We start from the raw sequence: 52,375 nt of genomic DNA on the forward strand, positions 1-52,375 counted from the left end.
GCCCCATATCGTTTTCATTATCGCCGCGCATCCAGCAGGTGCCGCGATTATATCCCGAGCGGGCTTTCAGTTCTCCTCTCCGGGTACGCCAATCGGTGCCTGCGCTTTCGCGGGCCCCTGAAGCGCCCCACAAGGAACGCACTGACATGACCCTGCCTTTGATGCCCAAGGCCACGGCCGTCTGGCTGATCGAAAAAACCGGCCTGACATTTACACAGATTGCTGAGTTCTGCGGCATGCATCCGCTTGAAGTACAGGCGATTGCTGATGGCGAAGTTGCTGCCGGCATCAATGGCTACGATCCGGTCAAGAATCATCAGCTTTCCGAAGCTGAAATCAAACGCTGTGAAGCCAACCCTGACGCCAAGCTCAAGATTCTGTCTTCCGGAAGCCCGGTCAAGCGCCGCGCCAAGGGGGCCCGCTATACGCCGGTTGCGAGACGTAACGATCGGCCGGACGCGATTGCGTTTATCCTTCGTCAGTTCCCGCAACTCACGGAAGCCCAGATCGTCAAGCTGCTTGGCACGACGAAGGACACCATCATCAAGGTGCGTGATCGCCAGCATTGGAACAGTGCCAACATTAAGCCCCGCGATCCTGTTATTCTTGGGCTGTGCACGCAGATGGATCTCAATGCTGCTGTGTCAGCGGCTAATGACCGTCTTGCGCGTGAGGGACATACCCTGCCGGTTGTCAGCGCGTTTGACGCCCACGAAGACGAAGCTCTCTAAGTCAGACGATGAGGATGCAGTGCCTGATGGGGCTGCATCCTTTTTTATTGGCATGGGCTGGAAACAACCTCTGCCTTTTTGCCTGTGATATGGAGACATGATGGTGGACGGAACGACTTCAGTTCTCCATCATGCCCAGACAGAGTTCCGGGACTGACAGCGATGATGACTGACAATAATGCCATGCTCAGACGCCTCCACGAACTGCGGAGCGAGCATCGCGATCTTGATACGGTCATTGAGCGTCTGGTGGACCATCCCCTCAACCAGCTCCAGCTTCAGCGTCTCAAAAAACGCAAGTTGCAGCTTAAAGACGAGATTTCCTGGATCGAGACCCGTCTGATTCCGGATAACATTGCCTGATGAGCCAGATCCTTTCTTCCAGCGAGACCCTTCAAGCCGAGAGCGCCGTGCGCGTTGGCGTCATCATGGGAAGCCAGTCTGACTGGGAAACCATGAGGCATGCCTGCGATATTCTGGATGAACTCGGTATCGCCCATGAACGTCGGATTGTTTCGGCGCATCGCACGCCTGACCGTCTTGCCGACTATGCCCGGACGGCCCGGAGTCGTGGGTTGCATGTGGTTATTGCGGGCGCTGGCGGCGCTGCCCATCTGCCGGGTATGTGTGCGGCGTGGACGTCTCTGCCTGTTCTGGGGGTTCCTGTTGAAAGCCACGCCCTGAAGGGACAGGACAGTCTTTTGTCCATCGTTCAGATGCCGGGTGGTGTGCCTGTGGGAACACTGGCTATCGGTAAGGCAGGCGCGAAAAATGCTGGCCTTCTGGCTGCCTCCATTCTGTCTCTCTCTGATCCTGAACTTGCGGCGCGGCTTGACGCATGGCGCGGCACGCAGACGGCTACGGTTGCGGACGTACCAGTCGAATGACAGTGCAGACGAACGCCGTATTTGAGCCGGGGAGCACGGTCGGGATTATTGGCGGAGGGCAACTTGGCCGCATGTCAGCCATGGCTGCGGCCAAGCTGGGTTATCGCGTTCATATTCTGAACCCTGCTCCGACGAGCCCTGCAATCGAAGTTTCGGCTTCTGCGACGATTGGCTCGTATGATGATCCAGCGGCTCTCGAAGAATTTGCATCCCGTTGTGATGTCATCACATTTGAATTCGAGAATATTAGCGCCGAAGGATTATCGCTTCTGGCGAAGCATCGGCCTGTTCGCCCTGCAGGCGAGATCCTCCGTGTGAGTCAGGATCGTATTCTGGAAAAGACGCGTCTGGCCAAAGCAGGGATCACACTTGCTCCCTGGAAGGCTGTGTCTGGCCCGGAGGACCTGAAATCTCTGGAAGAACTCGGTTTTCCTCTCATTCTGAAGACCACGCGTTTTGGGTATGATGGCAAGGGGCAGTTCCGCGTTGAAAGTGCGGAAGCGCTTTCTGCACTGACAGATCTTTCCTACCCTCTCGTTGCCGAGAAGATGATTGATTTCCAGCGTGAGCTGAGCGTCATGGTCGTGCGTGGTATTGACGGGACCGTGCGGTGTTTTGATACGGTCGAAAACCGTCATCGGGACGGTATTCTGGACGTCACTCTCGCACCAGCCCGGATTATGCCTGATGTGGCTGAGGAAGCTCAGGCGATCGCGATGAAAATTGCGGTGGAACTGGATCTTGTCGGCATCATGGGGGTGGAGTTGTTCCATGGAGCCGATGGCCAGCTTCTGGTGAATGAAATCGCCCCTCGCCCGCATAATTCAGGGCACTGGACGATGGATGCGTGTTTGATCGACCAGTTTGAGATGCACATCCGCGCTGTGACCGGGTTACCCCTACCGCCTGCACGGCGTCATTCCGATGCCGTCATGCACAATCTTGTTGGTCCGGAAGATGTGGCGCGCGTGGCGGGTATTCTGGCAACGGATGGCGCATCGCTTCATCTGTATGGAAAACGTGACGCCCGCCCGGGCCGGAAGATGGGGCACGTTAATACGATTTTTCCTCGTGGTGCCCTGCCGGGTGAACTGGCGCTGGAAGGTCTGCTGCCTTCGCGAGGCTGAAGCAGTTCTAGAGCAGGCCTGTACGCTGAAAGCTGGTGTGGCGGCCATTTCCGATGATGAGATGGTCCGTAAGTTGAATGCCCACCACTTCCAGCGCAGCCTGAACCTGCTGGGTCATCTGAATATCGGCCTGTGAGGGCGTTGGATCGCCGCTAGGGTGGTTGTGCACCAGAACGAGAGAGGTTGCTTCTACTTCTATAGCGCGTCTGGCCACTTCTCTTGGATAAACGGGAGTATGGTTGACGGTCCCGCGGGCCTGAGCCTCATCTGCAATGAGGCCTTGCTGCTCGTTGAGAAAAAGAATGCGGAATTGCTCAATATTCTCACGGGCAAGCCGGGCTGTCAGATAGTCGAGCAGCTTCTGCTCACTATCGAGCAAATCGGCTGTTGGTAACCGTTCCCGGTTATACCGGAGCGCGGCTTCCTGCAGGACGCGGATCATGGGAACCATGTGGTTACCCATGTCCCTGATGCCTGCGAGTTCCCGATTGCTGGCGGAAAGCAGGGTTGCCACTGAACCAAAGCGTTCCAGAAGTGCTGGAACGAGGGTTTCCACTTTTTCTTTGCGGCCCGTAAAAATCTGAACGATCAAGCGTAACAGAGTGTCATCGTCCAGGTGTCGTCCTCGTCCGCTCAGAAGGGCGACAGGGGGCGGAATATGCTCGTCGTTGGTCGTCTGCGGGTTGATGGAGAATGGTACGGTTTGGAAAAGGATTTTTCCTGAGTATTCAGCAAACCCATCATCAGAGGCCGGAGCATTAGTCATTTGTTTTTCTGGCACTGTAAGCCGGAGAAGATCAAGGTAGCGGCGGCCCTCAAAAAAGCTTAAAAAATCGGTAGATTTTTCGAGGGCTGTTTTTCCCTTGGAAAACAGCTATCTAACAGGAAGAGTGTTCCCCGCACACGCGGGGATGAACCGGCGAGACCGTACCGCAGACGCCCATCAATGTAGTGTTCCCCGCACACGCGGGGATAAAACTTACAGGAGGCCTTCCTGTCTGAGGCTGCTGAGAGTTGCTGTTTTGGTGCTGATAAGGACATCATGCAGAACAATGGAGAGTGGCCTGAGAGCGTTTTCCAATGTTCGTGCGGCTGTTGAGAGGGCTGGTGCTCTCAGGGCGGGCTGGACGTGTACGCCGATGATGGCTGTAGCGTGCAGAGCCAGGGCGCGAATGGCGATGGCGCGGTTCAGGAAAGTAATATCTTCCTCTTCGGGGGCAGCTTCATCAGCGAGGAGCCGGTTGCGGTTATCCAGATAGAGGATGCGAAGTTGTCCGGCGACTGCGCCTTTCAATGTCGTTTGAAGGTAGTCTGTCAGTTGTGGCCAGTTCCCCAGAACCGGACGCTCACGGTTTTCAGCGGAAGCAAGGCGTTCTGCGGCGACTGATGGCAGACGAAGGGCGCGGATGGTATCGTCGTTCAGGCCGGCATTTCGTAGATCGCGCGTTGGCGCACGGAAGACGTTGATGAGACTTCCGAAGTGGCTGATGAGGCCCTTGGCAAGAGGTTTCGTGTCTTTGCGCGGGATACCCAGAAACAGCAGCATTTCTAGAAGTTCATAATCCGCAAGGGTTTCGGCGCCGTTGGTTTCGACGCGGGTCCGCATCCGGGCGCGATGTCCCTGCGGCCCAGTACCGCGTGTCAGGTCAATCCGGGAAGATGATGTGTTGGCCATAGGAGCATCACACTCTATATCGGGAGTGTGCCGCAAGACCCTCTCATCCCCACCCCCGACTATCTCTCCCGCCTGAACCCGGAACAGAGACGTGCCATCGAGACCACCGAAGGCCCTCTTCTGATCCTTGCCGGTGCAGGAACGGGAAAGACCCGCGTTCTGACGACGCGTTTTGCCCATCTGCTTTTGACTGGCCGCGCCTATCCGAGCCAGATCCTGGCCGTGACCTTCACCAACAAGGCAGCGCGGGAAATGCGCGAGCGTGTTGGGGCGATCCTTGGCGAGCCGGCGGAGGGGCTATGGCTCGGCACGTTCCACGCCATCTGCGCCCGGATGTTGCGGCGGCATGCGGAATATGTGGGTCTGACGAGCGGGTTCAATATTCTGGATACGGACGATCAGCTTCGTTTGTTGAAGCAGATCATGGAGCCGTTTCGGCTGGATACGAAGCGTTGGCCGCCGAACCAGCTCATGGGGATTATCCAGCGCTGGAAAGATCGTGGTCTGACGCCGGATCGCGTGACGCCTGCTGAAGATACCGATTTTGCCAATGGGCACGCGCTGGCGATCTATCGGGCCTATCAGGTGCGGCTGCGGGAACTGAATACCTGCGATTTTGGCGATTTGATGCTGCACATGGTGGAGATCTTGCGGTCCCAGCCGAACGTGCTGGCGCAGTATCATCGGATTTTCCGCTATATTTTGGTGGATGAGTATCAGGATACCAACACGATCCAGTATCTCTGGCTGCGTCTGCTGGCAAAGCGGGAGCAGGGTCCGTCCAATATTGCCTGTGTGGGGGATGACGATCAGTCGATCTATTCCTGGCGTGGGGCCGAGGTTGAGAACATTCTGCGGTTCGAGCAGGATTTTCCGGGTGCAGCGGTCGTAAGGCTGGAGCAGAATTATCGTTCGACGGCGCAGATCCTGGCTGCTGCTGCGGGGTTGATTGCTCATAATGAAGGGCGTTTAGGCAAGACACTTCGACCGGGACGCGAGGACGCGCAGGGCGAGAAGGTGCAGATCATCGGTGTTCGGGATTCCGATGAGGAAGCCCGGATTGTCGGCGGAGCGATTGAGCGTCTTCACGCCGATGGGCACCCCTTGTCCGAAATGGCTATTCTGATGCGGGCCGGTTTTCAGACGCGGCCCTTCGAAGAGCGCCTGATGACGATCGGTGTTCCTTATCGGATTGTCGGCGGTCTGCGGTTTTATGAGCGTGCGGAAATTCGGGACTGTCTGGCGTATATGCGGGTTCTGTCGCAGCCTTCTGATGATCTTGCGTTCGAGCGCATCATCAATGTTCCCAAACGTGGTGTGGGTGCTGTCGCAGTGCAGAAGCTGCATGGGCTGGCGCGCACCCTGCCCGGCCCGTTGACGGCTGCTGTTCTGACGCAGATTGAACAGGGCGCGCTCAAGGGAAAGTCCAAGGAGGCTCTGACCAGTCTGATGGAAGCGTTCCAGCGTGCGAAAGCGACGCTGGAGACGGAAGGTCAGGTTGTGGCGGTCGAGCAGCTTCTTGAGGATAGCGGTTATCTTCAGATGTGGCGTGATGACCGGTCTGTGGAAGCGCCGGGGCGTCTCGACAATATCCGTGAGCTTTTGCGGGCGATCGGTGAGTTTGCGACGCTTGAGGGCTTTCTGGAACATGTGGCGCTTGTCATGGATACGGAAAGCGAGACGACTGACGACAAGGTCAGTCTCATGACGTTACATGGCTCCAAGGGGCTGGAGTTCGATACGGTGTTTCTGCCCGGTTGGGAGGAAGGCGTTTTCCCGTCTCAGCGGTCTCTGGATGAAGGCGGGAACCGGGCGCTCGAAGAAGAACGGCGTCTGGCCTATGTTGGGCTGACGCGGGCGAGGCTTCGGGCCATCGTTGTTCACGCGGCCAGCCGGCGGATTTACGCGAACTGGCAGGCTTCAATGCCAAGCCGGTTCATCGAAGAAATTCCGTCCGAATACGTTCAGACAAGTGGGCAGTCTCTTGAAAGCCGGCGGCAGGCTGCAGCGGCGCCTTCCATGTTTGCGTCCGGGCCTTTTACGAGCACCCGTCCTTCCGGGATGTCTCAGGTCCCTCGCCCCCGCGTCACGGATGTGCAGCCGCAGGCGAATGTTCCGGTTGGAGCGACGGTTTTTCATCAGAAGTTTGGCGAGGGCACCGTGATTGCGGTGGATGGCAGCCGGCTTGAAATCAACTTTGAAAATGGCGGCATCAAGCGCGTCATGGCAAATTTCGTGGAGATCAGATCGTGATGGCACCCCGCAGCATTGGCCGACGCCATGCCAGTGCGCTTGAAACCCTGTCCATTACGGTGGAGGAGGAATACGTTCCTCTCTTCGAGCAGGTGCTGATGTGCGTCTGTGAGACCGTTGGTATTTTCGAGGCTGATGACGAGCAGAAATACTGGCGCCTCGAAGGGGTTAAGGATATTGGCTACAAGGAAGACGAGCTTGAAAACGCGCTTTCTGTTGCCCGTCTTCTGACAGGCTGTGATGCTGAACTTGTTCGGGAAGCAACCGAGGCAGAGGGCTGGCTTGCGCGGACGTATGAGTCCTTTCCGCAGCAGAATGTCGGCAAGCGTTTTGCCATTCGCGGCACGCATCTGCATGGTGCCCCGGACCAGTCCCGCCTGACCATCACGCTGGATGCAGGTATCGCGTTTGGTTCGGGTGAGCATGGCTCGACGCGGGGTTGTCTGCGCGCTCTGGAAATGGTGGCCTACCGCAAGCCTCGGCACATTCTGGATATGGGGTGTGGGTCGGGCATTTTGGCTATGGCGGCAGCCAAGCTGCTGCATCGTCCCGTCCTGGCCGTTGATATCGAGCCATGGTCTGTTCGGACGGCGAAGACCAATGCCAGGTTGAATGGCCAGGGTAATTTGCTGGATTGCCGTTTTGGTAATGGCTGGAATACCAATCAGGTGCGAGTCAAGGCGCCGTATGATCTGGTGTTTGCCAATATTCTGGCGCGTCCGCTTTGCCGGATGGCGCAGTCTCTGGCCCTGAATCTTGCTCCGAACGGTACCGCTATTCTGGCTGGACTGCTTTACACGCAAGCCAATATGGTTCTGGCAGCGCACCGTCGTCAGGGATTGGTCCTTGAACGGTTATTGCGCGAAGGCGACTGGGCGACACTGATCCTGCGCAAGCGAGGCTGACAATGGGGTTCGTGATCCGGGACGTTCAGGATGAAGATCTGCCTGCAATCCTGCGGATCACGAATCATGCGATTGCCCATACGGATGCCCTGTGGATCAGCACACCATTCACGCTGGAGCAGCGTCAGAAATGGGTTTCGGATCGTCTGGCTCAGGGGTTTCCGGTGTTCGTGGCTGTGAGCGAAAACGGTGACGTTTGCGGGTATGCTTCCTATGGGGCTTTTCGCGCTTTTGAGGGCTACGCCAAGACGATTGAACACTCAGTGTATGTGGATGTCGATCATCAGGGGCGAGGTCTCGGGCGCATGTTGTTGGCCCGATTGATCGATCATGCCAGACAGGCCGGTTTTCACGTCATGGTGGCCGGTATTACGGCTGGTAATGAGGCCTCGGTTGCCCTTCATCGCCAGTTTGGTTTTCAGAACAGCGGTATCTTACCTCAGGTGGGACGAAAAGGTGGACGTTGGCTCGACCTTCTCTTCATGACGCTCTGCCTTGAGGCAGTATTCGAACCGGAAAAGGATTTTCCATGACCGTTTCTTCTATTCCCCTGAATGAGCGCCCTGCCCTTGTTCGCAAGGCTTGTGAAGCTCTGGGAGTTGCAGGGTTTATTATTCCTCGTGGAGATGAATATCTCGGGGAATATGTGGCTCCCTGCTCTGATCGTCTTGCCTGGCTGACGGGCTTTACGGGAAGTGCGGGTCTTGCGGTTCTTTTGCTGGACGCAGCGGCTGTGTTTTCCGATGGTCGTTATACGGTTCAGATGGAAGAGCAGGTTCCGCATGAGCTATGGGAGCGGCGACATGTGACGCTGGAACCGGCTTCGGATTGGCTGGCGGAGAAGGCAGCCGGTTTGCGGGTTGGCTACGATCCGAAGCTGGTCAGTCGTTCCATGCTTGCCGCATGGGCTGCGCCGGGCGTTGAACTGGTTCCATTGGCGGTTAATCCGATTGATCAGGCCTGGATGGATCGGCCTTCTGCTCCGGCAAGCACTATTGTTGAGCAACCGCTGTCGCTTGCAGGGGAAAGCGGTACGAGCAAGCGGGAGCGCCTTGCAGCCTTTCTGACGCGTTCGGGTCAGGACGCCGTTGTGCTTGCTGACTGTACCTCTATTGCGTGGTTGCTGAACATCCGTGGGAATGATGTGCCCCTTACCCCTGTAGCGCATGGTTATGGCATTCTTCATGCCGATGGCAGGGCAGAACTGTTTGCAGATCCTGCTCGCCTTAAGAGCGGTCTGGTCGATGTTCTAGGTGCAGATGTTACAGTCTATACGCCGGAGCTGCTTGAAGGGCGTTTGGGTACGCTGGCGGGCAAGATTGTGCGCCTTGATCCGGTGACGACGCCGGTGTGGTTTGAAACGACTCTGAAAGCTGTTGGCGCCAAGGTTGTGGATGGCAATGACCCGTGCACCTTGCCAAAGGCCGTCAAAAACAGTGTGGAGCAGGAAGGGTCACGCCGGGCGCATAAGCTGGACGGGATTGCGATGGCGAGGTTCCTGCATTCGCTGTCTACCTCTGCAGCCGGTCAACGTGAGACGGATCTGGTCTACCGTCTGAACGGCTTTCGTGCCCAGTCTTCTGATTATCGGGAGCAGAGCTTCGACGCGATTTCTGCGGCGGGACCGAATGGCGCGTACCCACATTATCGTGCGGAAGTCGGCAAAGACCGAGTTCTGGCGCAAAACAGTGTGTATCTGATTGATAGTGGTGGTCAGTATCCGTTCGGGACGACGGATATTACCCGCACGCTATGGATCGGGCCTGATGCCGCCCCGCAGAGCATTAAAGAGAATTTCACGCGTGTTCTGAAGGGAAATATTGCGCTTTCGCGCGTGCGCTTCCCGCCCGGTACAACGGGGCATCGTCTGGACACTCTGGCGCGTGCTGCGCTGTGGGAAATCGGGCTGGATTACGATCATGGGACAGGTCATGGAATCGGCAGTTATCTGTCAGTTCATGAAGGGCCGCAGAACATTTCCCCTGCTCCTCGGCCAACGGCCCTGGAAGCGGGTATGATCGTTTCCAATGAACCCGGATATTACGAGCCGGGTGGGTATGGCATTCGTATTGAAAACCTGATGCTCGTAAAGCCATCAGCTTATCATGGCGCCAAGGGTGTTTTCCTCGAGTTCGAGCTCTTGAGCTATACGCCGATTGACCGCGAACTTATTGATGTGACGTTGTTGGATGATGCTGAACTGGCGTGGCTGAACGCCTATCATGCTGAAGTTCTGACGCGTGTTGGACCTGATGTTGAAGCGGATGTTTTGGGTTGGCTTGAAGATGCCTGTGCGCCTGTTCTGAGAAATAACGCCTGATCTGGTAAGCGTTTCTTCATATTTGCCGGTCATATAGAGCATTATGACCGGCAAAACGCTTCTTCTGCTCTTCTGCATTGTTCTGGGCTTGCCGAAATTGGGGCATGCTAATGACTGGAATGTGGCGGGCGCTGTTTGTCACGAGGCGGTTGCTGATGCCGAGCGAAATACAGCTATTCCGTCTGGATTGTTAAACGCTATCAGTTATGTGGAAAGTGGTCGCCGCGATCCGCTATCGGGTCAGATCGTAGCATGGCCTTGGACGGTCAATGCCGCAGGACGGGGATATTTTTACGGTTCAAAAGCAGAAGCTGTTGTCGCAGTAGAAGAGTTTCGACGGGTAGGAATCGTTTCGATTGATGTAGGGTGTATGCAGATCAATCTGCATCATCATCCTGACGCGTTTGCTTCGCTTGAAGAGGCATTCGATCCGTTCAGAAATGCTCGTTATGGAGCCCTGTTTTTAAGAAATCTTTTCAGTCAGTTTCACGACTGGTCTGCTGCTACTGCGGCCTATCATTCACTGACCCCCTCTTTAGGTGCTGAATACAAACAGCATGTGATGGCTGTCTGGAATGGAAAGCCTGATACGTATCGCCCCCCTGACTTCCTGCCTCAGGTTGTCATGACGGGCACAGGCCCGAGGGTCCTTATGCCGGAACCGACGTGGCATTCACCCAGCCATAGCCAATATGCTTATCCTCATCCTATTCCGGCCCCGCAGAGAATTCAGGGGGGAGAGGTAGGACGTGTCGTTTATGGGCCCCCACCTCGTGTCATCAGGCGACCTGAAAACTCTGGAAGCAATGTGTCTGGCGCAGGCCGTGGCCGGGACCTGATGTCTTACAGGGCCGCGCCTGTCCGATTGGCCTGGCGCCAGAATTAGAAAAACCGATGTCAGTTATGTGGTGCTGTCCACCGGTTCTGCTTGTAGCCTGAGTATGGTCCGGGTGTATCCCCCTGGCGCCAGTGCGTTCGGTCTGTCCGGTCATGGTGGTGATGGTCGACGCAGGCTGTCAAAGACAGGGCAAGCAGTACGGGCCCCAAGAGCAGATGGAACCTCATGATGTTTCTCCGTTAAAGGCCGGCCGGATATAAGCAGGCCGACGATAACGTCTCATCTGGTTCAATGTTGCGGAGGAAAACCTGTCAAAAGATGATAGAGGTAGAGCATCAGGCGATATAGCCCTTTCAACAGCTCCCAAAGATCACGAAAGATCTCAAACGGATCGAAATTTCCACTGAAAGACAGCTCGGATTATCCTTTGAAAAATGTGTTTCTTGGTAGTGTTTCGGATCGTGAGATTGGTTCCGCTACGCTGATTTGTTTAAAATTTACTTCGGTGCGAGATCTCACATCGCGGCCCTTATCCTCGCTATAAGCAGGCTGGCATGCCTCATCAAGACATTCCGTGTGACGCCTGGTTTCAATAAGGCTTCGCTTTGTTTGTTTCTAAAAGCGGTAAGTTTTTTTGCCTAAAATAGTAATATTCTGCTCTTAAATTTAGGCTGTACGATGTTCTTTGATTGACAGATGTTTATCTTTGGTGAGCGCAATTTTTCTTGATAAGAAATATAATCCTAAAATTACAATAACTACTTTTGTTGTGATTTTGGTTTGGAAAAATATTGTATAAATATTTTATAAAAAGATAATTAAATGTTTCATAATTGTAGATCTTTTATTAAATACCTTACGGTGGGATTTTCTATCGGTATACTGGGAGCTTGCACAGTCACGAGTTCTGGTAATGTAAAAACCGTGAGGTTGAACGTTGCAAAAATAAAAGCTTATGGAGATGCAGGCTTTAACGCTGTAACAACAATCCTGTCCATCGGCGCAGTCTCTTCAGTGATTGGTTCTTCATCTGTAGCGGCAATCGAAACTGCCAGGGTAGCGTTGCAAGATGCTTTGACTGAATTTTCAAATTCAGCGGGATCGAATGTCATAATTACTTATGACAGTACGTCTTTCAAGAGTCAGATTGATTCTATTCTGGAAGGTTTGCAGAATGTTGCGGCGTTGCTTGGGAGTGTTTTGTCTCGGGCATCATCTATGACTTCTGGCTCGATCTTGGCGAACGCTAGCACGACTGTATCTGCCTTAAAAAACGGTTTTGTCTGTTTTTGAAGGTGTGCTTGGCATTGTATCTGTATCTGCTCCGCTTATGACGGAGGAGCAGGCCTTCCGAATTTTGCATGTTTCCCTATGAGTGCTCGTGTTCATCTCTATTATTTTGTGAGGAAGTTTGGGGAACTGATCTGCTGGCGGCTGTCATTCAGCGCAAGAGATGCAATCGTTCCGTTAAGCATACTATTCACGCTCTCGATAACCAGATCTCTAGGGCTATCAGAAGCACCTGTCTGATTGTCGTAGAAGTTATCGCTATCGGAGGCAGATCCAATCTCTCGCCGGACTTCTAACGCCTCAGCGACCAAGTGGTCTTCATTCATCCAATCGGGCACATCAACGTCTTGAAGAGGTGCAAGGCCAGCACCTACCAGCTTTCTATTCAGATCCCGCCTGATTTCCTCAATAGCGGTGTTACGAAGTCTGAGAGTTTCTCTGTGTGTGAATGTCTGGAGAGATTTGAGGATATTCCGGCGGATGCCTGTGTTTGATCCCAGTGCCTTGTCAGCGTCTGTCCTGCGCTCTTCCGGGATGCGGAACCGGACATATTAGAGTCCATACCGGTTCGTCAGATTAGCCATATCCATGCCACCTTCTATCAACGAAGGCTGGCCCGAGCCATAGCACCAAGAGCGACGTGAGACGCTTGCAGTGCTTGTCACCAAGGGGACGCTAGACCAGTGACGCAGCGTTAATGTGAAGTGACACTCACTCTGGCTAACAACCGCTTGATTTTCTAGGGTAAATTAGAAAGTGGCGGAGGGGATGGGACTTTCCGCTATGAATATCAAAAATCGCAGAATATCAACAAAAATTAGTCAAAAACCACTACCGACAGAGCCTCTTCCGTGTTGGTAGTACCGACAACCGAAGTCCAAACTATCTCAGGAGGATAGTGAGGAACGCAAAACAATCAAAGACTTTGCTTCCTGTTCCTATGCTTCTTTCACGGTGTTTGTCTGTTTGTGGGGCTCCTTTAGCTTCCCAAGGCACCGATAGACACTTGTGCGGCCCATGCCGAGCTTCTCAGCGATCTTTGATGGGCTCATGCCTGAGGCTGCCAGAGCCTTGACCTCTTCTGTCTGATTGCGTGCTGTGGGTTTGCGTCCGAGGTATTTGCCATCAGCCTTTGCTTTGGCGATGCCTTCAGCCTGCCGTTCCTTCATCAGATCCCGCTCGAACTCTGCGACCGCTGCAAGCATGGTGAGCATCAGCTTGGATGTGGGGTTGGTAGTATCGAGTGTCATGCCGGACATGGACAGGATCACCAGACCACAGCCCTTTGCCTTCACCTTCTCCACATAGCCCAGAAGGTCCGAGGTCGAGCGTGCAAGACGGTCTGGCTTTGTGACCACCAACACGTCACCTTCCCGCATGTGGTCCAGAGCGGCTTCTAGCTGGGGCCTGTGAGTGGATGCACCGGACACCTGCTCTGAGAAGATGCGTTCACACCCATGATCTGTCAGGTCACGGCTCTGGGCTTCCAAACCTGCAAGCTGCTCAGTCGTGCTGGTGCGGGCATATCCGATCTTCATGGTCAGGCGTCCATATGTTCCAAAAGGTCTAGACCCTTTAGCGGGATCGTTCCAGAACGTCAATATGGACCCTAATGGAACATATAACTGTTCCACGCCCATCGTTCCGATAGACCTTGCCCTATTGGGACACGAGAAATGAGCGAACATAAAATGTCCCCTAATCCGATTGGGGGGCGCTTTCCCAGAGCTAGGGACTCCTAACGGGCCACCGTGAGCCATTTCAGCACCTGCTCGACCTTCAAAAATCCGGGGTAAAGCTCAGGTTGATTTTGCTGTTCGATGGAGACGAGCGTTGTTGATCCCAGAGAAACTAGAGAGATCCCGGAGAGGCACTTGGTCGGCATCCCACTGTTTCACACAATGTTTCACAGGGCAACTTTAGGGTCCCATAGAAGATAGTTTAGGTTTCTCAAAAAATGGCAGTTTTTCGCCACGAATAGGGTGTTTTCTGCTCTAAGCGTACCTAATAGGTGAACACACCTCCCCCAGCCCTATAGAGATCCTAAAAAGATCCCTGAGGATGAGGAGTGTGCGGAAGCACCGAGAAAGAGGGGCGCTTGTGGCGTCCAGACGCCTTGTCGATGCCTCATCGACTTTCCAGCACTTGGAGACCTTCAGATCTCTCTCTGGAGATTGGTTTTCTCCAGCATTTACCCACCCGCTCAGGTGCTTGGTGTCGTCCCGACGCCTAGTCCCCCTCTGGGCCTCAAAAGGTATTCTTGAGATACCGCAGAAGACCGCCGATTTCCCGGTGTTTTTGGGCAAATGTAAACCCCCTATGATTAATACATCCAAAGCGGCTCTCAGTTTCTTTGTTCAACACACGTCTCTGAGAACTCAATAGCCGTTTATTAGGACAAAAACGGTCCTTTTTAATCGCCCGAGTGCCTCGCTTGTCACCCTCCAAGCTCCCTCAAAATAAATGACTGCCCAGCGGTGAACCCGCTTTCCTCCGTCCATAGACAGGGCGCAGGGGTGGTCGTTCCTTTTGAGGCTCAAGCAGCAGAGCGGTGAAGTGCCCGAGCACCACCAGAACTCACAATCCTCCCATATATAACTCGAAAGGACCCGATGAACCCTGACGCTCATTTCTCAAACTCGCCCTTTCACGGGCCCGGCGCTGACAAAGCGTCTGCTAGAAAACTAGCCTCCACAAAGTGTCCAGACGCCACAATCGACAGACTACTGGCCAGAGTGGACAAAAATGGTCCGCTGCATCCGACAAAGCCTGAGAAGGGACAGTGTTGGATCAGTGGGTATCGGAAAGTCGGAAACGGCTATCCCCAGATATATAGCCACAGACCAGATGGCACCAAGTCTCAGCAATACACCCATAGAGTAATGTGGGAACACCTCAACGGGCCAATCCCCTCTGACATGGTGGTGATGCACACCTGCGATAACCGAGCGTGCTGCAATCCCGATCACCTAGAGCTGGGCACTCAGGCCGATAACGTCCGCGACATGATGAAGAAAGATAGAGCCCGACTTGGGAAGAGACTGTCTTTGTCAGAGATCGGACGGATCAAAGCACTGAGAGCCGCAGGGTCCACTATCGTCCAGATTGCCAAGATAGTGAGTAGAGACCCCAACACTGTTCGCAATGCTCTCCGCCAACAGGCTAGCCCAGAGCAGCCTGATCTCTTCGGCTTTCCAGCGTGATCTCTTCACCAAGCGAGCGGATACTTTCAGGTTCTTTAGAATAGCCTGAAGAAGAGGGAGTGTGCGGAAGCACCGATAGAAAGGAAGCTTTTCAAGATCCTTGTAGGCAATCCTGAGTGAGATGTGCTCCCGCACACTCCTTCTTCTCTCAAGCATCTCTGAGGTGGTGCTTCCGCACTCACTTCTTCTTCCCTTGGCATTATGACCTCTGAAGCCCATATAGACACCCTATAGGGTATAAGTAGAAAGATTTCGGACATTGTGTGAAACCGTACCAGCTTCAAACACGACTAAGCTTCGCCTCGGGTTCTCTCCGCCTTCACATCCCTATGAGGCAAAGGAACTGCAACAGGCAAAACCTTTCTCTCTTGGCCGCATCCCGAACACAGAAGCCGCTCATGCCCTAGTAGCCCGGATTGCCGAAGACATTCGCCCTCATCTTGGAAAGCGGGCCAAAGCGACCATAGGAGCTCGTGACAAAGGCAAGGAGAGACGTATCAACGAAACGGGCATCATACTCGCCGGGCTTCTTTGGCGAGGCATGACAGGCACTTGGTCGGCAGTTAATCAAAGTCCAAGTTCGTGGTTTTGGAAAGCGTCTCGCCAACTCCCCATGAAACATGGAGCTTTCTGGACGAAGATCAAAGCCATGATGGTATTAGGTCTTTTAGAGAATGTTCCCGGCAAGGCATATGTAGGCATCTTTGGTGATAAACTGGGCTATGCAGCCCGCTTGCGACCATCTAAGCGGCTGCTGGACTTGGCTCATCAATATCGCTGCACTCCTGAAAACGCAGCGCATGACTGGAAATTGGTAAAGCCAGCACCTGTTGAACCGCTGAGTGCTCAGAAGCTTGTGGTTTTCAGTACCGTCCCACGCAAAAAGAACGGTCGGGTAGACGCATCAAGCAAGCAGGTAATCGATATTCCGGTTGGATGCGAGGATCTTCAGGAGTTCATGCAGGCTCTGACACAGGCCATCGCAGGATGTACATTCACAGGATGTGCGGAACCTGTCTTTCAGGCCAGCTTCAGTGGGCGACGAGAGTTTGGTGGGCGTATATATGCTCAGGGAGCCGACAATTATCAGACACTGACCAAAGCTGAGCGAAAACAGATCACCATTAATGGTGAGCCCGTAGCAGAGTTGGACCTGTCCGCATCGTTCCTGTCCATCGCTTTGGCTCTTCTAGGTCAGCCTGCTCCTGAAGGCGATCCTTATGCTCTTCCGGGACTGCAAGAAGCTCATCGGGATGCAATCAAACATTGGTTTGTCAGGATTTGGCAGGTGGGAAGAGCATCTACAAAATGGTCCAAAGAGACACCTTTAGCCATTCAGAATAGTATCTCTGCTAAAGCGATTACCGGCCCGGCGTTCGAGCGTTATCCCTTCCTGAAGAAGTTAAAGACCATTGTACCCGAAGAACTAATGGAAAGCGCAGGAAAGCCAATGGAGAACTGGGCAGTCGGGCAATATCTAGTTGGTATGGAAGCTTCCATCATGCGGGAGGCAATGAATGCCATCATAGACGCAAAGGGTATTGTCCTGCCAATGCATGACGGCCTCATCGTGCCTCGTTCCCAAGTAGAGAGTGCTTTGACTGCTGTGAAGCAAGCCTGTGTAAATCGCTTAGGCAAGAAATACCAGTGGAAGTCCAATAAATGGCAAAGCCAAAAGCCCCCAAAGTGAAATGGAGACTTGAAGATGCTGAGAACCGCCTCTGGGAAGTGGGGATAGAAGTCTCCACTATTGAGAAGATGCCCAGCGGCTATGGTTCAATCATCAGGACCCGTGATGGCCGGATAGTGTGTGTCTATGACACGGGCTCTCTAACCTGTCAGGGCAAGCTGATGGCTGATACAAAGCTCCTGTTTGAAGAGCCACCTTCCAGTCTCTTGAACGCCTCCATAGGAGCTTCCTCAGAGTCTGTGGAGAGCTTTTCTATGTCTGGCTGCACCAACCCGCTTGAGGAACCTAAAGCGCCTTCCAGACCCCTTGGTGAGGCGTATTCCAAGGCGTCTGGACGCCCCAAGAGCCGGGTTATCACCTTGGATGGAGCGAACCCTGACGAAGTGATGCCTTGGGACTAGATAGCGCCTCTCACAGCTTCAGGTATTCCCTTCTCCACCATGCCCAGAATTGCCCGGCTATAAAGGTCCCATCCGAGATCCTTTGCCGCATAGGTGTTTCCGGCAAGTGATTTGGACTCATGCCCGATCAGGCGATCCCGAACCATCTCTGTGCAAGCTGATGCACCATTGGCATTGGCCTGCTCAAAGAAGGTGATGAAGCTCCGTCTGAAGCTGTGGAAGTCCACAATCTTGTCAGACTCTCTCCCCAATACCCACCGGCGAAAGTCAGGAAACCTCTTGGCGAAATAGTAGCCACGTTTCATCCCCGGTCCGCCGGGCACGCAATCCGGGAAGAGCGGAGCGTCTGTGTTCCCCTCTCCAGCCTCTCTGAGGCGTCTTGCAATGATAGGCTGAACGAGTGGATGGAGAGGGATGCGTCTGACAGAGTTCTTTGTCTTGGCTTCCTGATTGGTCACCTGGATGCCCCAGAGTTTCCCTTCAGCTCCATCCCGATTGAGGATGCGTCCCACAGTGAGAGTGGCGAGTTCGTTCTGTCTTGCGCCTGTGAAGAGAGCGAGGCGCATCATATCGCTGATAGCCGGACCCCATGCCCATTTCTTGCACTTGGCTGGGTCTGCCTGAAGGAGCTTTAAGAGTTCGCCTTCAGTGAAGGGGCGAACGTCAGGCTTCTGCTTCCCTGCCTTCCTCTTCAGCCCGGCGGTAGCACCTACCCATGGGTTCGGGCCTTTGAGGATGTGCTTCTGAATAGCAAAATCCCACATGACCTTCAGGGGCGAGATGCGGCTTCCTACGGTATTGGCACTCAAGGCATGCTCATCCATGAGCCATTCAGAGAAGCCGCCCAAGACCATTTCAGGCACCTCCTCGACTATCTGGGTACGCAGGAAGCCTATGAGATCGTCAGGCTCTCCAAGGCCCTGAGAATGAGCCAGATAGCGGGAGAAGTGATTTAGGGTGGCGCGGTCTAACGATATGACGGAATGAGACGCATAGCGTTCCCTGTCCTTCATCCACCGATCCAGCAGCAGGGAGAAAGGTGTCTGGTTTCCCAGAGCGATCTCTTTGAAGTGAACCCGGTATTGATCTCCGTCTTTTCCTACCTGATTTAGTTCCTGAGCCCGGTCTTCAAGCAGGCTGTCCATGCTCTCGATAACCCGATCTCTAGCGCTATCAGAAGCACCTGTCTGATTGTCGTAGAAGTCATCGCTATCGGAGACAAAGCCAATCTCTCGCCGGGCTTCTAACGCCTCAGTGAGTAGCTGGTCTTCATTCATCCAATCGGGCTGCCAATGGCCGTGGATAGGCAGGAAGCCAGCCTTCACCAGCTTGGCGTCCAAATCCTCTCGCATCGCTGCAAGGGCCTTGTCGCGCCTCCTGATGGCTTCTTTAGCATCTTGGGTTCCAAGAGATCGGATCACTTCCTGCTTGATGCCTGATGCGGTCCCGAAAGCCTTCCCGGCATCCGCCCAGCGATCACGCGGAATAGACAGTCGAGCAGACCATGTGAGGCCACCTGTCCGCCTCAAGCCGTGCATATCATCATCTTGTAGAGCCTTCTTGGTCATGGAAGGACTACCGATGGGGTGCTACCAGCATGGTAGTGGACTACTACCGACATGTGGTCATAACTGACTGATTTCATTGGTATTTTTGAAAATTGGCGGAGGGGATGGGATTCGAACCCACGATACGACTTACATCGTATAACGGATTAGCAATCCGCCGCCTTCAGCCTCTCGGCCACCCCTCCGCTCTGAAACGCGATTTTTACATCGCGTTTGCAGGAGCGTTCTTAGGGGGGAACGGCGTTGTCGTCAAACCCCCTAAGACACTTTTTTTACGTCTTATTCTGAAAGAAGCTTTTTCAGCATTTCGTTGACCAGAGCCGGGTTACCTTTTCCTTTCATGGCCTTCATTGTCTGGCCCACGAAGAAGCCAAACAGTTTGTCCTTGCCGGATTTGTATTCCGCAACCTTGTCAGCATTCGCCGCGAGGATTTCGCGGATGGACGTTTCGATCGCTCCGGTATCCGTAACCTGACGCAACCCTTTGCGTTCAACGATTGCAGAAGCCGATTCGCCGGTTTCTACCATATCTTCAAGGACTTCCTTGGCGATCTTTCCATTGATCGTGGAGTCCGAGATTAGAGCCAGAAGTTCGCGCAGGCCTTCTGCGCTGACTGGACTGTCCTCAATGGACCGACCAGTCCGGTTTAGGGCTGCGAAGAAATCTCCGAGCATCCAGTTCGTGGCCAGACGGGCATCTGCCCCCTTCGCAACGGTCTCGTAGAAGTCGGCGACGGCCTGCTCTGCGGTCAGGACGCTGGCTTCATAACGGCTGACACCGTAGTCCTGCTCTAGACGTTCGCGCTTGGCTTCTGGCAGTTCCGGGAGGGCGGCTTTCAGCTCATCAACCCAGGACTGTTCGATGACGAGCGGCAGAAGATCCGGGTCCGGGAAGTAGCGGTAGTCGTGCGCGTCTTCCTTGGAACGCAGCGAACGTGTTTCGCTGCGGACGTGATCGAACAGGCGTGTTTCCTGATCGACTTCGCCACCAGCTTCCCAGATTTCGATCTGGCGCTGTGCTTCGACTTCGATGGACTGCATGACGTAGCGGATCGAGTTGACGTTCTTGATCTCGCAGCGGGTCCGATATCCCTCCTCACCCGGCTTTCGCACGGAGACGTTTACGTCTGCACGCATGGAGCCTTCTTCCATGTTGCCGTCGCAGGTGCCAATATAGCGCAGAATCTGGCGCAGTTTGCGCAGATAGGCGCCAGCTTCTTCCGGCGAACGGATGTCCGGCTCACTGACGATTTCCATCAGCGCCACGCCTGCGCGATTCAGGTCGATGAAAGAGCGTGTCGGGTCCTGATCGTGAACGGACTTGCCTGCGTCCTGCTCCAGATGAAGGCGCGTGACGCCGATTTCACGGGTGCTTCCGTCTGCCAGATCGACCAGCACCTTGCCCTCACCCACAATCGGATGAGCGAACTGGCTGATCTGGTAGCCGGTTGGAAGATCGGCATAGAAATAGTTCTTGCGATCAAAGCGGCTGAACAGATTGATCTGTGCATTCAGACCAAGACCCGTACGAACAGCCTGCGCGACACATTCCCGGTTCAGAACAGGCAGCATGCCCGGAAAGCCTGCATCAATCAGGCTGACATGTGTGTTCGGCTCGCCGCCATAAGAGGCGGATGCGCCGGAAAACAGCTTGGCGTTGCTGATGACCTGGGCATGAACTTCCAGCCCGACGACGATTTCCCATTCGCCGGTGTTGCCGGTGATACGATAGCTCATGCCGACACTCCTGCATGGATGGCGGGTCTGTGGGTGAAGGACGCAGCCTGCTCAATGACGTGGCCAGCGGCGATCAGTGTTTCTTCGTCGAAGAACTTTCCGATGAGCTGAAGTCCAAGCGGCACGCCCTGTGCATCGAGACCAGCTGGGACGGACAGAGCCGGAACGCCTGCCATGCTTGCCGGGACAGTAAAGACGTCGTTGAGATACATCTGCACCGGATCGGTCGGCTTCTCGTCCTGCGCGAAGGCACCGGAGGGCGCAGTCGGCGTCAGGATCACGTCTACATTTTCGTAGGCGTTCAGGAAGTCCCGCTGGATCAGCGTACGAACCTTCTGAGCGCGCAGATAGTAGGCATCGTAGTAGCCAGACGACAGAACATGCGTGCCGATGAGGATACGGCGCTTCACTTCCTCGCCAAACCCTGCGGCGCGCGTGGCTTCGTAAAGTGCATCCAGCGAGGAGCCATTGACGCGTTCACCGAACCGAACGCCATCATACCGTGCCAGATTGGACGAAGCCTCTGCCAGTGCAGCGATGTAATAGGTCGGGAGACCGTACTTTGTGTGCGGCAAGGAAATATCGACGATTTCAGCGCCAGCCGCCTTCAGCCAGTTGATGCCCTGCTGCCAGAGTGCCTCGATTTCCGCAGGCATTCCCGGAGCATGATACTCCTTGGGAATTCCAACGCGCAGGCCTTTGACGCCGCGTGTCAGGGCCGCTTCGTAATTTGGAACGGGTGTATCGACGCTTGTGGAATCCCGCTCATCGAAACCTGCCATGGATTTCAGAAGAATCGCGCAATCCTGAAGGTTGCGAGCCATCGGGCCAGCCTGATCCAGCGAGCTTGCGAAAGCGATCGTGCCGAAGCGGGAGCAGCGGCCATAGGTCGGCTTGATACCAGCAATGCCTGTGAAGGCGGCCGGCTGACGGATCGATCCGCCTGTGTCCGTGCCTGTTGCGCCCAGGACCAGACCCGCAGCCACAGCTGCGGCAGAGCCACCAGAAGAGCCACCAGGAACCAGCTTGGCATCAGAGCCATTGCGCTTCCACGGGTTTTCAACCGGACCGAAAGCGGAAGTCAGGTTCGCGGAGCCCATGGCGAATTCGTCAAGGTTCAGCTTGCCCAGAAAGACTGCACCGTCACGAAGCAGGTTGGACGTGACCGTGCTTTCGTAGGGGGGGACAAAATTGCCCAGGATCTTGCTGGCAGCAGTGGTGCGGACGCCATTCGTGCAGAACAGATCCTTGATGCCGAGCGGGATGCCCGTTAGCGCTCCGCCCTCACCTTTCGCCAGAGCCTCATCGGCAGCCTTGGCGGCTGCACGGGCCTGATCAGGCGTGCGAGTGATGAAGCTGTTGAGGCGGCCGTCCAGACGCTCAATGGCATTAAGATGAGCGTTCGTCAGTTCAACGGCGGAAATCTTACGGGCCTTGAGGGCGTCCCGGGCAGAAGCCAGCGTAAAATCATGCATGCTGGACATTATTCGACCACCTTCGGAACCGTGTAGAACGGACCTTCACGGTCCGGAGCGTTGGAGAGCACGTCATCACGGCGATTACCGTCCGTGACGCGGTCTTCTCGCAGGCGCGGCTTGGCTAGGCCCGTGCCGATCATGGGCGGCACATCCGTGACATCCACTTCGTTAAGCTGTTCCACCCAGTCGATGATGGATCCCATCTCCTTGCCGAGAGCGTCAACCTCTCCCGGTTCGAGACCAATTCTCGCCAATCTGGCGATGCGCGTGACCGTTTTCGCGTCGAGCGACATGAACATTCCTGAAAAAGAGGAAATTATGGTAGCTTTTCAGCCGTCAGACGGATCATAACGCCGGGATATGTCCCTGTTCAATCCACATGCCCTCCGTAATGTCCTTCAAACTGATCAGCGCATCCTTGGGATAGACCCAGGATCGAAGACGATCGGTGTCGCAGTGACAGATGTTTCCCTCATGCTCGCCTCCCCTCTGATTGGCCTGAAACGGCGCAAACTTGGGGAAAATGCGAAGGAGCTTGCAGAGATCGTCAAGTGTCAGGATGTTGGGGCGATTGTTGTCGGATTGCCATTGTCACTTGATGGATCTTTTGGCCCTGCAGCGCGCGCGGCATCGGATTGGACAACGGCTCTTTCCGAACGTTTGGGCGTGCCTGCGTGTTTATGGGATGAGCGGTTGTCTTCGAGTGCGGTGAATCGTTTCCTGATTCAGGATGCAGATATGACTCGGGGTCGACGCGCTGAAGTCGTGGATAAGATGGCTGCTGCCTATATGCTTCAAGGCTGGCTGGATGCGACCAAGCCTGAAGCAATTGAGTCTTTTTTCTAAAACTAAAAGAATTGGTGTGAACGCACCTTATATGAAGCTGATACCAATAATAATCCCGACGATAGACAGGCCAATCAGGATACAGACGGGCAGCACGAGGCTGGAGAGGAGATTCTCTCCTTCCTCTGTGGCATCTAGTGCGACATCGTCATCATCAAGATCGGTTTGGTCTGTCATATTCCAACATTAGGGCAGGCATCGGGGTGATGCGAGTAAATTATGGCTCATCACCCCATTTACTACTGACGATGAGAGAGTTCTCTCGGTCGGGTTGTGGCCTTCAATTTGGATCTCTTGTTAGTTGGCATGTCTTCAGGGTTTTATGAAGGTCTAGTCGCGTGTGGGCTGCATACGTGCTGACTGTCCAGAGAAGCACATTTGACGCTGTGGGCGATCGAGGCTTCAGAAACATATCCGAATGTCTGGCGCAGGCTTCCAGCATTCCGCCTTTGATCGATTCATCAATTCTGTCTTGAAGAGAGAGGCTGGAGATTTTGTCGACCATTAAACTGCCTTCCATTAATCTGGACCAAATATACCCTATTTGAACTGTGAGCGGTAGAAAAATCCCGTTCCAAGGGGAAAAATTTATCAGTCTGATCAGAGTGGTTTATGAAAAGATGGAAAAAGCGCCTTTCCGCGCCGTTGTCGAAAATGTTTCATCTTTCATGAGGCGGTACGGCTAGATTCTCTGCTTTCAAAGGAATTGACACCACACATGAAAGAGCCTCTCCTCTCGCTAAGGAGGACCATTATCATGGCCGATGAAGATATTGCTGGTGACGAAGTCGCAGGTTACCTGATCCGCCGCGAGCTGGAGAATGGGGACGATGAGTTCTGGAATCCTGCGGAAAAGTGGGTTTCGGATCCAGGTGATGCCGAGCTCTATGAAGAAGAAGATGAAGCCAACGCGGTTGCTGATCTTCTGAGCGAGAATGACACTCTTTCTATCACTGTCGAAGAAGTTCTTTATGATGACGGTGAAGAAGACGAATTCAACGACGGCGAGTAAGTTGTTTTGAGTTCTGTAAAAGCCGGTCTGCCGTGGAGGTGGTCCGGCTTTTTTATTTTTCAAAGAAAATTCAAGCGGATGAAAATTATTTTGCTAAAAATTCGTATGCGAATTGAATGATAAAAATATTGCGTTTCAAATATTTGGGTTCTTTCTCGTTTTATAATGACAACATTATTTTCAGTATATTTTATGCTTTTCTTGCATTTTTATCTCGCTTAAATATATATCGTCATTGGCGGATGCTTTTATCCGGATCATGGATGCGCGCTGCATCAATTTTTCCCTTAAAAGTTATGATTGCGTGCGTGTTTTGCGCGCGACCGCCTTTCTAATAAGGAGCCTCGTTATGACAACAGGCACCGTAAAGTGGTTCAACCCGACCAAGGGTTTTGGTTTCATTCAGCCAGAAGGTGGCGCTCAGGATGTGTTTGTTCACATTTCTGAAGTTGAGCGTGCAGGTCTGCGGACTCTGAACGAAGGTCAGGAGGTTTCCTTCGAGGTCGAAGCTGGCCGTAACGGCAAGAAGTCTGCGGTCGCTCTCAAGGTTGCATGACGTCCGGGTATTCTTGCCTGTAGAAAAAGCCGCCTGTTTGGGCGGCTTTTTTGTATTCTTTGCGAGTTGGCATTTTGAAGAGCTGAAGCAAACTGTGCGCCGTAAGGGAAAAATTCACCGAAAGCCGGCTAAAGCTCATCTGCCTGAAAAGATTTGCCCTGTTTGCGTTCGGCCGTTTTCCTGGCGTCGGAAATGGGCCAAGGACTGGGATCAGGTCAGATATTGTTCAGAAGCCTGTAAGCGAGCCAAGCGCGAGGTATGATTATTTTTGCTTGTTAAGGGGCTATAGGGCCGCTTGGAAAAGATGCTGGTTCAAGCATTCTTTAAGTTGCAGATTTCAGGAAAAATTCTGACCGGATCGGGTGGTGGGCGCAACAGGGATTGAACCTGTGACCCCTACCATGTCAAGGTAGTTGAGAAATCACAGAAAATGGCGGTTTAACAACAGGTCTAGCGCAGTCCAATGGCGACTGCACCAATTCTGCACATTTAGCCACTTATCCCCAGCCACTCACTATGACTTCATCGCGGTAGGCATCTGGCATCACCTTGGCGTACCGAGTCACTGTCGTAATGTTCCCCCAGCCGCCGTCTGCTTTCAGTCTCATAAGATCCTTGTGGATGCAGTATTGCCAGCTTGCCCACGTGTGACGAGCATCGTGAGGCGTGACGTCTGGAACGAAGAAGTGCCGTTCTGTCTGCTTCCCTTTCGGCACCCATATCCGCATCTTTCCAGGCAGCCCAGCCTTGTGGCATGCGACTGACCAGCCTGACTTAATCTGTCCACCACTCGTGCGGCCATTTTCAAAGTAGGCGCTCCCGACCTCCTTCCCCTGCCCGCTTCGCGACTTGCGAGAACGGACGGGACGAAACACACGACCATCCCGATTCGGCAATGCCGCCAGAGCTGCACACACCCTTGCCGGGAGATCGATGTGTCGTTCATTGCCCTGCTTCTGCCACACCACTGCCCGTTGCCCGCGCAGATCAACACTCGACCAGTCCAGTTCCAGTGCCTCAGACATTCTGGCTCCGGTTCCGAATAGGAAAACCAGCAATGGCCTGAGATGGGGCGCTGCGCACTCGATAAGGCGCGTCACCTGCTCTGGGCGTAAATAGATCGTTCTGTTCGTTGGAATGCGCGGCTTATCGAACGCGGGACGGTCACACCATTTGCGGATGGCAGCGAACTCGAGAACTGACCGCAGTGGCGTGAGGACCGATCGAACCTTGGTGGCTGAACTGGCCTCGGCACCGTCCCGAAGGATATGCCGATAAGCCTGATCTAATGATGTTTGACCGATGTCCGAAAGGCGGATTGTCCCGAAGTGATCCAGAAGCCTAAGAAGGTAAGCCTTGGTCGCATCGGACCTTGGCTCTGCCTCCAGATAAGCGGTCACAGCATGAGCAAACGTTACAACGGCGCGTTTGCCATAGATGCCTTCTTGCCAGAGTTCTGCTTCGCGTTTTGCGCGGTATTCTTCTGCCTGCCTCGGGTCAGCAGTTCCTGTGCTTTCATAAACGCCCTGTCCTTTGACAGTTCCACGGACATAGAGCGTTTCTGAATTGGGGCGTTTGTAGACTTTAAGGGGCATTCCAAGCTCAACAGAAGGCGTTTGTAATCTGCCGGATAGAAGATAATGCGGCTACCCCATCGGCGGTGCGTAGGGCCTCCGTGGAACTCTTGGACGCGACTCAGGTGCTCTCTGAGCTTCGTCTTGCCGATGCGGCCTTTCAGGCGATCAAGAACATCCTGAAAGGTCATCGTTTCATCAAGCGTCTCACCCATGGGCGCCCTCCCTCACCTTAACGGCGCGATAGAGCCCGTCCGGACTGCACTCTGCCAGCCCGCGGCGAACGAGGAACGGATACGCGAACCGTCCCTTTTGCGTCGGTGCGTGCCAGACGTCCGGCTCTGCCCGCAGCAGGTTCAGGACGTCGCGTTGCGGGCGGGTTAGTGTCAGGTCCGTCATGGATTTTCTCCCTTCCGGACTATAGCCCATCCCATGCGGTCCAAATCGTAGAGAACGCGATCAACTCTATCGCCAGGAGAAACTCCGAGCTTTTCTTTGCGGGCCATGCCCTGCTCTTGAAGAGCTTCCAGTAGATCGCATTTGAACTCGACGCGAGTCATCGTCTCACTCACCTCAAACACTCCCCGGCCGCTGACCGGCCGACAGGTGGAACAGGATCACGAGGGCCAGGGCCTCGATTAGGGTGGGGAGGTGCATCATGCCTCACCTCGGGCTTTGGTAAGGGTGGCATTTGCCTGCTTCACCGTTTCAAGGAGTGCAGGAGCAATGTCTGGGAGTAAGCTCGCCGCAGTGTTCAGATCATTCGCAGCCATGCGCAAAGCCTCGTAAAGCTCCGGTGCGGCGGCGATTAGATGGGCATCGGGAGCTGCAATCCCGCGGATTTGAAACCGATAGACAGACGTATCTTTTTGAGCCGCATCCAAGCCAACAATCGACTGATCGCCGACTTCGAATTGCAGAAGGTCTTTTGCCTTCACCATCCCCCGGCCTTCGGGCTGGAAGGAAGGCTGCGCCCCATTCAATCCCCATCGCTGAAATCCCATCACATACCGACGCCCTGAATGGTTAGTCGCAAGATAGATCTCTGGGCATCCTCCAGCAGTTCCAAACCAAGCCCACGGACCAGGCGCAAACTTCGCTTCCGACATCACGCCTCACCCCCAACAAACCGCCCGTCCAGGTGCTCAATCTGCGCAACATCGCTCGTGAGGTCTCGGCCCCACGGCGTGTGCTTCCACTCGTTCGCGGCTTCCCGCAGCGTCTCCGCCATGTGCTGCACCCAGATGGCCGGGCGCATGTCTTGATCGAGGTCGCGGGTCATGCTGGCATCTCCTCAAGATCGACATTCGCGTTCTCGGCAGCCTGCTGCTGTTCCTGCTGGACTAACTCGCCGTAGCGATCTGCGATCAAGTCTTGCACGGCTTCTATGGTGTCATCCGGGATCGGGCGCCCTACCTCCATGGCCTTGTCTTGCGTCTTGGCCCAATTTGCCTGGAGCGCTTCAACGCCTCGTGTATCCGGGCAATTTGCAAGGCGACTCTTGAACCACTGGATGTGATCGACCGGCCGTTCTTTACGTGGGAGTTGGCGCGTTTGAGACGGCTGTGGCGTCACGTCCACAGGCTCGGCAAATGTCTTGCCTTCCATCTCGTCGTTAGTGTTCGTGCCGCCTGTTAGCTCAGGGAACGCCATGCGGAGTGCCTGCGCTTCTGCGCATTTTGCAAGCTGACCGAAAGATCGCTTTGCCCACATAGCGTTAGGAGCATCCGTGTCTCTCTTGGCTGTCGCATAGTTCTCCAGCCAAAACTCCATGGCCGGAAATTCGCAGACATGGCCAGCAACGAGGCGCTTAACTGTGACCTTGCACCATTCGGGAAAGCGGACGTCTCGACCGCCCAACTTCATCGTGCGGATTGGGCCGAATTCAGGCTCACTCTTACCGAGGTACTGGCCAGTGCGCGCCGCCTCAATGCGGTAGAGTGCGATACCTGGCATGACCGTATCAATCATGCCGCCCGCTGCCTTGGACCAGACCGGCACGATATGAACCGGCTTCTTCATCACGTCGAGGCCGGCCGCGCGACAGTATCCGATCACCATGTGTACGGCTGCATCAGACGCGCCCGGATATAGGCTGTTCTTGAGCGTATCCATTAGATCACGTTCAGTGACCGTACCCATCTGCTGGCTTGTTTTTGCTACTGCGTTCATGTCCTCAAACCTTCCGAATGGCGAGCGACGGCGCGCCAGTGCTGAGTTTCGCGTCATCCAGCTCAGCCATGACGAAGAACAGACCTGGCTTCACGGCCTCTACCAGCTTCCGAAGGCGGGCGATGGCCGGCACGTTTTCTAGCGCAGCAATCTCGTCCAACTTGCCGATGAGCTGCGTCTCGTACAGATCACGCAGCCCCTGCGTCGGAGCGATATTGCGCTGATTGCGGAGGTAGTCCGCCATCCGGTGCAGTTGCCGGATCTTGCGGACCATATCTGGATGAGGAACGAATGACATAGACGCACCCCTCCCGTTCACTGCTTCACGCATTGTTCGAATTTCCTGTGTTTTACTTGGTTATTCTTCGAAGTAGGTCAGTTCATCTATGAGCTGCTCAAGTTCGCCTTTTGCCAAACTGCGTTTCTCGGAGATTTCGCTAGCGCCCATCTCTCGCATGGCGTCTCTGCAGCGTAAAAGGATCTCAGTTACTGACTGAATCCGCCCCATGGCCGTGTTGAAGTCCATCGTGACCAGCTTGCCCTTTGGGCGGTCGAGGACCATGGGCATTAGTTTGATCCTTCGAAAGGAATTACTGCTTCATCATGGGCGAGCATCCAATCTTTGCACCATTGCACGGCTTTCCAATCATCATCCGAATGGCGCGCAACTAGGCCCCGCACTAATGACCCGTCTTGATTGCGGCGGTAAATCTCAAGCCCTACTTGGGCTTCTGCTAATGCAAAGTGACGAGATTCCCATACGGTACGCTTCGTAAGCTGATGACTGGGGAACAATCTCTGGAAAATATTGGCATCGCATGTCTGAACAACTGGCTGCCCAAAGTCATTCACAGGGAGCGCTGCTCCATGATTGGTCTGTGAGAAATTGTCCGGCAGGTTTGCCATTGTTGATCTCCCGTCGCCGTTTTGGCGTGGGATTAATCTATGGCCAATGTGGCCACTTCGTCAATATCTATTTGGCCATTACGGCCATCTTTTTTATGGCCACGTAATCTTATCGGTTCTCTCGCACAAAAAGAAACCCGGCATTCACCGGGTTTCGTGTAGGTCATTTGTCGTGGTAGCGCCCGTAAAAGGCCTGGGGCTGCCCAACTGGCTCGGCCCCTGCCTTGCCTGTGTCGCTTGGAGTACTGCATGCAGCTATGGTGAGTGCCAGACCAATGCCTGCGCTGATTTTGATGATCTTGCCCATTCAAACCCCCACAGCCCGCTGGATGCGAGCCTTAGATGAGAGATCATATCAAAATCGCAACAAATATAAATCTAGATTTGCTTTTAATTCATGAGCTCCGGCGGTTCCTCCATCGGAGGTGGCTCATCAGGCAAGGTGGGAGGATTGGGCGCCGGGGGCATAGGTGGCGGCATTGGAGGGGGCGGATTGGGCAACTCGCTCGCATGACTTTCCAGCAGGTCAAAGATCAAATCAGAAACGCCGTGCATGGTCCCCTCCTCTCAATTTCTGCGGTGAGACCATTTAAAGTCTGCATGCGGCGGCAGTTCCCCCTGAGAAAAGAAAACCCAGCCGAAGCTGGGTCCCGATCTTACATTCCGCCGCCTGGGCCACCACCGCCCATGCCACCCATATCTCCGCCACCACCAGGGCCTCCTTGGCTATAGCCACCACCTGGGCCGCCTTGGTTGCCTCCACCTGGGCCACCGCCACCTCCTCCCGGGCCACCCATACCGTCTGGGCCGGGGCCCCAACATGCGGAGAGTGCGAGAGCCAAGCCAATGGCCGTGCCGATCTTTGCAATCTTGTTCATAAGAACCTCCTGAGCATCATAACGCAGGGTTTCTTGTGCAAGATCATGGCGAGTTTGAAACAAAAAGAAACCCGGCCGGAGCCGGGTACATATGAGTAAAAAGTATGCCGGAAATTCAGTCCGCCAGCCCTAATTGCTTCAAGCGTATATTGACGGCCTCTTCTGATGCGCCAAAAACCTTCGCTAACACATTGGATTGGCGCAGGTGAGCGTTCCAAAACGATAAGATCAAACTTTTAGGCATTAGTAACTCTGCTGCCATTCGGTTTGCCTGATACTCCTCTTCGCGAGATGCGCCACTCCTGTACATTGCATCATCAACCAATCCTTTGCGATCAATGATGTCTTTATGGAGAAGGAAATGCGCTATCTCGTGAGCGATTGTAAACCGTTTTCTATTGTCGGAATGGCTACCATTTACTGAGATACGGTAGGTGCCATCACGCATCTTCTTGATAGAGCCGGATGTCTTGGGGTCAGTAAATGAGGCGTTTTGGTCCACGTCGATATCTAAGGCCCGAGCCATACCAACCAGATCTACTGGCGCTCCATTTTTGAACTTATCAACGATATCGAAGGGAGTGAGGCCAAGCTCTACATTGATTTTTGGCAACATATTCATTCCTCCCCGTATCCTAGTGTCTCTGCTTCTTGAGACTGGCGCCCCTCAGGCACCCCCAAGGCAGTCAGCGATATCTGGCGTCGCATTTCGTTTACGGCATCTTGAGCCGTTTCCCTAGCAATATTCTCCGCTTGCTCGCGGAGGGTAGCGTAGCCCCATATAGCTATGATGCCGACCATTAGTGTTACTGCGGCCATAGATATGGTCGCAGCGGTAAGAGCCATCGTAGAAACAGTAGCGCCGTTCCACTCACCGTCAAACGACGCTCGGTGAAAAGAGAAAAATATGAAGATTGCGCCAAAGAGTAGGATATTGGCGGCAAAGAGTCCACGAGAGCACCATCTCTTTGCTATAGATCTACGGTTAGCTTCTCTGACGGGTCTCATCCCACCCTCACTTCCAAGTCCACTTCCCAACGACGCGGCCGTTGATCCGCACATCATCCAGCGGCAATTCATAGGCTGGGTACGCCGGGTTAATACTCATGATCCGGATGAGCTTAGGCTCTGATCCCATCACTACTTCTACGCGCTTCAAAACAACTCCAAGGCCATCCCAAAGCACATAGACGCCTGCGGGTGACGGTGTTGTGTGGCCTGTATCGACCAGGATGCGGTCTCCCGCGCAGTAATCCGGCTCCATGCTATCGCCAGCCACGCGGATGATAGTCAGCTTGGAGGGGTCGGAAATAAACGCGCTCACCAACGCACGTGGGAAACTCCAGTGGTCTACAGGCTGCTGGTGCTCAACAATATCGGAGACCACAGCTCCCATTCCTGCCTGCGGGCTCACGTCGATTTCTGGGACGGTCAGAGCATCGCCTGCTGTCCGGGGAGACTCTGTTACTTCTATCAGTTCATCAAACTCTATGGGGGAGCCGATCTCTTTCAGGAGTTCTACGCGCTCCACCCCCAAGGCTGAAGCAAGAGCCTTGGCGAATTGCGGGGAGACGCCTCGCTTTCCCTTATCAATTTTATTGTAAGTAGAGGGATCCATGTTTGCGCGTCGCGCCACATCGGCTGCACGCATTTCGCGCTTTACGCGGATCTCTTGAACGCGGCTCTCAGGTGTCTCGTCGGTCATGTGTCCAATCTGGCCATACTTAGAGCAAAAAATATATGGCCATGATGGCCGTTTATGATTGACTAATTGGCCATTACGGCCATAACGTCGTGGCCATGACCCTGGACGAATACAGGCGCCAAGAAGGCGTCACCGTCTCGGATCTCGCTGATGCAATCGGCGTGACCGGGCCCCACCGCATCAGGACCGTATATCGGTATCTGACACAGGAACGCACTCCAGCACTCCCGGTGATCCGTCGCATTGTGGAGTTCACCAATGGGAAAGTCACATTTGAGGACTTTCTACCAGAAAGGGCGGAAGCGTAATGGCCGTTTATATCGTCCGTCCGCAAGGAAGTGGCCTCGTAAAGATCGGCCACTCCGGAGACGTTCAGCGCCGCATATCGCAGATGCAGGCAATATCTCCAGTGCCGGTTCTCTTGTTGAAAGAATGGCCAGGCGGCTCCCAAGAAGAGGCGGCAGTTCATCGCTTCTTTGCTCACCTAAAGCAGCACTCAGAGTGGTTTGAGTACTCACCTGAAATGCTAATCATCGAACCTGCTTCTCTTTTGAAAAAAGAGCGCGAAGCTAAGCGCGTGCTCACTAGCCGCCAACGGATTATTTCTGATCTCGATACCAAAGCACTCGTCATCATCGAGGAGCATGGGGGCACACGCCCACTCGCTCGTAAGCTCGGACTTTCGCCCTCCACTGTTCAATCGTGGAAGCGCAAGGGAAGCATCCCGGCAAGCCGGGTTCCTGCAATCGCAGATGTCACAGGTATCTCTCTTGATGAACTGCTGAAGGCCTGCCTTCCACCACTCCCCACCCGCGCCAAGCGCCCCACGAAGGAGGTGGCGCATGTCTAACGCGGTCGTGGCTGAAATTCGTATGCCGCCAAAGGCTCGTATCGCCCGCGCTGGCCTCTCGCTTGTGAAGGCTGAAGGCCTCTGGTGGGTCGTCCCTTCCGCAAACCCAAGCAGCCGCATGGGCGATGGCTTCCAACTCAAGTCTGAGGCGCAAAAAGCCGCCCTCGGTGTGATCCGGCTTGCTCGGGAGGCGTCATGAACGTCCCCAAAAACTGGACCACCATTGCGGTCTACTCCCCAAACGAGAACCGCTTGGTCCCGGCTCCGGGAGCGAAAATCACTGAAAGTCAGGTGATGGCTCGCGCCAACGTCCAGCACCGAACGGTGACGGTATCCGGCAAGAAAATCCTTCAAGTGAAAGCGAAGTAAGATGGCAAAGGAAGTAATCTGCGCCACTGCCTCCGGGTTGCTGCAACTTGGTACGGTGACGCCGTTCGGCATTCAGACCTCTATTGAGAATTTCGCTTCGTTTTCTGATGCGAAAGCATGGGCAAATCGCAACGGCGTTAGTCTCCGTTATCACAGCGATGGACAGACGATCCGACAGGAGGATCTGTCATTCCTTGTTGCGATCCAGTCGAGCACTTCAATTGAAGAAGCCGTGACAGCATCAGGGCGTTCTTCATCTGGTATCGTCGGCACTCTTCTGCGTCTTGCGTCTCTTGGTTACCTGAAAATTTCCAAGGCCAAGCGCCGCAAGGACTGGACAATCACCCTCACTGACCTCGCGAAATCCACGCTCACCTCCTTGGCGGGAGCGTTGAACCATGCCTGACCTCCAGACAATCGGCGCTTTCATCACGATCGGCGCGGGCATGACCATGCTCGTCACCCTCTGCGTGATCCCGGCCTTCATGGCCCCATTTCGGGGGATGAAGTGATGGCCGTGCATGGCAAGCGCGTAGGCATTAACTGGGATGTAGAGACCGAAAATGTCCTCAAGATGCGCCGTGAAGGTCTCTCTTTCAGCAAGATCGGCCTGAAATACGGCTGCTCAGAATGGTCGGTCCGTGACGCGATGAAAGTGCGTGGCGTGAAGACCATTCGGACCAGGACGGCGAAAACTGAAGCTGAGATCCGAAAAGCCCATCAGGAAAAGGCTGTTCGGGATGCTCTGCGCAAACATGCCAAGGTGCAGGCCAAGAAGGCGGCATCCACATGGATTGGCGGGTTAGCTTCTTTCAGCGTGCTGTCGAAGCTAGACCGCGACATTCAATCGGGTGCCGATCCGGTTGAAGCGGGACGTGCCATCTTCGGTAATCGCATCCCTCGCCCGCTTATCGGCGTGTTCGGCTGACCTCACCCGATGAGAGCCCCTAACTCCTCAGCAACGCGAAGCGCGATGTGGTCCCGCACCTCCTGGCACATGCCACGGTGCAAGGTTGCCCATATCCGCGCCTGCAGGATCAGGCCGCGAGCCAGCACGGGCTCGTCAATGTCTTGTTCCAGTTGTGGTGTTCCGGGCGGCATGTCCTCCATCGCTGCTTTTCCTTCTTCGCTCAGTGACATGACGAAGAATGGAGCCAGCCGTGTCCAAAATATTGGAAAAGAATTCCGCCAGATTGGAAAAACCCATGATGCACTCGCCTGAGAGCGTGACGCATAATGCCCAGTCTATGGCCCGAACCATCTCTGAGACGTTCGGCCAAGGCCTCGGCGTCAAAGAGACAATATTCCGCCTAGCACGCACCCTTAAGCTGACTGAACGCCAGGCAAAAAGCCTGTTCTACGGCGAATGGGAGCGCATTCCTGCCTATGTTTATCTGCGGCTGGAGCAGGCGTACCGAAGCAACCTGGAGCGCGCAGCCAGACAGGCAGAGCACAAAGCCGCCGTCTATCGCGCCCTAAGCAACGAATGGGATGAATTATGCGCACAGGATACCTGCGCCTACGCATCCACTGCCTCCGATGGAGAGCGGAGTATGCGATCCGTGCAGCCATTGCCCTTAAGCGCCTTGGCGACCGGTTCACAGCCGTCGCGGACCGGCTCGAACGCCGCATAGCGGAAATGGGGGACGGGCGATGACTGACCGACCGATTACAGAAGCGAAATCAATAATCGCGGACGCAGTTGAGATGGCAGGAGGTCAACACGCCCTCGCCCGACTGCGCGGCCTCAACCAGTCCGACATTTCTCAAGCCGTAAATAACGGCCGCACAGACTCACGCAATCGGGTGCTGAACGCCCTCGGATACGTCGTGATTGAAACGATCCGCCCGATGAAAGGCCAGAACCGATGATGCAGAAACTCAGTGTCTTGGTTGCCTGTGAATACAGCGGCGTTGTCAGGGATGCGTTTCTCGAACGTGGACATGATGCCATGAGCTGCGATCTGCTCCCTACCGAGAAGCCGGGCCCTCATTATGAGGGCGATGTACGGGACGTTCTGGATTACCCGTGGGATCTGATGATCGCGCATCCGCCTTGCACAGACCTTTCAGTCAGTGGGGCAAGGCACTTTGCTGCGAAGCGTCTTGATGGCAGGCAGCAGGCCTCGGTGGCATTTTTCATGGCGTTGGCGAGATGCCCCATTCCCAGAAAGGTCATCGAAAACCCGGTAAGCATCATGTCCACCATGTGGCGTAAGCCAGACCAAATAATTCAGCCTTGGATGTTCGGACATGGCGAGACGAAGGCAACATGCCTCTGGCTTGGAAATGTCGCACCACTGGTTCCGACAGACGTCGTGGAAGGACGTATGCGCGGGTGCATCTCCTGCCACCGTCAGAAGACCGCTGGAAACTCAGAAGCACGACTTATCAGGGCATCGCTGATGCTCTCGCTGAACAGATCGGGGGCCGTGTCCATGCCTCTGCAACTCACATTCCGGAGATGGCGCTATGACCCAAGACATGACAGGCCACAATTCCGGCGCTTCTGAGGGCGGGATTGCCGCTGATCGGCTGCGCTCGATCATTGAGAGAGTGGAAAGACTGGATGAAGAGCGCAAGGCGCTCGCGGGGGATATCAAGGACATCTTCTCAGAAGCCAAGTCGGCCGGATTTGACGTGAAAACGATCAAGCAGATCATCCGGATGCGAAAGCAGGAACCGGCCGATCTGGAAGAACAAGAGACGCTTCTTGACGTCTATCGTCGCGCCTTGGGGATGTGAGCCATGACGCACGAGGAAGACCGGCTTCATACATACATCTGGCGAGCGCTTCAGATCTTATTGCCAGATGACGTCGTGGCCTGGAGCAATGAGAACCGACGCAATGGCCTGCGAGAAGGTGCGAGGCGTAAGGCGCGCGGGTGTATTCCCGGAGTGCCGGACATGCAGTTCACGCACGCCGGACGAACGCTTTACGTCGAGATCAAGACGCCAACTGGTACCGTAAAGAAAGAGCAGAGAGACCTGCACAAGCGCTTGAAGTCTGCTGGTGCATCCGTGGCCGTATGCCGGTCCCTGGAGGATGTGACGGGCTTTCTGGCTCGTGAGGGTATCGCTCTGCGTGGCGAGGTGATGGCATGAGCGCGCGCAGATGGGCAAAATTTTGGTGGCAAGACTGGCAACGTGATCCTGCGCTGAGAATGTGCTCCCTCGCAGCGCGTGGTGCATGGATCGAAATATTGTGCCTGATGGCAGATGCAAATCCGGTCGGACACCTGCTGGTAAACGGTCGCACGCCGAACATGAGGCAGCTCGCGGCTGTCCTGGGCTGCTCTGAAAAAGATGCTAACAAGCTGGTTGCTGAACTCGAAGAAAACGGAGTTTTCAGCCGTTCAGACGATGGCACGATCTATAGCCGCCGTATGGTCAGGGATAAGACCATCAGCGACGAAGCATCAGCCAACGGTAAGAAAGGGGGTAATCCCCAGATCAAGCCGAAGAAGGCAACTAAGGTTAAGCCGGAAGAAGACAAGGGGTTAACCCCCACCCTTAACCAAGAGGTAACCCCCACCCTTAAACACCAAGAAGCAGAAGCAGAAGCAGATACAGAAAGAAAGAACTCACTGCGTGAGTTAGAAAGCGCGTCTGGCGACGCTTCGCCCGGTCAGGCTGTCGCGGTCGCCACGAAACCCACCAAGGCCAAGCGGGCTTGCCGCCTTCCCGAGAACTGGCACCCATCCCCTGAGCAAATCCAGTTTGCCCGAGAAAACGGCGTGGACCCGGTGAAGACGGCTGCCGTGTTCCGCGACTACTGGCTCGGCGTTCCGGGTTCTCGAGGATCAAAACTGGACTGGGATGCAACCTGGCGGAACTGGGTCAGGCGGGATCAGGACATTCGGCCAACTGCCCGTGCAACGCAGGCTGATCGCAGAGCCGCCGTCAACGCCGCATGGGCTGGCGTTCCCGACATCGAGGGGGTTTGAGCATGAGCATCGCAACCAAAAGCAGCGGGGCGGTTGTCCTGGCCCCGACCTACACGCCAGCCACCGGCGACCTGAAAGCGCTGATTGCAGCCAAGCGCGAAGGGTATCTCTGGCGGTCTGATCTGACGCCCGATCGTGTCCGCGCCATTCGCAAGCAACTCGCCGATGCAGAACGGGCATCCCTGCCCCCGAACCCGGTCATCGTGGCATCGTGGCTGATGAAGCTCACGAAGCTGGTCACGAACGCGCCGGCAGAGCTTTCCCGCGATTTGGCGGAGGTGATTTTCGAGGTCTGCGGCGATATTCCGTCCGGAGCCTGGAACCCGGAGAGCCGTTTGGCCTGGACACGTCAGCCGGACCGGAATGGCTATCCGGTTGGTTCGCGTTGGCCTGCACCGGGAGAACTGCACACGCACCTCCTGCCCTTTGCCGATCGGATCAGGGACGAGGTTTCATCGCTCAAGGCCATGCTTGCGATGGTCGAAGCACCTCCTGAGCGGCGCGAGCGCCAGAAACCGACGGATGCGGAAATCGCCGCTGTTGTTCGCTCTGCGCGGATGGCCAGACAGGCACTTGCCGAAGGTGTGGAGGAACTCGGATGAAATCCGCAGAAAATAGCCAAAAACAGAGCGATTTTCCTTGTACTGAACTCGGTGCCTGTACTACCATTCCAGCCATGGAAACCCGCGAAATTCCGCCAGAAACGGACGTCTGGCCGCACTGCGTCGATACCTCGGCGCATAACCTGCTTCCGGCAATCGACTGGAACGCGGCTTGTGCGAGACTGCGAGCGCGTCAGGTTCGGGATATGGCCCTGAGAGCGTCACAGTTGAGCGCTGAGCGCGATGACCGTTCGTTGACGGTAGATGGTGGGTCGAAATCACCAGAGAGCGAATATGACGCTTCTCCGGATATGTTCGATTATGGTGGAACAACGGAGGTGACGCCATAACCCTCCCCTGGTTCCTGAACCCTTGGGCGGAAGTGCGACGGGATTTGATGTGTCGAATGTAACGATTTATGAACTCCTCGAACGAGAGGAGAGACTCGATAGAGTCCTAAATTACATGACGTTAATATCCCCGACCAAGCTTCCAACGCGGAAAAGAATAACAAAAGCAGGAAGATCTGTCAGGGATAATTTAGAAACAGAAGAAGATGTTGAAGTAATTGATACATGGCGTTCTGCACATGGTGCTGTACTCAACACTTTTCAATCTTTACTTAGGGCCAGGGCTAGAGGTAAGGGTGTAATTGTAGCCCAAAGGCACAAAAGAAAAAATACAATATTCGATAAATTAAAGCGATATCCGGATATGAACCTAGCGAGAATGGATGACATCGCGGGGTGTCGGTTAATATTTAAGGATATACCATCTCTTAATAGATTTCGCGATGAGATGCATAAAGGCGGATTTCGCCATAAATTAGTTAATGATCCTAATAAGTATGATTATATATTCCGCCCGAAATCCACAGGTTATAGGGGAATACATGATATATATTCATATGATGTCAATTCACCCTATGGTGAGCATTTAAAGGGTTTAAAAATTGAGATCCAGTATAGAACTGTAGCCCAGCATGCATGGGCTACAGCAAATGAAGTTATAGGGAATATCACAACCAGTCAGCCCAAGTTCCAGAAGGGCGATAGGCGATATGAATATTTTATGGCTTTGGCGAGCGAAATGATTGCCCGCTCAAAGGAAAAAAGCCGATCTTGTTTCCCTGATTGGGATAATGGAAAGTTGGTACAGACTTTCGTCGAACTGGATGCAGAGCTCCAGTTAAGGGGGAAATTGAAAAATACTAACTCTGACGAAGCAAAAACAAAAAATTATGGAAATTATATATTAGTTTTTGACAAAGAATTAAAAATCTATCCCCATAGATATGAATCAACAGCCCTATTAGAATTGTTTAATCTTGAGAGAGAATTTCCAAATATTGATATTGTATTGGTTAGAGCTAAGGGTGAAAAGGAGTTAAAATTTGCTTTCAAGAACTACTTCACCGATGCGCAGGATTTTGTAAATTTAATAGATAAAGCGATAGAAAGTCTCTCTAAATACAAAATATACGATGTTAATCCAGCTCACTTTGAAGGTCTGGGCTGGGACTACGGTCCTTAATATCATGCCGCGGCCAACACTCGTAGCAGTAGGGCAGATCCCCATTTGGGCGTTCAATGCCAAATGGTGCACCCTTTCCTTACGAGGTAAAGTGAATGTCGCGCGGCAAAGGCAAGATTGCTCCCAAACCGCCCAAGCGGGATCTTCCCTCAAAGATATGCCCTGTCTGCGACCGTCCGTTCACCTGGCGCAGGAAGTGGGCGAAGGATTGGGATCAGGTCCGGTATTGCTCTGAGGCTTGTAAGGGCATTCGGAAGTCATGAGACCTTGGATTTCAAACTTAACGGACAATCTTGCGCTTTACCAAATGCTACCAAACTTAGGAGGGCTTTATGCGGCGCATTCTCACATCCCTAACCGTGGTATTTCTCGCAGGGTGTACCTGTCATTCACATGAGCCCCCGAAGCACGAGACGGCGGCTTGCATGAACTACAGAACCATGATGACCGCACCAATGCCGCCAGACGCTATGCAGCGGCTTCAAGAAAAATGTGCGGCGTCGCGGCGATAACGTGACGAGAGCTTACCGCCCCCTTGGTTCCTGAACCCTTGGGCGGAAGTACGGCGGTTGGGAGTGAAGTTTACGTTACCGATCCTAGTCAGTGTATTCCGTGATATGAACGTCATGATCTGGATCGCACCCTGGCCCAACACGATCATTCGGAATTGATCCGGACCCGACTTCTTTTGTGCCTTTGTACCAAATTCCAAGGTGGTTATTCGCATCGTGACCTGTCACCTTCATGACGCTTTCTAGCGATCCGTCATGGATGTCCGAGGCGTAATCTCCAACTTTAATTTTCATCATTTCTTGTCTCCATTTTCACGCTGCGGCCAACACTCGTAGCAGTAATGCAGGTCCCCGTTCGGGCGCTCAACTCCAAATGAAGCGCCCTTCCCCGCATTTACAGCAGTCGTAGGCCCAGCCTGATTTTGTTTTTTGAGTGGTCAATTGTTTGGCTCGTACTGATCCAAAAACGCCTCTATATCTCCACTCATAAGATCCTTTACGCGCTCCTGAAGAACCTCCTCTGGCCAGTTCCACCAAGCTAGCGCCAGTAATCGTGCGATAACGCTTTCAGAAAAGCGGAATTTGAGCAGCTTGGCCGGGTTGCCCCCTACTATGCCATAGGGGGCGACATCTTTGGTCACGACCGCACCAGCTGCAACAATTGCTCCGTCGCCTATCGTGACCCCGGAGAGGATAGTTGCGCCAGATCCAATCCAGACGTCGTTACCGATGACCACATCGCCTTTTGATGAATGGTCCCCTTCCCCGTCTTCAGCTTTCGGCCAGAACTGGGAAAGAGTTTTGAACGGATATGTCGTCACAAGATCGGCACGGTGATTGCCCAGAGCGATTGTGACATTCGGTCCAATGGAGCAGTAGTCGCCGATTGTGAGGTGAGCTTCTCCAGCTTCTAGGATTAATGGAGCCCCATAAGTGTGCGGGCCAATAACCCAACCCCACTCAGCGATTTGATAAGCAAGGGCGAAGTGCGTCAGCGCAGAAAACGCGTTGTTCCCAAATGACATAGCAATGTCCTGTGGAGTTGCAGGGCCTCAACGAAAGTCTTCACCCAAAATGAGCTGAGCGCAATGGGTATGATCTCCAATCATCGTGTCGTTTTGTCCTTGTACAGCGACCTTGGCCTGTACTAAGATTCTGCCATGCCAAAAGCCCTGACATCCCGCGACGGACTCGCCGAAACTGTTCGCCAGTTTTCCACTCCGAAACAGACGCGAAAAACGGCGTTCGTTTTGCCGAGAGCAGAGGATAACTCGCCTACGGTCGAGCGGATGGCGAAGGGGGATTATGAGACGGTCGGGTCCGGAAAGAAGGTTCGGCGAGCAAAAGCTACCGTCGTGAACACGCTTCACATGGCGGGCGATATTACTGGCGACGATGTTGCTTCGGCCAAGAAATGGCAGCGGGAATATGACTTGGCACGGAATGGCTATTTCGAAGCCCTGCCCGTTTCTGAGCGGCGGCACGTTGAGCAGGAAGAAGCGCTGAAACACGACGCTGTTTCGTGGCTGATCTTTCGCGGGCGTGCGAGCGCTCATCTTCGGGAAGTGTCCAACTCGCTTGGGCTTTGCTCGTTCAAAATCCTGAACTGGATGCTGGTTCAAGAGCTATCGCTTTCGGCAATGGGCGCCCTGCTTTATCCGGGTGTCAGCCGCGCGCAGGCGAGCCATAAAGTATCGGGCCGGTGCGCTCACGTTCTTCAGCAGCTCACTGAGTTTTACGAACTCAAGCGCACTCAACGACAGGCTGAGCTGAGGGCTGAGAAAGTGCTTGTACCTGTGTCACAGATGTGAGATTGTTTTTTCACGCTGCGACACCTGCGCCTAGCGTCATCACTGGACAATCAAACTCATGCCGTCACCCATCCAGACTGGATCTGTGGTGTGGTGGCGTAATGGGCGTTATCTCGTCGCCTCGGTCACTGATCGAAGCGTTGCGATTTGTCCGATTGAGGGTGGTCCCTGCCCTCGCCATCGTGCCGATGTGGCGCTGGATTGGTTTGAAGCGCTCAGCCTTCAGGTTGATAGCGGTTATGTAATCAGGTGTGTGCCGTTTGGCGTTCCGGTCTCGTCTGTCGTTTTGGCTGGCGGATTGGCGTTTGGTGCTTTGATGGCGCGGGTTCAGGTGGGGATCTCGAAAGAGGTTCAGGCTCGGGCTTTTGAAATGCGGCATTCCCCATACGACTGTGAAATTCTCTAAAGTCCGGAGCGAACAATGGCGAACCTAACGCCGAAGCAGGCGCGGTTCGTTGAGGAATACCTTGTCGATCTGAATGCAACTCAGGCTGCTTTGCGTGCCGGGTACAGCCAGAAGACGGCAGCTAAGATCGGCTCTGAAAACCTCCAGAAACCAGAAATTCAAGATGCGATTTCTGAGGCGCAAGGGCGTCGCTCCAAGCGAACGGAAATTACTCAGGACCGGGTCTTGCAAGAGTTGGCCAAGCTTGGCTTTGGCGACATTCGTGCAATCTTTTCTGAGAATGGCTCCCTTAAACGTCCGAAAGACATGGATGAGGATGCTGCGGCCCGGATCTCCTCGATCGAGGTGGTGGTTAAGCCGGTACCGGGGACGCAGGGGCAAGAAGTTGAGCATGTTGCCAAGATTAAGTTGTGGGACAAGCTCGGTGCACTGACGCAGCTCGGGCGGCATCTTGGCATGTTCAAAGACAAGCTGGAGACGTCAGGCGAAATCGGCATCAACATCACATCGGACGACGACGCGCTGTAACTATGGTCGCAAAGCTGAACCCTGCACAGGCCGAGGCAAACCGGCTACTGGGTTCGCCTGCGACGCATATTCTGCTCCGTGGCGGCTCTCGGTCCGGCAAGACGTTTCTACTGGTGCGGGCTATTGTGATCCGGGCGGTCAAAGCCCCCGGTTCACGGCATGGTATTTTCAGGCACCGGTTTAACGCCCTCAAAGCGACGGTCATCAACGACACCTTCAAGAAGGTGATGCGCCTCTGCTTTCCGGATCTGCCCTACACGTTGAATCAGACTGACTGGTACGTGCGGTTCCCCAACGGCTCAGAGATCCTGTTTCACGGGCTGGACAGTTCGGACCGGACGGAAAAGATCCTCGGTCTGGAATTCGCCACCGTTTACATGAACGAGGCGAGCCAGATCAGTTATGCGGCACGAAACATGCTGCTGACGCGACTGGCGCAGAGAACCTGCCTGGCGCCGAAAGAGTACATCGACGCCAACCCGCCTACGACGTCTCACTGGCTGTACGGGGTATTCGAGCGCAAGGTCGAGCCGAAATCCGGGCAGCCTCTTCCGAACCCGGAGGCGTATGCGACGATGCAGATTAACCCGGACGCAAACCGGGATAATCTGACGCCTGAATATCTGGCCTTTCTCGAAGGACTTCCTGAGAAAGAGCGGCAACGCTTCCTCCATGGCAACTACCAGACCGCCATTGAAGGTGCGCTCTGGACGCTGGATCGGATCAAGCGGGACGCGCCTGTAGCGGATGCGAACCGGGCGGAAATCCTTTCCCAGATGCAGCGTATTGTTGTGTCGGTCGATCCTTCGGGTTGTGCAGGCGAGGAAGACAAGCGGTCTGACGAGATTGGGATTTCCGTTTGTGGGTTGGACCGTGACGGCGTGGGGCGCGTTCTTGCCGATCTGACGGGGCGCATGGGCCCTGCTCAGTGGGCGAAAGCCGCTCTGGATGCCTTGGATCTCTGGAAAGCCGACCGGATCGTTGCTGAGAAGAATTTCGGCGGTGCGATGGTGGAGAATACGATCCGAGCAGTGAGGCCGACTGCGCCGGTGAAGCTGGTGACGGCATCGCGTGGCAAGGCTGCTCGGGCTGAGCCTGTGGCGGCACTCTATGAGCAAGGCAAGGTCGTTCATCACGGGCGCTTTCCCGACCTTGAGGACCAAATGTGCCAGTTTTCTGCGGCTGGCTATCAGGGCTCGAAATCACCTGACCGGGCTGATGCTCTGGTTTGGGGCTTAACTGAACTGATGCTTGAAAAGCAGATCGGTCCTGCCGCCTGGCAGCCAACATCATTCTCTCTCGGCCGTTAAGGGCAAGTCATGGACTGGCTATCTCTCAAAAGCACGTATCCGGACCCGAAAGGGCAACCGGCACGATGCGGGCGACTGCTGGCCTTGCGGCGGGTGCTGAACGGTTCGCAGTACGACAGGATACCGAATGACTTCGCCACGGAGCGTAGCGGGGCTGGTGAATATATTCCCCTTTCCCGCCGTCGCCCATCAGTACGAACGAACATGTGCCGAGCCGTTGTAGAGGACAGCGTTTCCCTGCTGTTCGGGGATACGCACTGGCCGTCTTTCGTTGCGAACAGTCCTGAGACAGTTGAGGTCCTAACAGCGTTTTCTCATTGTGCAGGCTTGGAACAGCTCTTCAATCAAGCTGCCATTGAGGGTTCGGTTGGGTCTGTCGCCATTCTCGCGGAAGTTGCGGAGAATATCCCTCGCCTGACGCTGCTTGATACGGCGTTTCTAACCCCACATTGGGGCTCGGATAACGGTGAGCTGACGTCCGTCTGTGAGCGATACACCGTCAAAGGTCGTGATCTTGCAGCTCAAGGGTTTGCGATCCCCGAAGACCGAATGGCCGTTGACCACTGGTGGCAGCGGACATGGACCGCCGACGACTGCGAGATCCTCACGCCTTGGCCGGTATCCGCCGACGCCCCGGGCGAGCGGGATAAAAGCCGTTCGGTTCGTCATGGGCTTGGTTTCGTACCGATCGTGTGGATCCGGAACCTTGGCGGCAGTCTCGGTGATCCCGATGGAGACTGCACGTTTGAACGCGCCATCGATACGGTCATTGAGGCGGATTATCTCCTGTCTCAGGCAGGGCGTGGCCTGAAATACGGTTCCGACCCGACGCTTGTTCTCAAGACGGGTGCCATGCCTGGCGGACCAGCTCGTGAGGGTGGCGCTTCATCGGCTCTGACTCTCCCGCCCGAGGGAGATGCGAAGCTGCTGGAGATCAACGGCAACGCGGCTGAGGCGGTTCTCGGGCATTACCGGGAATTGCGGGCTATCGTGCTTGAGCAACTCCATGGAAACCGGGCGCATGCCGACAAGATCAGTGCAGCGCAGTCGGGCCGCGCGATGGAGATGATGTGCCTGCCGCTGATCTGGCTGGCTGATCGTCTTCGGCAGTCCTACGGAGCGGGTTTGTGCGATCTGCTCAGGATGATCTGTCAGTTTACGCACGCTGTGAACGATGGCCTCAAGATCGACGGAACGGCCGTCACGAACCTTGACCCGTCTGGGATCGGTTTGCACTGGCCTCCGTGGTTTGCGCCAACCGAGCCTGAGCTGCTCCAGTTGGCGCAAGGGTTGGTCACAGCCGTTGATGGCGGCCTGATCAGCAACGAAACGGCTTGCACGATCTATTCAGCCCGCATTGGCATTGCTGATGCTGCGTCAGAGTGGGCGAAGATCCGCGATGAAGTGTCCAAGGGTACCCGTTTAGCTAAAAGTGCTGAAACGACCCGCAAAGACAGCAACGCCGGCAAGACCCTGTCCCATCAGGTGACAGCGTAATCACGCGGCTGATGCCGTAATCCACATGAGGGACTGATGTCCGAAGAAAACCCCATCGACCCGAACACGGTCCGAGAGCTTGAACGCGCGCGCGCTGATATCAAGGCGATCCGAGCAGAACTAAAAGATGCCCATGCGGACGTTGATCGCGCCCGCAAAGAGCGCGACGGCTTCAAGGGCCAGCTTGAGACCCAGAAGAATGCGTTTGAGGCGCAACTCGCGGAAGCCAAGACGGCCTCGGAAAAGGCCACAGCAGATCACGAAGCGGCGTTGGCGCAGCTCAAAACTGCTGGTGAGCGAGCAGTTATGGAAGCGCAGGCAGAAACGCTTGCTACCCGGCTCGGTGCGCATAACCCCGCTGATGTGGTTCGGCTGGTCGATCTTTCAGCGGTCAGGCGTGGCGAAGATGGCAAGTTCGAAGGGCTGGCAGAGGCACTTGAGGCCGCGAAAACGGAGCGTGCTTATCTTTTTGGTGAGCCACCGAAAACGGGCGCCGAACAGGGGCGGACGATCACTGCCCCTGCTCCTAAGCCGGGGGCATCTGAGCCAGTCAATGCCCGCACGATGGATGGCAAGGACTATGAAGCGCAGAAGCGCCAGTTCCTCGCCTCCAAGTAATCGAGTTTCCCCGCCTGGCTGATGCTCGGCGTGACTGTGCCTGATGGCACGTAATCAGAATCAACAGACACAGGGACACGCCCAAATGGGTATTGAGAATTTTCCAGTCCAACTTCAGGCCGCCATTCAGCAGGGCTTTCTGGCCCGCGAGTTTGAGAATGGGCTGAAGTCCCGTCTCGGTTTCCGTCAGGTTGCGGATCGGGAAGTTTTCCCGAACGCGATTGGTGAGACGCTGACCAAGACACGAAAGAGCCTCAAGGCTCCTGTCACCACGCCCCTCAATCCAGCGCAAAACACCAATTTTGACAACGGTCTGACTTCCACGGGCTGGAACGTCGAGCAATATACCCTGACGATCAATCAGTACGGCGATACGATTGACCTGAATATGGTCACGAGCGGCGTCGGGATTGCGTCCCAGTTCCTCGCGAATGCGAACACCAACGGCATCCAGGCCATGCAGTCTATCGACCGCCTGGCTCGAAATGCGCTCTTTGGTGGCGCAATGAACGGCGTCGGTGGCTACCTGGGCGGTAATACTCGCGTAACGCAAACGCTGGGGGCTGCTGGTAACACGGTCAATGTGGACGATATCCGTGGATTCCAGCGCGCCATTGTCAATGGTCAGGTTGCCGCCGTTGGAGTTGGCGTCAGCCTGTTGGTGACAGTGGGAGGCGATAGCTACACTCTCGTTGGGGTCACGGCTGATGCAACGAACGTTTCCACTGCGCCTGGTGGGATTTCAGGTACTCTGACGTTCTCTGCCAACGTTACCGTAGCAGATGGAACAGCTGGCCAGGCGGTCGTCGCCGCTACGGCTCCGCTGGTTATTCGTCCGAACGGCCGCCTGACTACTGCCGCCCTGGCAACATCAACCGGGACGACGGCAGCTGACACCCTTGGCGTCCAACAGGTTCTTGCTGGCGTTGCGACACTGCGCCGGAATAACGTGCCGATGATTAATGGTGCGTATCACTGCTATCTGGATGATCTTCAGCTTCTGTCGCTGTTTCGGGATGATGATTTCAAGCTGCTTTATCGTGGCGCTTACGGTTCGGATGAATACCGTTCAGGGCAGGTGATTGAGCTACTTGGTGTGCGCTTTATCCCAACGACCGAAGCGCCTCAGCAGAAATCGCTTGGAGCTGGCGCCATCCACCGTGCACTTCTGGTGGGTCAGGGCGCGCTGGTTGAAGGCGACTACGCCAACACGGGCCACTCCGACATTCCTGACGGAGAGCGTGCACTGATCGAGATGATCGATAGCGTGGCTATGGTCACTCGTGAGCCTCTGGATCGTCTGCGTCAGATCATTGCGCAATCCTGGTACTGGATCGGCGGTTTCGCGCTGCCAACTGATATGACGGCAAGCGTAGACATTATCCCGACTGCCACGAACAGCTACCTCAAGCGCGGTGTCGTTATTGAAAGCCTTGGCACTGATGCGCTTGGCCTGACGTACTGATGGCCCGCCGTCCTAACGTCAGGGCGGCAACCATAGGGGGAAGTAGTGACGCTCCCCCTCTCCCGCCTTCAATTCGTCTGACATCGCCGCACGGCTTCATTGAGGCAGTTCACAACAAAGGCGTGTTTCACTGGGAAGCGGGTGAGGTTGTCACTAATCCCGTCACGATTGCTCTACTGATTGAGCGCGGGGCCAACTGGGAGCCTGTTGAATGTCTGGAAGTGCCAGTCTCACCACAGGACCACTGACGGATGCCGAGAAAACGGATATTCGCCGCTTTCTCGGTTACCCCGCAATCGGGTCCGATGCGTCCGGCCGGTCATCGTGGCGTTTTTTCGAGGCGTATGGGCAGAACGAATGGCGGATGAACAATCTTGCCGCTCCGGAATTGCAGCAGGTCCGGCTTTATCTGTCTCAGCTTTATCCGCTTGAAACGGCCATTCTCGGGGCGTCTGACAATCTCGACACGGACAGGGCTGCTGTCTGGCAGCACAATCGCAACGAGGTGTCGGACCGGATGGGACTTTACGATCTCTGGCGTCGTCGCCTCTGCGGGTTCCTCGGAATACTGCCAGGACCTGACCTGCAAAACTCGTCTTCTCAAATCATCATCTGAGGTGAGATATGGAAAATCTTGACGATCCGGTCATCACGACCGCGACCGGCTACGCCATTCCGCGTACTGCCTGGGCTCATATCCGGGACGGCTTCGTGGTGGCTATCGCGCAGACCTACGATCACCTGAAGCACCCGTTCGGTGACGTTGCAGAGGCTAAGCCGGGGAATGTTCCACTTGAAGGCGAGACTGTGATCCGCGTCACGGGCTCCAATGCTGCCGTCGGCCACCTTGTGGACAGCAAGGGGAACCTGACGCCGGCAGAGGGACGCACGACCGCGCTTTCTCCGGGCCAGCCAGCCTATCATGAGGGAGTTGTGCCGGAAGCGGTGCCGGTCAGTACTCCTGAAGAGGTTGAGCCAGAACCGGCGCCTGAGATTCCTCCACCCGATAAGCCCGAAGGGGAATAACCCATGGATCAGGCTCGATTGCAGGCCCTGACGGCGCGTGGCTACGGCAAGGCTGCCAAGCGCATCGGGGCTGAGACGATCCAGTATCGTCCGACGAGCCTGACTGAGCCCCTCGCCTCGCCGCATGCTTCGTTTCTGGCGGCGTTCAACAATGATGCCGGGTTTTCGTTCAAGGCTCCGACGCTGTGGGGAAAGCCTGCGGTGTTCGGGCTGTTTGATACGACGGACGTTCAGGCCGGGGATATTCTTGTCACGGGCGGCGAGAACTATTTCGTTGCTCGTTTCGAGGCTTTTCAGCCGCCGTTGTGCATCCTGTGTAACCGGACGATTTCCCTGTTTGGGAATGCGTCGTCAGGGGATGGCGCGACGGGGAATGACAGTTCATCCGCCTGCCCGCTGGCCGGATATCAGGACGATTACGGCACATCCGGAGGCGGTAGTGCGTCTGCCGTGGCCACCGGCTGGCCCTGCTCCATCCTGCTGAAAGGCAGTGGCGAAGCGTCCGGCAGTTCTATTCCGGGCGCCATCAAGGCAGCGGTCTATCAGCTTCTGTTGCCAGTCATGCCCGGATTCAACCCGCAGGTTTATATGACTGCCACGGATGATCTGGGCCGGTCCTACGTGATCGAGGGCGTGGAAGTCTCGCAGTACGGGACCAAATGCCTCATGCGCGTTCAACAGGTGTGATGTGGCAGATATCGGAACGACTTCTACCGCTCTGGCGATGACGCTGGCGGGGTTGCTTTACCCGAACGGCCTGACAGGCTCATCTATCAGTGGACGGCGAACAATTATCCGGCGCGGATGGCTGCTGCCCTCTGATCAGACTGGGGCGTGCGGTCTCAGCAAGGGCGTTGATTACGTCACTGTCATGCCGATGGGTTCCAGCTACAAGCGCATTGATAGCGCGCTGGATTACCCGTGGCGGACGGTCTCTATTTCGGGCTGCACGGTGATCCTCGCCGTGGACGACAACACTCTGACGGTGTCGATCCCGGATGATGTCACGCCTGCTGGTATCGTGGGCGCTCAGATCCTGTTTCAGGACGGAAGTGACACGCCAAACGCAACGTCTGTGTCGTACGCTGTCACAGCTGATGATACGGCCGTTACGATCGCTATGGCGCTAGCTCAGCAGGTCGAAGAAGCCTACCCGCGTGGGGCGATGGTCATCGTGCCAAATGCCCGTCAGATCATCGCGCGGACAGGCGGGATTGGCACGCAGAAGCGAGTTACACGACGACAGGAGACACTGTTTCGGGTCTCGCTCTGGTCTGGCTCGTGGAAAGGGCGTGATGCTCTCGGGTCCGCTCTTGAAGCCGCAGCTTCAGCGCAATGGTTCATCCCGAACACGGACGGCACGTTTTCGCAGATCAAGTTTGCGGGCGCGCAGGACGTCGACACCCAGCAGACGAGCAGCATCTACCGCCGTGATCTACTCTGGAAAGTCACTTACGACACGATCCAGACACAGACGGCACCTCAGATGCTGTGGGGCATTGGGAACAATAACGTCGTAACGCATGCGGGTCTGGCGCTTCATTCGTTCGGCTCAGTCCTGCCGACAACGGGCGTTCTCACGGACAATTTCGAGACAGTTTATCTGGATGCGGCGGGCAACCTCGTGTTGCTGGCACAGCAGCCCTACTCCGGCCTGGCGATGGACGCGGCTGGGAACGTGATCGAGGACGCTGGCGGCAATCTGGCTGCGTTCCCCCAATAGCGAGAAAAAATATGAGCGAGACGACAGTATCGTCTGGCGGGAGCACTTCTTCTGTCAGCGCGAGTTCAAGCACGTCCAGTGCGGCGGTCACGAGTGGTGGAACTACTGTGACGTCGGGCGGCACATCCTCTGACGCAGTAGGTTCGGCAACGTCAGGCTCCGACACCGGTGCCGTAACCTACGTCGTGGTCCGGGGCGGTTACGGATATGAGATTGGCGCGCCAATCGCCACGACAGATGACCCAAATATCCGCGCCTACGCGGTGCCTGTCTCAGGAGAATAACTGGTGGTCAAAATTTATCAGGATGGTTCGCTGAACACGACAGCCATCACCGTTCCGAACCTGTATGTGCAGATCGTACAGCCGCGGACCGTTCTCAATGGCGTGTCTTCCAACCGCCTCGGCGTTGTCGGTACCGCCTCGTGGGGCGCTATCGGCAAGCCGGTAATCATCGGTGGTATGGGCGACTATCTGGCGGCATTTGGCACTAAGCAGGCTCTGGCCACGAATATCGGCGTTGCTGTGAACGTGGCGCTTCTGCAGGGTGCCAGCGATTTCCGCTGCGTTCGCGTGACGGATGGCACCGACAAGGCGGCGACAGGGACACTCGGAACGGTCGGGCTGACTGCGGTTTGCACCGGTGCGGCGGGCAATGCCATCACGGCAACGCTTGTTGCGGGATCGGGGAGCAATTACGTCCTGACGGTCTCCCACCCAACGCTCGGAACATCAAGCTATACGGGCACAACCTGGACAGCAATCGCAGCCGCTTTCGTTGCAGACGCGTCCGCTCTGGTGGTCGCGACTGTGCCAAGCACGGTCCCTGCGCTGACTGCTGGCACTGTCACGCTTTCAGGCGGATCCGATGGAGGGGTGCCTACGACAGCTCAGTTCCTTGGGACTGACAGTACGGCGACCCGAACAGGTATGTACGCTCTGCGTAACAGCGGATGTGCGATTGGCGTTCTTGCTGGCCTAACGGACGCAGCGTCGTGGACCACGCAGCAGGCTTTTGGGCTTGGTGAAGGAACCTACATGGTGACGTCCTTCGCTTCGGGAATGTCGATTTCGAACGCTGTATCTGGCCTCGCCTCTGCTGGCGTTACGGGTTCGTATTCTCTCAAGGTCATGCATGGGGACTGGCTTTATTGGAACGATGACACGAACGGCACCATGCTCCTGCCGCCATCTTTCTGGGCTGCCGGCCGACTGGCGGCCCTTTCACCAGAGCAGTCATCTCTGAACAAACAGCTCTATGGAGTGGTTGGCAGTCAGAAATCCGGCCTTACCTCAACCAGCCAGGCTCTTACTTACTCTGACGCAGAACTGACAGCGCTGTTCGGGGCCGGGATCGACGTGATCGCCAACCCCTCTCCGGGTGGTTCGTACTGGTCGTGCCGTCTGGGTCACAACACGTCCTCCAGCGCATCGGTCAGCGGTGACAACTACACGCGCCTGACCAACTACATTGCCGAAACGCTCGCCACGGGCATGGGCGTCTATATCGGTGAGGTGATCAACGACGGCCTATTCGCAGACGTTCGGGCCACGTTGCTCGGCTTTCTCAAGACCATGCTCGATGCGGGAATGTTGGGCCTCTACGGCGGCGCAATCCCTTACACAGTGGTCTGCGACACGACGAACAACAGTCAGGCACGCACAGCACTTGGTTACCTCCAGGCTGACGTGGCCGTTCGGTATCAGGGCATCGTCGAGAAATTCATCGTCAACCTGCAGGGCGGAACGACCGTCACTGTCACGACCAGCAGCGGGAGCTAAGTGATGGCAAATCCGTATAGTATTGGCCTGAACTGCCGCATTACGATCCTGTGGAATGGCACCCGCGTTGACCTGCGTGACGTCACGCGCTTTCAGGCCAATCAGGAAGTGCGCCAGCAGCGAGCTGACCCGCTCAATTCCACGCCGGTCGAGTTCAACACTCCGAACGGTTGGCGTGGATCATTCCAGATCGCGCGTGCAAATGCGGCTCTGGATAATCTGGTGGCAGCCATCGAAAGCGGCTTCTGGAACGCGGGAACAATCAACACTGGCAAGATCTACCAGTACATCCGCGAGCCTGATGGATCCACGACAACGTGGGAATACGCCCCCATGTCGTTCTCTCTCACCACTGACCCGTGGCAGGCCGAGGGCTTGGTCCATCAAACCTGTAATTTCTTTGCATCCCTGAGGACAAAAATCTCGTGAGCATTCCTTCTGAAATCACCCTCCCTGACGGCCGCAAACTTGGACTGAAAGAGATCGATCCGGGCGATATGCTGGATCTGATCGAGGCTGCCGGTTCGGCTATGTCGGGCGCGGCTGCGGGCGCATGGCTCGGCTATGCTCAGATGATTGCGACCGTCACGAGTGTGGATGGTGTTCCTGTGCAATTTCCTTCTACCAAGGACGAGGTGAAGGAAC

73 protein-coding genes and 2 tRNA genes (1 of these 75 cut by a window edge) are annotated in these 52,375 nt (G+C 55.2%); 48 read left to right on the forward strand and 27 right to left on the reverse strand.

Annotated features, from left to right (window positions below; all coding sequences use genetic code 11):
• Positions 1-146 precede the first annotated feature (146 nt).
• The 4 genes from AC3B6F_RS08445 (at position 147) to AC3B6F_RS08460 (ending at position 2,745) form a co-directional block, all read left to right on the forward strand.
• Positions 147-731, forward strand: a complete 585-nt coding sequence (locus AC3B6F_RS08445) for a DUF1013 domain-containing protein (RefSeq protein ID WP_010501648.1) — start codon at positions 147-149, stop codon at positions 729-731.
• Positions 732-893: 162 nt separating this feature from the next.
• Positions 894-1,094: a YdcH family protein gene (locus AC3B6F_RS08450; RefSeq protein ID WP_007281975.1), complete on the forward strand. Its 201-nt coding sequence runs from the start codon at positions 894-896 to the stop codon at positions 1,092-1,094.
• A complete protein-coding gene (gene purE, locus AC3B6F_RS08455; RefSeq protein WP_489824013.1) occupies positions 1,094-1,618 on the forward strand; it encodes a 5-(carboxyamino)imidazole ribonucleotide mutase in 525 nt (174 codons plus the stop codon). Before AC3B6F_RS08450 ends, purE begins: the two co-directional genes overlap by 1 nt.
• On the forward strand, positions 1,615-2,745 hold the full coding sequence (locus AC3B6F_RS08460) for a 5-(carboxyamino)imidazole ribonucleotide synthase (protein WP_489824014.1): 1,131 nt from the start codon (positions 1,615-1,617) through the stop codon (positions 2,743-2,745). Before purE ends, AC3B6F_RS08460 begins: the two co-directional genes overlap by 4 nt.
• A 7-nt stretch (positions 2,746-2,752) precedes the next feature.
• Here AC3B6F_RS08460 and radC read toward each other — a convergent pair whose 3' ends face one another.
• Both radC and AC3B6F_RS08470 read right to left on the reverse strand, forming a co-directional pair.
• Positions 2,753-3,511 carry a RadC family protein gene (radC, locus tag AC3B6F_RS08465; protein ID WP_489824015.1) on the reverse strand — a complete coding sequence of 253 codons (759 nt, stop codon included), beginning with the start codon at positions 3,509-3,511 and terminating at the stop codon, positions 2,753-2,755.
• Between the two features lie 213 nt (positions 3,512-3,724).
• Positions 3,725-4,456: a JAB domain-containing protein gene (locus AC3B6F_RS08470; RefSeq protein ID WP_489824016.1), complete on the reverse strand. Its 732-nt coding sequence runs from the start codon at positions 4,454-4,456 to the stop codon at positions 3,725-3,727.
• Here AC3B6F_RS08470 and AC3B6F_RS08475 point away from each other — a divergent pair.
• From AC3B6F_RS08475 to AC3B6F_RS08495, 5 genes are read left to right on the forward strand one after another with little or no spacing between them, the layout of a single operon-like run.
• On the forward strand, positions 4,448-6,673 hold the full coding sequence (locus AC3B6F_RS08475) for an ATP-dependent helicase (RefSeq protein ID WP_489824017.1): 2,226 nt from the start codon (positions 4,448-4,450) through the stop codon (positions 6,671-6,673). The two genes, AC3B6F_RS08470 and AC3B6F_RS08475, sit on opposite strands and share 9 nt — an antisense overlap.
• Entirely contained in the window at positions 6,673-7,578 is a 906-nt protein-coding gene (locus AC3B6F_RS08480; RefSeq protein WP_426066289.1) for a 50S ribosomal protein L11 methyltransferase, read from the forward strand. Before AC3B6F_RS08475 ends, AC3B6F_RS08480 begins: the two co-directional genes overlap by 1 nt.
• Positions 7,579-7,580: 2 nt before the next feature.
• Positions 7,581-8,111: a GNAT family N-acetyltransferase gene (locus tag AC3B6F_RS08485; protein WP_023942463.1), complete on the forward strand. Its 531-nt coding sequence runs from the start codon at positions 7,581-7,583 to the stop codon at positions 8,109-8,111.
• The gene (locus AC3B6F_RS08490; protein ID WP_489824018.1) at positions 8,108-9,898 is read left to right on the forward strand and encodes a M24 family metallopeptidase; all 1,791 of its coding nucleotides are present in this window, start codon (positions 8,108-8,110) and stop codon (positions 9,896-9,898) included. The genes AC3B6F_RS08485 and AC3B6F_RS08490 overlap by 4 nt, the downstream gene beginning before the upstream one ends.
• A gap of 43 nt (positions 9,899-9,941) precedes the next feature.
• Complete coding sequence (locus AC3B6F_RS08495; protein ID WP_489824019.1) at positions 9,942-10,784, forward strand: transglycosylase SLT domain-containing protein; 843 nt, start codon at positions 9,942-9,944, stop codon at positions 10,782-10,784.
• A gap of 11 nt (positions 10,785-10,795) precedes the next feature.
• Here AC3B6F_RS08495 and AC3B6F_RS08500 read toward each other — a convergent pair whose 3' ends face one another.
• The gene (locus AC3B6F_RS08500) at positions 10,796-10,963 is read right to left on the reverse strand and encodes a hypothetical protein (protein WP_167347224.1); all 168 of its coding nucleotides are present in this window, start codon (positions 10,961-10,963) and stop codon (positions 10,796-10,798) included.
• 697 nt (positions 10,964-11,660) lie between these two features.
• Between AC3B6F_RS08500 and AC3B6F_RS08505 the strand changes: the two genes are divergently transcribed.
• Complete coding sequence (locus AC3B6F_RS08505) at positions 11,661-12,029, forward strand: hypothetical protein (protein WP_489824020.1); 369 nt, start codon at positions 11,661-11,663, stop codon at positions 12,027-12,029.
• A gap of 101 nt (positions 12,030-12,130) precedes the next feature.
• On the opposite strand, the gene AC3B6F_RS08510 is transcribed toward AC3B6F_RS08505, so the two are convergent.
• On the reverse strand, positions 12,131-12,352 hold the full coding sequence (locus tag AC3B6F_RS08510) for a hypothetical protein (RefSeq protein ID WP_489824021.1): 222 nt from the start codon (positions 12,350-12,352) through the stop codon (positions 12,131-12,133).
• Between the two features lie 612 nt (positions 12,353-12,964).
• A complete protein-coding gene (locus AC3B6F_RS08515; RefSeq protein ID WP_489824022.1) occupies positions 12,965-13,564 on the reverse strand; it encodes a recombinase family protein in 600 nt (199 codons plus the stop codon).
• A gap of 1,074 nt (positions 13,565-14,638) precedes the next feature.
• Between AC3B6F_RS08515 and AC3B6F_RS08520 the strand changes: the two genes are divergently transcribed.
• The 3 genes from AC3B6F_RS08520 (at position 14,639) to AC3B6F_RS08530 (ending at position 17,320) form a co-directional block, all read left to right on the forward strand.
• On the forward strand, positions 14,639-15,229 hold the full coding sequence (locus AC3B6F_RS08520) for an HNH endonuclease (RefSeq protein ID WP_489824023.1): 591 nt from the start codon (positions 14,639-14,641) through the stop codon (positions 15,227-15,229).
• 259 nt (positions 15,230-15,488) lie between these two features.
• A complete protein-coding gene (locus AC3B6F_RS08525; RefSeq protein ID WP_489824024.1) occupies positions 15,489-16,919 on the forward strand; it encodes a hypothetical protein in 1,431 nt (476 codons plus the stop codon).
• Entirely contained in the window at positions 16,892-17,320 is a 429-nt protein-coding gene (locus AC3B6F_RS08530; RefSeq protein ID WP_489824025.1) for a hypothetical protein, read from the forward strand. Before AC3B6F_RS08525 ends, AC3B6F_RS08530 begins: the two co-directional genes overlap by 28 nt.
• On the opposite strand, the gene AC3B6F_RS08535 is transcribed toward AC3B6F_RS08530, so the two are convergent.
• The 5 genes from AC3B6F_RS08535 to gatC form a co-directional block, all read right to left on the reverse strand.
• Positions 17,317-18,888 carry a hypothetical protein gene (locus AC3B6F_RS08535; protein ID WP_489824026.1) on the reverse strand — a complete coding sequence of 524 codons (1,572 nt, stop codon included), beginning with the start codon at positions 18,886-18,888 and terminating at the stop codon, positions 17,317-17,319. The two genes, AC3B6F_RS08530 and AC3B6F_RS08535, sit on opposite strands and share 4 nt — an antisense overlap.
• Positions 18,889-18,981: 93 nt before the next feature.
• Positions 18,982-19,073, reverse strand: a tRNA-Ser gene (locus tag AC3B6F_RS08540).
• 94 nt (positions 19,074-19,167) lie between these two features.
• Positions 19,168-20,625 (reverse strand): Asp-tRNA(Asn)/Glu-tRNA(Gln) amidotransferase subunit GatB, encoded by a 1,458-nt coding sequence (gene gatB, locus AC3B6F_RS08545; RefSeq protein ID WP_099182683.1) that lies wholly within the window; start codon positions 20,623-20,625, stop codon positions 19,168-19,170.
• Positions 20,622-22,109 (reverse strand): Asp-tRNA(Asn)/Glu-tRNA(Gln) amidotransferase subunit GatA, encoded by a 1,488-nt coding sequence (gene gatA / locus AC3B6F_RS08550; protein WP_489824027.1) that lies wholly within the window; start codon positions 22,107-22,109, stop codon positions 20,622-20,624. Before gatA ends, gatB begins: the two co-directional genes overlap by 4 nt.
• Entirely contained in the window at positions 22,109-22,396 is a 288-nt protein-coding gene (gatC, locus tag AC3B6F_RS08555) for an Asp-tRNA(Asn)/Glu-tRNA(Gln) amidotransferase subunit GatC (RefSeq protein WP_023942393.1), read from the reverse strand. The genes gatA and gatC overlap by 1 nt, the downstream gene beginning before the upstream one ends.
• A gap of 67 nt (positions 22,397-22,463) precedes the next feature.
• Between gatC and ruvX the strand changes: the two genes are divergently transcribed.
• Positions 22,464-22,949, forward strand: coding sequence for a Holliday junction resolvase RuvX (gene ruvX / locus AC3B6F_RS08560; RefSeq protein ID WP_489824028.1), 486 nt, complete (start codon positions 22,464-22,466; stop codon positions 22,947-22,949).
• Between the two features lie 27 nt (positions 22,950-22,976).
• On the opposite strand, the gene AC3B6F_RS08565 is transcribed toward ruvX, so the two are convergent.
• Positions 22,977-23,126: a hypothetical protein gene (locus AC3B6F_RS08565; protein WP_489824029.1), complete on the reverse strand. Its 150-nt coding sequence runs from the start codon at positions 23,124-23,126 to the stop codon at positions 22,977-22,979.
• Positions 23,127-23,706: 580 nt separating this feature from the next.
• Here AC3B6F_RS08565 and AC3B6F_RS08570 point away from each other — a divergent pair.
• From AC3B6F_RS08570 to AC3B6F_RS08580, 3 genes are all read left to right on the forward strand, one after another.
• On the forward strand, positions 23,707-23,961 hold the full coding sequence (locus AC3B6F_RS08570) for a hypothetical protein (RefSeq protein WP_010501675.1): 255 nt from the start codon (positions 23,707-23,709) through the stop codon (positions 23,959-23,961).
• Between the two features lie 349 nt (positions 23,962-24,310).
• Complete coding sequence (locus tag AC3B6F_RS08575; protein WP_010501677.1) at positions 24,311-24,517, forward strand: cold-shock protein; 207 nt, start codon at positions 24,311-24,313, stop codon at positions 24,515-24,517.
• A gap of 94 nt (positions 24,518-24,611) precedes the next feature.
• Positions 24,612-24,779 (forward strand): DUF2256 domain-containing protein, encoded by a 168-nt coding sequence (locus AC3B6F_RS08580; RefSeq protein ID WP_023942388.1) that lies wholly within the window; start codon positions 24,612-24,614, stop codon positions 24,777-24,779.
• A 101-nt stretch (positions 24,780-24,880) separates the two neighbouring features.
• Here AC3B6F_RS08580 and AC3B6F_RS08585 read toward each other — a convergent pair.
• From AC3B6F_RS08585 to AC3B6F_RS08645, 13 genes are all read right to left on the reverse strand, one after another.
• Positions 24,881-25,021: transfer RNA gene (locus AC3B6F_RS08585), tRNA-Leu, on the reverse strand.
• A complete protein-coding gene (locus tag AC3B6F_RS08590) occupies positions 25,015-26,112 on the reverse strand; it encodes a tyrosine-type recombinase/integrase (RefSeq protein WP_489824030.1) in 1,098 nt (365 codons plus the stop codon). Before AC3B6F_RS08590 ends, AC3B6F_RS08585 begins: the two co-directional genes overlap by 7 nt.
• 186 nt (positions 26,113-26,298) lie before the next feature.
• The gene (locus AC3B6F_RS08595; RefSeq protein WP_489824031.1) at positions 26,299-26,520 is read right to left on the reverse strand and encodes a hypothetical protein; all 222 of its coding nucleotides are present in this window, start codon (positions 26,518-26,520) and stop codon (positions 26,299-26,301) included.
• A gap of 227 nt (positions 26,521-26,747) precedes the next feature.
• Positions 26,748-27,200 carry an XkdD/Y8K6 family phage-associated protein gene (locus AC3B6F_RS08600; protein WP_426066629.1) on the reverse strand — a complete coding sequence of 151 codons (453 nt, stop codon included), beginning with the start codon at positions 27,198-27,200 and terminating at the stop codon, positions 26,748-26,750.
• Positions 27,200-27,373, reverse strand: a complete 174-nt coding sequence (locus AC3B6F_RS08605; RefSeq protein ID WP_489824032.1) for a hypothetical protein — start codon at positions 27,371-27,373, stop codon at positions 27,200-27,202. The genes AC3B6F_RS08600 and AC3B6F_RS08605 overlap by 1 nt, the downstream gene beginning before the upstream one ends.
• Positions 27,370-28,263 carry a phage recombination protein Bet gene (gene bet / locus AC3B6F_RS08610; protein WP_489824033.1) on the reverse strand — a complete coding sequence of 298 codons (894 nt, stop codon included), beginning with the start codon at positions 28,261-28,263 and terminating at the stop codon, positions 27,370-27,372. Before bet ends, AC3B6F_RS08605 begins: the two co-directional genes overlap by 4 nt.
• Positions 28,264-28,267: 4 nt before the next feature.
• Positions 28,268-28,561: a hypothetical protein gene (locus tag AC3B6F_RS08615; protein ID WP_489824034.1), complete on the reverse strand. Its 294-nt coding sequence runs from the start codon at positions 28,559-28,561 to the stop codon at positions 28,268-28,270.
• Positions 28,562-28,621: 60 nt separating this feature from the next.
• Positions 28,622-28,825, reverse strand: coding sequence for a hypothetical protein (locus AC3B6F_RS08620; RefSeq protein ID WP_489824035.1), 204 nt, complete (start codon positions 28,823-28,825; stop codon positions 28,622-28,624).
• Between the two features lie 5 nt (positions 28,826-28,830).
• A complete protein-coding gene (locus AC3B6F_RS08625; RefSeq protein WP_489824036.1) occupies positions 28,831-29,169 on the reverse strand; it encodes a hypothetical protein in 339 nt (112 codons plus the stop codon).
• Between the two features lie 163 nt (positions 29,170-29,332).
• Positions 29,333-29,476 (reverse strand): hypothetical protein, encoded by a 144-nt coding sequence (locus tag AC3B6F_RS08630; RefSeq protein WP_489824037.1) that lies wholly within the window; start codon positions 29,474-29,476, stop codon positions 29,333-29,335.
• A gap of 349 nt (positions 29,477-29,825) precedes the next feature.
• The gene (locus tag AC3B6F_RS08635) at positions 29,826-30,047 is read right to left on the reverse strand and encodes a hypothetical protein (RefSeq protein WP_489824038.1); all 222 of its coding nucleotides are present in this window, start codon (positions 30,045-30,047) and stop codon (positions 29,826-29,828) included.
• Positions 30,048-30,162: 115 nt separating this feature from the next.
• Positions 30,163-30,669, reverse strand: coding sequence for an ImmA/IrrE family metallo-endopeptidase (locus tag AC3B6F_RS08640; RefSeq protein ID WP_489824039.1), 507 nt, complete (start codon positions 30,667-30,669; stop codon positions 30,163-30,165).
• Between the two features lie 393 nt (positions 30,670-31,062).
• Positions 31,063-31,752, reverse strand: a complete 690-nt coding sequence (locus tag AC3B6F_RS08645) for a LexA family transcriptional regulator (protein WP_244902285.1) — start codon at positions 31,750-31,752, stop codon at positions 31,063-31,065.
• A 307-nt stretch (positions 31,753-32,059) separates the two neighbouring features.
• Here AC3B6F_RS08645 and AC3B6F_RS08650 point away from each other — a divergent pair, with 307 nt between their 5' ends.
• The 5 genes from AC3B6F_RS08650 (at position 32,060) to AC3B6F_RS08670 (ending at position 33,899) form a co-directional block, all read left to right on the forward strand.
• Complete coding sequence (locus AC3B6F_RS08650) at positions 32,060-32,602, forward strand: carph-isopro domain-containing protein (RefSeq protein ID WP_489824040.1); 543 nt, start codon at positions 32,060-32,062, stop codon at positions 32,600-32,602.
• Positions 32,595-32,801 (forward strand): hypothetical protein, encoded by a 207-nt coding sequence (locus AC3B6F_RS08655; protein ID WP_489824041.1) that lies wholly within the window; start codon positions 32,595-32,597, stop codon positions 32,799-32,801. Before AC3B6F_RS08650 ends, AC3B6F_RS08655 begins: the two co-directional genes overlap by 8 nt.
• Positions 32,798-32,971, forward strand: a complete 174-nt coding sequence (locus AC3B6F_RS08660) for a hypothetical protein (RefSeq protein WP_489824042.1) — start codon at positions 32,798-32,800, stop codon at positions 32,969-32,971. The genes AC3B6F_RS08655 and AC3B6F_RS08660 overlap by 4 nt, the downstream gene beginning before the upstream one ends.
• 1 nt (position 32,972) lies before the next feature.
• Entirely contained in the window at positions 32,973-33,377 is a 405-nt protein-coding gene (locus AC3B6F_RS08665) for a hypothetical protein (protein ID WP_489824043.1), read from the forward strand.
• Between the two features lie 102 nt (positions 33,378-33,479).
• A complete protein-coding gene (locus AC3B6F_RS08670; protein WP_489824044.1) occupies positions 33,480-33,899 on the forward strand; it encodes a hypothetical protein in 420 nt (139 codons plus the stop codon).
• Positions 33,900-33,901: 2 nt separating this feature from the next.
• Here the strand turns inward: AC3B6F_RS08670 and AC3B6F_RS08675 are convergent, their stop codons facing one another.
• On the reverse strand, positions 33,902-34,111 hold the full coding sequence (locus tag AC3B6F_RS08675; protein ID WP_489824045.1) for a hypothetical protein: 210 nt from the start codon (positions 34,109-34,111) through the stop codon (positions 33,902-33,904).
• A 65-nt stretch (positions 34,112-34,176) separates the two neighbouring features.
• Between AC3B6F_RS08675 and AC3B6F_RS08680 the strand changes: the two genes are divergently transcribed.
• From AC3B6F_RS08680 to AC3B6F_RS08725, 10 genes are all read left to right on the forward strand, one after another.
• A complete protein-coding gene (locus AC3B6F_RS08680; protein WP_489824046.1) occupies positions 34,177-34,605 on the forward strand; it encodes a hypothetical protein in 429 nt (142 codons plus the stop codon).
• Between the two features lie 19 nt (positions 34,606-34,624).
• Entirely contained in the window at positions 34,625-34,843 is a 219-nt protein-coding gene (locus AC3B6F_RS08685) for a helix-turn-helix domain-containing protein (RefSeq protein ID WP_489824047.1), read from the forward strand.
• Entirely contained in the window at positions 34,840-35,484 is a 645-nt protein-coding gene (locus AC3B6F_RS08690; protein WP_489824048.1) for a hypothetical protein, read from the forward strand. Before AC3B6F_RS08685 ends, AC3B6F_RS08690 begins: the two co-directional genes overlap by 4 nt.
• A complete protein-coding gene (locus AC3B6F_RS08695) occupies positions 35,444-35,716 on the forward strand; it encodes a DUF2312 domain-containing protein (protein ID WP_489824049.1) in 273 nt (90 codons plus the stop codon). Before AC3B6F_RS08690 ends, AC3B6F_RS08695 begins: the two co-directional genes overlap by 41 nt.
• Positions 35,717-35,719: 3 nt before the next feature.
• Positions 35,720-36,076, forward strand: coding sequence for a VRR-NUC domain-containing protein (locus AC3B6F_RS08700; protein WP_489824050.1), 357 nt, complete (start codon positions 35,720-35,722; stop codon positions 36,074-36,076).
• On the forward strand, positions 36,073-36,918 hold the full coding sequence (locus AC3B6F_RS08705; protein WP_489824051.1) for a hypothetical protein: 846 nt from the start codon (positions 36,073-36,075) through the stop codon (positions 36,916-36,918). Before AC3B6F_RS08700 ends, AC3B6F_RS08705 begins: the two co-directional genes overlap by 4 nt.
• A 2-nt stretch (positions 36,919-36,920) precedes the next feature.
• Positions 36,921-37,520 carry a hypothetical protein gene (locus tag AC3B6F_RS08710; RefSeq protein ID WP_489824052.1) on the forward strand — a complete coding sequence of 200 codons (600 nt, stop codon included), beginning with the start codon at positions 36,921-36,923 and terminating at the stop codon, positions 37,518-37,520.
• The gene (locus AC3B6F_RS08715) at positions 37,517-37,870 is read left to right on the forward strand and encodes a hypothetical protein (RefSeq protein WP_489824053.1); all 354 of its coding nucleotides are present in this window, start codon (positions 37,517-37,519) and stop codon (positions 37,868-37,870) included. The genes AC3B6F_RS08710 and AC3B6F_RS08715 overlap by 4 nt, the downstream gene beginning before the upstream one ends.
• Before the next feature lie 49 nt (positions 37,871-37,919).
• Positions 37,920-39,053, forward strand: a complete 1,134-nt coding sequence (locus AC3B6F_RS08720; protein WP_489824054.1) for a RelA/SpoT domain-containing protein — start codon at positions 37,920-37,922, stop codon at positions 39,051-39,053.
• A 95-nt stretch (positions 39,054-39,148) separates the two neighbouring features.
• Positions 39,149-39,316, forward strand: coding sequence for a DUF2256 domain-containing protein (locus AC3B6F_RS08725; RefSeq protein WP_489824055.1), 168 nt, complete (start codon positions 39,149-39,151; stop codon positions 39,314-39,316).
• A gap of 333 nt (positions 39,317-39,649) precedes the next feature.
• On the opposite strand, the gene AC3B6F_RS08730 is transcribed toward AC3B6F_RS08725, so the two are convergent.
• Together AC3B6F_RS08730 and AC3B6F_RS08735 are read right to left on the reverse strand one after the other, a co-directional pair.
• Positions 39,650-39,862, reverse strand: a complete 213-nt coding sequence (locus tag AC3B6F_RS08730; protein ID WP_489824056.1) for a hypothetical protein — start codon at positions 39,860-39,862, stop codon at positions 39,650-39,652.
• 140 nt (positions 39,863-40,002) lie between these two features.
• Entirely contained in the window at positions 40,003-40,590 is a 588-nt protein-coding gene (locus AC3B6F_RS08735) for a CatB-related O-acetyltransferase (protein ID WP_489824057.1), read from the reverse strand.
• Positions 40,591-40,725: 135 nt separating this feature from the next.
• Here AC3B6F_RS08735 and AC3B6F_RS08740 point away from each other — a divergent pair, with 135 nt between their 5' ends.
• The 16 genes from AC3B6F_RS08740 to AC3B6F_RS08815 form a co-directional block, all read left to right on the forward strand.
• Positions 40,726-41,376: a hypothetical protein gene (locus AC3B6F_RS08740; protein WP_489824058.1), complete on the forward strand. Its 651-nt coding sequence runs from the start codon at positions 40,726-40,728 to the stop codon at positions 41,374-41,376.
• A gap of 58 nt (positions 41,377-41,434) precedes the next feature.
• Positions 41,435-41,782, forward strand: a complete 348-nt coding sequence (locus tag AC3B6F_RS08745) for a hypothetical protein (RefSeq protein ID WP_489824059.1) — start codon at positions 41,435-41,437, stop codon at positions 41,780-41,782.
• 15 nt (positions 41,783-41,797) lie between these two features.
• Positions 41,798-42,310, forward strand: coding sequence for a terminase small subunit (locus tag AC3B6F_RS08750; protein ID WP_489824060.1), 513 nt, complete (start codon positions 41,798-41,800; stop codon positions 42,308-42,310).
• Positions 42,311-42,312: 2 nt separating this feature from the next.
• Complete coding sequence (locus AC3B6F_RS08755; protein WP_023942244.1) at positions 42,313-43,620, forward strand: phage terminase large subunit; 1,308 nt, start codon at positions 42,313-42,315, stop codon at positions 43,618-43,620.
• A 9-nt stretch (positions 43,621-43,629) separates the two neighbouring features.
• Positions 43,630-45,117: a phage portal protein gene (locus AC3B6F_RS08760; protein ID WP_023942243.1), complete on the forward strand. Its 1,488-nt coding sequence runs from the start codon at positions 43,630-43,632 to the stop codon at positions 45,115-45,117.
• Positions 45,118-45,153: 36 nt separating this feature from the next.
• Positions 45,154-45,735, forward strand: a complete 582-nt coding sequence (locus AC3B6F_RS08765) for a phage scaffolding protein (protein WP_023942242.1) — start codon at positions 45,154-45,156, stop codon at positions 45,733-45,735.
• Between the two features lie 85 nt (positions 45,736-45,820).
• Positions 45,821-47,200, forward strand: a complete 1,380-nt coding sequence (locus tag AC3B6F_RS08770; protein ID WP_034880208.1) for a hypothetical protein — start codon at positions 45,821-45,823, stop codon at positions 47,198-47,200.
• Entirely contained in the window at positions 47,200-47,448 is a 249-nt protein-coding gene (locus tag AC3B6F_RS08775) for a hypothetical protein (protein WP_023942240.1), read from the forward strand. Before AC3B6F_RS08770 ends, AC3B6F_RS08775 begins: the two co-directional genes overlap by 1 nt.
• Complete coding sequence (locus tag AC3B6F_RS08780; protein WP_023942239.1) at positions 47,412-47,816, forward strand: hypothetical protein; 405 nt, start codon at positions 47,412-47,414, stop codon at positions 47,814-47,816. The genes AC3B6F_RS08775 and AC3B6F_RS08780 overlap by 37 nt, the downstream gene beginning before the upstream one ends.
• A gap of 8 nt (positions 47,817-47,824) precedes the next feature.
• Positions 47,825-48,226, forward strand: a complete 402-nt coding sequence (locus AC3B6F_RS08785) for a hypothetical protein (protein ID WP_023942238.1) — start codon at positions 47,825-47,827, stop codon at positions 48,224-48,226.
• A gap of 3 nt (positions 48,227-48,229) precedes the next feature.
• Positions 48,230-48,913, forward strand: a complete 684-nt coding sequence (locus AC3B6F_RS08790) for a hypothetical protein (RefSeq protein ID WP_489824061.1) — start codon at positions 48,230-48,232, stop codon at positions 48,911-48,913.
• 1 nt (position 48,914) lies between these two features.
• Positions 48,915-49,949, forward strand: a complete 1,035-nt coding sequence (locus tag AC3B6F_RS08795) for a hypothetical protein (protein ID WP_489824062.1) — start codon at positions 48,915-48,917, stop codon at positions 49,947-49,949.
• A gap of 11 nt (positions 49,950-49,960) precedes the next feature.
• Positions 49,961-50,233 carry a hypothetical protein gene (locus tag AC3B6F_RS08800; RefSeq protein ID WP_489824063.1) on the forward strand — a complete coding sequence of 91 codons (273 nt, stop codon included), beginning with the start codon at positions 49,961-49,963 and terminating at the stop codon, positions 50,231-50,233.
• Between the two features lie 3 nt (positions 50,234-50,236).
• Entirely contained in the window at positions 50,237-51,730 is a 1,494-nt protein-coding gene (locus AC3B6F_RS08805; protein ID WP_489824064.1) for a phage tail protein, read from the forward strand.
• Between the two features lie 3 nt (positions 51,731-51,733).
• Positions 51,734-52,159, forward strand: a complete 426-nt coding sequence (locus AC3B6F_RS08810) for a hypothetical protein (RefSeq protein WP_429956114.1) — start codon at positions 51,734-51,736, stop codon at positions 52,157-52,159.
• Positions 52,156-52,375, forward strand: the 5' portion of a protein-coding gene (locus tag AC3B6F_RS08815; protein ID WP_489824065.1) for a hypothetical protein. 98 nt of this gene lie beyond the right edge of the window; 220 of the gene's 318 nt are visible here — the first part of the coding sequence; it begins with the start codon at positions 52,156-52,158; the stop codon falls past the right edge of the window. The genes AC3B6F_RS08810 and AC3B6F_RS08815 overlap by 4 nt, the downstream gene beginning before the upstream one ends.

This window comes from Gluconobacter sp. ESL1110, assembly GCF_058107395.1.

Bases quoted from the DNA above. Each gene is read 5' to 3' on its own strand.
- AC3B6F_RS08760 (WP_023942243.1), top strand. From the start codon at position 43,630: ATGGACTGGCTATCTCTCAAAAGCACGTATCCGGACCCGAAAGGGCAA.
- AC3B6F_RS08640 (WP_489824039.1), bottom strand. From the start codon at position 30,669: ATGAATATGTTGCCAAAAATCAATGTAGAGCTTGGCCTCACTCCCTTC.
- AC3B6F_RS08780 (WP_023942239.1), top strand. From the start codon at position 47,412: ATGTCTGGAAGTGCCAGTCTCACCACAGGACCACTGACGGATGCCGAG.
- AC3B6F_RS08690 (WP_489824048.1), top strand. From the start codon at position 34,840: ATGATGCAGAAACTCAGTGTCTTGGTTGCCTGTGAATACAGCGGCGTT.
- purE (WP_489824013.1), top strand. From the start codon at position 1,094: ATGAGCCAGATCCTTTCTTCCAGCGAGACCCTTCAAGCCGAGAGCGCC.
- AC3B6F_RS08650 (WP_489824040.1), top strand. From the start codon at position 32,060: ATGGCCGTTTATATCGTCCGTCCGCAAGGAAGTGGCCTCGTAAAGATC.
- ruvX (WP_489824028.1), top strand. From the start codon at position 22,464: ATGTCCCTGTTCAATCCACATGCCCTCCGTAATGTCCTTCAAACTGAT.
- AC3B6F_RS08775 (WP_023942240.1), top strand. From the start codon at position 47,200: ATGGCCCGCCGTCCTAACGTCAGGGCGGCAACCATAGGGGGAAGTAGT.
- AC3B6F_RS08790 (WP_489824061.1), top strand. From the start codon at position 48,230: ATGGATCAGGCTCGATTGCAGGCCCTGACGGCGCGTGGCTACGGCAAG.
- AC3B6F_RS08495 (WP_489824019.1), top strand. From the start codon at position 9,942: ATGACCGGCAAAACGCTTCTTCTGCTCTTCTGCATTGTTCTGGGCTTG.
- AC3B6F_RS08530 (WP_489824025.1), top strand. From the start codon at position 16,892: ATGGCAAAGCCAAAAGCCCCCAAAGTGAAATGGAGACTTGAAGATGCT.
- AC3B6F_RS08755 (WP_023942244.1), top strand. From the start codon at position 42,313: ATGGTCGCAAAGCTGAACCCTGCACAGGCCGAGGCAAACCGGCTACTG.
- AC3B6F_RS08665 (WP_489824043.1), top strand. From the start codon at position 32,973: ATGGCAAAGGAAGTAATCTGCGCCACTGCCTCCGGGTTGCTGCAACTT.
- AC3B6F_RS08630 (WP_489824037.1), bottom strand. From the start codon at position 29,476: ATGGGCAAGATCATCAAAATCAGCGCAGGCATTGGTCTGGCACTCACC.
- AC3B6F_RS08480 (WP_426066289.1), top strand. From the start codon at position 6,673: ATGGCACCCCGCAGCATTGGCCGACGCCATGCCAGTGCGCTTGAAACC.
- AC3B6F_RS08615 (WP_489824034.1), bottom strand. From the start codon at position 28,561: ATGTCATTCGTTCCTCATCCAGATATGGTCCGCAAGATCCGGCAACTG.
- bet (WP_489824033.1), bottom strand. From the start codon at position 28,263: ATGAACGCAGTAGCAAAAACAAGCCAGCAGATGGGTACGGTCACTGAA.
- AC3B6F_RS08510 (WP_489824021.1), bottom strand. From the start codon at position 12,352: ATGAATGAAGACCACTTGGTCGCTGAGGCGTTAGAAGTCCGGCGAGAG.
- AC3B6F_RS08735 (WP_489824057.1), bottom strand. From the start codon at position 40,590: ATGTCATTTGGGAACAACGCGTTTTCTGCGCTGACGCACTTCGCCCTT.
- AC3B6F_RS08660 (WP_489824042.1), top strand. From the start codon at position 32,798: ATGAACGTCCCCAAAAACTGGACCACCATTGCGGTCTACTCCCCAAAC.
- AC3B6F_RS08500 (WP_167347224.1), bottom strand. From the start codon at position 10,963: ATGAGGTTCCATCTGCTCTTGGGGCCCGTACTGCTTGCCCTGTCTTTG.
- AC3B6F_RS08595 (WP_489824031.1), bottom strand. From the start codon at position 26,520: ATGGGCTATAGTCCGGAAGGGAGAAAATCCATGACGGACCTGACACTA.
- AC3B6F_RS08710 (WP_489824052.1), top strand. From the start codon at position 36,921: ATGAGCATCGCAACCAAAAGCAGCGGGGCGGTTGTCCTGGCCCCGACC.
- AC3B6F_RS08565 (WP_489824029.1), bottom strand. From the start codon at position 23,126: ATGACAGACCAAACCGATCTTGATGATGACGATGTCGCACTAGATGCC.
- AC3B6F_RS08520 (WP_489824023.1), top strand. From the start codon at position 14,639: ATGAACCCTGACGCTCATTTCTCAAACTCGCCCTTTCACGGGCCCGGC.
- AC3B6F_RS08675 (WP_489824045.1), bottom strand. From the start codon at position 34,111: ATGTCACTGAGCGAAGAAGGAAAAGCAGCGATGGAGGACATGCCGCCC.
- AC3B6F_RS08765 (WP_023942242.1), top strand. From the start codon at position 45,154: ATGTCCGAAGAAAACCCCATCGACCCGAACACGGTCCGAGAGCTTGAA.
- AC3B6F_RS08685 (WP_489824047.1), top strand. From the start codon at position 34,625: ATGACTGACCGACCGATTACAGAAGCGAAATCAATAATCGCGGACGCA.
- AC3B6F_RS08605 (WP_489824032.1), bottom strand. From the start codon at position 27,373: ATGACCCGCGACCTCGATCAAGACATGCGCCCGGCCATCTGGGTGCAG.
- gatA (WP_489824027.1), bottom strand. From the start codon at position 22,109: ATGTCCAGCATGCATGATTTTACGCTGGCTTCTGCCCGGGACGCCCTC.
- AC3B6F_RS08785 (WP_023942238.1), top strand. From the start codon at position 47,825: ATGGAAAATCTTGACGATCCGGTCATCACGACCGCGACCGGCTACGCC.
- AC3B6F_RS08635 (WP_489824038.1), bottom strand. From the start codon at position 30,047: ATGAACAAGATTGCAAAGATCGGCACGGCCATTGGCTTGGCTCTCGCA.
- AC3B6F_RS08625 (WP_489824036.1), bottom strand. From the start codon at position 29,169: ATGGCAAACCTGCCGGACAATTTCTCACAGACCAATCATGGAGCAGCG.
- AC3B6F_RS08730 (WP_489824056.1), bottom strand. From the start codon at position 39,862: ATGATGAAAATTAAAGTTGGAGATTACGCCTCGGACATCCATGACGGA.
- AC3B6F_RS08655 (WP_489824041.1), top strand. From the start codon at position 32,595: ATGTCTAACGCGGTCGTGGCTGAAATTCGTATGCCGCCAAAGGCTCGT.
- AC3B6F_RS08450 (WP_007281975.1), top strand. From the start codon at position 894: ATGATGACTGACAATAATGCCATGCTCAGACGCCTCCACGAACTGCGG.
- AC3B6F_RS08460 (WP_489824014.1), top strand. From the start codon at position 1,615: ATGACAGTGCAGACGAACGCCGTATTTGAGCCGGGGAGCACGGTCGGG.
- AC3B6F_RS08800 (WP_489824063.1), top strand. From the start codon at position 49,961: ATGAGCGAGACGACAGTATCGTCTGGCGGGAGCACTTCTTCTGTCAGC.
- AC3B6F_RS08620 (WP_489824035.1), bottom strand. From the start codon at position 28,825: ATGGTCCTCGACCGCCCAAAGGGCAAGCTGGTCACGATGGACTTCAAC.
- AC3B6F_RS08645 (WP_244902285.1), bottom strand. From the start codon at position 31,752: ATGACCGACGAGACACCTGAGAGCCGCGTTCAAGAGATCCGCGTAAAG.
- AC3B6F_RS08590 (WP_489824030.1), bottom strand. From the start codon at position 26,112: ATGCCCCTTAAAGTCTACAAACGCCCCAATTCAGAAACGCTCTATGTC.
- radC (WP_489824015.1), bottom strand. From the start codon at position 3,511: ATGACTAATGCTCCGGCCTCTGATGATGGGTTTGCTGAATACTCAGGA.
- AC3B6F_RS08485 (WP_023942463.1), top strand. From the start codon at position 7,581: ATGGGGTTCGTGATCCGGGACGTTCAGGATGAAGATCTGCCTGCAATC.
- AC3B6F_RS08725 (WP_489824055.1), top strand. From the start codon at position 39,149: ATGTCGCGCGGCAAAGGCAAGATTGCTCCCAAACCGCCCAAGCGGGAT.
- gatC (WP_023942393.1), bottom strand. From the start codon at position 22,396: ATGTCGCTCGACGCGAAAACGGTCACGCGCATCGCCAGATTGGCGAGA.
- AC3B6F_RS08535 (WP_489824026.1), bottom strand. From the start codon at position 18,888: ATGACCAAGAAGGCTCTACAAGATGATGATATGCACGGCTTGAGGCGG.
- AC3B6F_RS08705 (WP_489824051.1), top strand. From the start codon at position 36,073: ATGAGCGCGCGCAGATGGGCAAAATTTTGGTGGCAAGACTGGCAACGT.
- AC3B6F_RS08770 (WP_034880208.1), top strand. From the start codon at position 45,821: ATGGGTATTGAGAATTTTCCAGTCCAACTTCAGGCCGCCATTCAGCAG.
- AC3B6F_RS08575 (WP_010501677.1), top strand. From the start codon at position 24,311: ATGACAACAGGCACCGTAAAGTGGTTCAACCCGACCAAGGGTTTTGGT.
- AC3B6F_RS08515 (WP_489824022.1), bottom strand. From the start codon at position 13,564: ATGAAGATCGGATATGCCCGCACCAGCACGACTGAGCAGCTTGCAGGT.
- AC3B6F_RS08570 (WP_010501675.1), top strand. From the start codon at position 23,707: ATGGCCGATGAAGATATTGCTGGTGACGAAGTCGCAGGTTACCTGATC.
- AC3B6F_RS08750 (WP_489824060.1), top strand. From the start codon at position 41,798: ATGGCGAACCTAACGCCGAAGCAGGCGCGGTTCGTTGAGGAATACCTT.
- AC3B6F_RS08445 (WP_010501648.1), top strand. From the start codon at position 147: ATGACCCTGCCTTTGATGCCCAAGGCCACGGCCGTCTGGCTGATCGAA.
- gatB (WP_099182683.1), bottom strand. From the start codon at position 20,625: ATGAGCTATCGTATCACCGGCAACACCGGCGAATGGGAAATCGTCGTC.
- AC3B6F_RS08740 (WP_489824058.1), top strand. From the start codon at position 40,726: ATGCCAAAAGCCCTGACATCCCGCGACGGACTCGCCGAAACTGTTCGC.
- AC3B6F_RS08600 (WP_426066629.1), bottom strand. From the start codon at position 27,200: ATGTCGGAAGCGAAGTTTGCGCCTGGTCCGTGGGCTTGGTTTGGAACT.
- AC3B6F_RS08715 (WP_489824053.1), top strand. From the start codon at position 37,517: ATGAAATCCGCAGAAAATAGCCAAAAACAGAGCGATTTTCCTTGTACT.
- AC3B6F_RS08745 (WP_489824059.1), top strand. From the start codon at position 41,435: ATGCCGTCACCCATCCAGACTGGATCTGTGGTGTGGTGGCGTAATGGG.
- AC3B6F_RS08680 (WP_489824046.1), top strand. From the start codon at position 34,177: ATGATGCACTCGCCTGAGAGCGTGACGCATAATGCCCAGTCTATGGCC.
- AC3B6F_RS08695 (WP_489824049.1), top strand. From the start codon at position 35,444: ATGACCCAAGACATGACAGGCCACAATTCCGGCGCTTCTGAGGGCGGG.
- AC3B6F_RS08490 (WP_489824018.1), top strand. From the start codon at position 8,108: ATGACCGTTTCTTCTATTCCCCTGAATGAGCGCCCTGCCCTTGTTCGC.
- AC3B6F_RS08700 (WP_489824050.1), top strand. From the start codon at position 35,720: ATGACGCACGAGGAAGACCGGCTTCATACATACATCTGGCGAGCGCTT.
- AC3B6F_RS08810 (WP_429956114.1), top strand. From the start codon at position 51,734: ATGGCAAATCCGTATAGTATTGGCCTGAACTGCCGCATTACGATCCTG.